The following is a 56,410-nucleotide window of genomic DNA, read 5'->3' as shown; positions in this document are numbered from 1 at the left end:
ACCGATGACGACCTCGCCCGAGCACAACACCTGTTGAACACACGCGCTCGGAAGACCCTCGACTACTGGACCCCGAGTGAGAAGCTACGAGAAGCAATAGGCGTTGCACTCGAAACTTGAACCCGCCCGCCCGCAGAGCACGGATGTTGCGACGGGGGCGGCTGGCGCGGGCTCAGGCCTCGTCGCGGTCGAGGCCCCGGATGATCCGGAGCGCACCGGTGTCGGCGACGAGCTCGCCGGAGCGGGCCGCCTCCTCGACGCGGTGCGCGGCCGCGTGCCGATGGTCGGGCTCAATGCGGCGGGGGCGGTAGACGACGAGCGAGTGGAACACGAAGCGCGCCAGGAACGCGACGGCGAGCGTGATGGCGGTCGCGACAGGGCTCGAGATGCCCCAGGTCTCGACCATGAGCGCCATCACCGGGATGCGGATGGCCGCCTCAACGTTGTTGAAGGCGAACGACGTCGCGAAGCGGCGCCAGAAGCCCGCTGCGGCGGCGCGCATGTCGTGGAAGACGAAGCGCTCCTGCAGCAGGAAGTTGCCGATGATCGTGACCTCGGCGGCGATCACGGCGGCCACGATGTATTCGACGCCGATCGCCGTGAGCGCCCACACGATCGCGACGTTCAGCACGGCGCCGAACGCTCCGACGGCGGCGAACACCGACATCTTGCCGAATCGGAGCCGTGCGAGCTGGCCGAGGAAGTGCAGGCCCTGGCGGGCGTCGGCCTTCGAGGCGCCTGCGCCGCGGGGCGCGAACGCGAGCGGCACCTCCGCGACGCGCAGTTCGGAGCGCACGAGCACTTCGAGCAGGATCTTGAAGCCGTCCGGCCGCAGCGCATCGAGCGCGACCCTGCGGCGGTCGACGAGGAAGAACCCCGTCATGGGGTCGGTGACGTCGCGCATCCGGACGGGGAACATCGCCTTCGTCACGGCGGTCGACGCTCGAGAGACCCACACCCGGGCGCGGGAGGCGAGCCCGGCGCTGTGGCCGCCGCCGGTGTAGCGCGATGCGATGACGGCATCCACGTCGCCGCTGTCATAGCGGTCGAGCAGCACCGGCAGCGTCGACGGCGGGTGCTGCAGGTCGCCATCCATCACGATGCACACGTCGTGCGCCGCGGCGCGGAGGCCTGCGACGACCGCACCGCCGAGCCCGCCCGTGCGCTCGGCGGCCGTGCGATGCAGCACGCGCACCGGAAGCGACGCGTCCGCGGCGATCCGGGCCACCTCATCCGGGGTGCCGTCGTCGCTGTCGTCGACGAAGAGGATCTCGGCCTCTCGACCGGACAGGGCGTCGGCGACCCGCGCCACGAGTTCGGCGACGTTCCCCCGCTCGTTGCGGGTCGGCACGATGACCGTCGCCCCTGTCTGCACCCGCCAATCGTGCCATGCCGGGCCGAGCGGGCGCCTCAGAGAGCCGGATGCGCGGCGCGCACAGCGCTCCCGGGCCAGCGCACGGCGCCCGCCCCTGTTCGCGCGATTACCCTGGAACCATGACCGATTCGCAGATCCGCATGTTCGGCGCCGAGTGGTGCCGCGACTGCCGCCGCACCAAGGCCCAGCTCGACGAGCTCGGCGTCGCCTACGACTACATCGACCTCGAGGCCGAGCCGGCCGCGGCCGACGTCGCCAAGCAGATCTCGGGCCGCACCCAGATCCCCGTCGTCGTCTACCCCGACTCGACGCACCACGTCGAGCCGAGCAACGCCGACGTCGCGACGAAGCTCAAGGAGCTCTCGCTCATCTGATCTGTGAGGGAAGGCCGTCGGCCGGTGGATGCGAGGCATCCACCGGCCGACGGCCTTTCTGCGGGCGGAGCGCATCGTGCGATCGCCTCCCCCGCACCGTTTTTCACGGCACAATGAGTAGCACGAGGAAGGGAGCCACCGTGGCCGACACAGCTGAGACCAGCCCGCTGAACCTGCCGCACGAGGCCGCCGACTGCCCGAAGTGCTTCGAGGAGCTCCAGCGCGACCGCGACTGGTGGCAGGCGAAGCCGGACGGCGCGCGCCTCGTCGGCCTCGTCGTCGCGCGCGCCGACCTGCCGTCCGTCGTCGAACAGCGCTCGCAGCTGACGCGCTTCGGGGTGCCGATCGAGGGCTTCCGCCACCCCGCGCCCGACATCCTGGAGTCGTGGGAGACCCGCCTCGGCCGCCTCTTCGACACGCTCGCCCCTGGCGACGTTCTCGTCGTCGCAGACCTCCGCGCGCTCGGCAGCGACACCGCCGAAGGCGCCCGCACCGTGGCCGCCCTGCGCAAGCACGGCATCATGGTGAAGGTGCTGGGCCACAAGGCCCGCCACCTCGCGACCGCCTGAACCGAAGCGCTCCCGCGTCAGTCCGCGCAGGTCGTCGCGGCGGGCGATGCCACACCGTCAGCGCGCACGAGATACACCTCGATGCACGTCGGATGCCGTGCGTCCACTGTCACGGAGGTCTCGCGGGTGTCCGCGAAGCTGATCTGCCCACCGGGGACGTCGATGCCCCACTGGTAAGTGTCGCCCTCCTGCGGGTCAGGGTTCGACCACGAGAACGTCACCTCGTCGCCGTGCGCGCGCGCCTCGAGGTCGCCGACCGCCGGCGGCGTCTCCGCGATCGGATCCTTCGGCTCGCTCGTGGGGCCGGGGTCATCCGGCTCCTGGTCGCCGAGCAGAGCCGGCAGGCCGAACGCCGCGCCGACGGCGAGCGCGGCGACGACGATGCCGCCGCCGACGAACCACGGCCAGCGGCGCGCCCCCTCCGCCGTGCCGCCGGATGCGGGCGCGGGCAGCGCATCCGGCGGGAGCGTCGCGTCGGAGACGCCGGATGAGCCGGCGGGCGCCGGTGCGAATTCGGGGCGGTACCCGCTCGACGGCGACCACGCGGCGGGGGCCGCGCCGACCATGGGCGCGGGTTCGCGCCGGCCCGGCTGGGGCGCGACGGCGCCGGGCCCGCGCAGCACCGTCGGCGACTCGTCGACGGCGCTCGGCACCGCCTCGGTCGCCGCGGAGGGCCGCGTGCCGTCATCGACGGGGTCGATGCTCGTGATGTTGCGGACCCGCGTGAGGCCGTCCTCGTCGTCGTCGATGCCGTCGGCGGGCGAATCGTCGAGGATGTCGATCGGCGTGACCGAGTGCTCGAGCTCGATCTGCACCTTCTGCAGCGCGCGGGCGAACGCCACGGCCGAGCGGTAGCGGTCCTCCGGTCGCTTCGCCATCGCCTTCGCGAGCGCCGCTTCGAGCGACGCGGGCACGTCGGGCCGGCCGATGCGCGGCAGCGCCATGCGCTCGGCCCTGTCGATCAGTTCGGCGCTCGAGTTGCGCTGCCCGGGGAGCTCGAACGGCGCGCGCCCCGCCAGCAGCGTGTACACGGTCGCGCCCAACTGATAGACGTCGGTCTCGCGGCCGCCGCGCGGCGGGTTCGCGAAGGACTCCGGAGGGGACCACGGGATCGACATTCCGGCCGCGGCCTCCGCCGAGTCGGCGTGCGCCGCGATGCCGAAGTCGGTGAGCGCTGGCCGGTTGTACTCGGTGACCAGGATGTTCGCCGGCTTGATGTCGCGGTGCAGCACGTCCATCCGGTGCGCCGTCTCGACCGCCGCGATCACGGGGATCGCCGTGTGCAGCGTCTCGGCGACCGAGAACGGCGCGCGCCGGTACCGCACCTGCAGATTGGGCCGCGGGCAGTGCTCCATCACGATGTACGGGCGGTGGTCGGCGCTCATGCCCGCCTGCAGGATCGTGACGATCGCCGGATGGGTCGACAGCATCGCCATCGTGTTCGCCTCGCTGGCGAACTGCTGCCCGGCCGACTCGAGCCGGTCGGGCAGCAGCACCTTCACCGCGACGCGGCGCTTGGGCAGCTGCTGTTCGTACAGGAACACGTCGGCGAAGCCGCCGGAACCCAGCAGCTCGAGGTACTCGAAGCCCGGCAGCTCGGGCGGTGGGGCCGGCGGGCGCCGGCTCACGGCAGCCCCTGGAACGAGACCGTGATCCCCTCGCCCAGGTCGAGCGTGTCCCCCTCGATCAACAGGGTGCGCTCGCCGGGGTGCAGGCGGTGCGCCTCGCCGTCGCGGTGCAGCAGCGTGCCGTTGGTGGAGTTCAGGTCGGTCGCGATCGCCGCGTCGTCCTCGATCTTGATCTCGAGGTGGTTGCGCGAGATGTCGTGCATGGGGCTCTCGACCGTGACCAGGTGCGGCACGTCCTCCCCGACCGAGCGGACGGAGCGGGGGCGGCGCCCGATCAGCACGGGCCGGTCGAGCCTCGCCTCGGTCCCATTCGACAGGACGACGCGCGGCACGATCGTGCCAGCGGCAGCCTCCTCGGCGCTGATCGCGGGCGCCATCGGCGCCGAGATCGCCTCCGTGTTCCCGAAGCGGTCGGCGCCGTCCGTCGTGACCGGCAGGTCGCCGGTCTCGCCGAAGAGCTCGGCGATCTCATCGGGCAGCTTCGTCTGCCCGTCGTGGTCGCCGAGGGCCTCGGCCCGGATGTCGTCGACCTCTCCCGGCAGCCGGGTCTCGCCGTCGTGGTCACCGAGGGGCTTGCCGCCCGCGGGCGGCTCCGCGCGCTCGGCCGCCACCTCGCCCGGGAGCATCGTGGCGCCGTCGTGATCGCCCAGCACGGCGGCCGCGATCGGCACGGTGGGCGTCGGCTCCGCCGCGTTCGGCTCCTTCATGAGCGGGTCGGCCTGCCTCTCGGCCGCGGCGCCGTCGTCGTCGGTCGGCGCCGGATGACCGGCCGCCGGCGCACCAGCCGCTGCGAGCCCGGCGCCGGCGGCGACACCCGCCGCACCGATCACGACCGCTCCGGGGAGCCCGGCCGCATGCTCTTCAGCCTCCTCGGTGGGCTCCGCCCCGTCCGGCGCCCCCGCACCGGCGGGCACCGAGGCGCCGCCCGGCTCGGCCACCGCTTCGGCGGCGTCGGCCCTCGCGTCGGCGCCCGTCTCGCTGCTCGCCACCACGGGGACGGCTCCGTCGTCATCCGGCTCGATCACGAGTTCGAAGGCGGCCGCGCGCACGACCCCCGTCTCCAGGGGCAGCCACGGCTTCTTCGCGCCCCACACGAGCTGCGCAGACACGCGCAGTTCGCCGGCGCCGTCGTCCGAGGCCACCGTGTTCAGCGCCAGCGCGCCGTCGGCGACCGAACCGTCGGAGCCGATGACCGCATGCTGATCGAACACGGCGAGCGCCGCGTCGAGATCGCCTTCGCCCGTGAGGGCGGCCCACACGCCGCCGATCCCCGCGGCCCCGGCGGTCGAGGGCAGGACCACGGCGCGACCGCCCGCGACGAGCAGGTGGACGGTGCCTGGTGTGTAGCGTGCGCGCATCATCGCGCCACCGCCTCTCTCGGTTTGGTGTCGGAGTCTTCCTCGTCGCGCGCCCCGCCGCGCACCATCAGCGCATCGACGACGACGGCCGTGATGTTGTCGCGGCCGCCGCGTTCGAGTGCCTCGCCGACGAGCGTGCGCGCCGCCGCCTCGGGGTCCGGCACCGCGCGCAGGATCTCGCCGATGCGCTCCGGCCGCAGCTCGTTCGACAGGCCGTCGGTGCACAGCAGCAGGCGGTCGCCGACCGACGCCGGCAGCATCCAGTAGTCGGCATCGGCGTCGCTGCCGGCGCCCATCGCCCTCGTGATCACGTTGCGCCGGTTGTCACGCCTGGCCTGCTCCGGCGTGATGCGCCCGCTGTCGACGAGCTCCTGCACCACGGAGTGGTCGACGCTGACCTGCTCGAGGCCGGCCGCGGCCATCCGGTACACCCGCGAGTCGCCGAGGTTGATCGCGAGCCAATAGCCCGCGCCGTCGACCTCGGTGATGAGGGCTCCGGCGAACGTCGTGCCCGCCCCGTTCTCGCGGTCGCGCGAGATCTCGTCGACCGTCTCGCGCGCGCGGAGGAACACGTCGCGCGCGTCGTCGACGGTCACGGACGCCCTCCCGACGAGTTCGGAGAAGATGTGCACGGCCGCGGCCGAGGCGATCTCGCCGGCGTCGTGGCCTCCCATGCCGTCGGCCACCATGAAGACGGGCGCGGACGCGAGGAACGCATCCTCGTTCAGCCGGCGCCTCGCGCCGACGTCGGTCGCGGCTCCGGCGACGGTCGTGATGGGGGCCGTCATGCGGTCGCCTCCTGGAAGGTCGCGATCCGGTCACCCATCTCGAGGGCGTCGCCCGCCCGCAGCGGCGTGGGCACGCCCGGCTCGGCGATGATCCGCTCGCCCGCGCGCACGATCGTCACCCCGTTCGTCGAATGACGGTCGATCAGCCGAGCCTCGCCTCCCGCGAGCTCGATCTCGAAGTGCGTCTTCGACAGCGACAGCGTCTCGTCGCGCACCGCGACGACCGTCGCGCCGTCCTCGTCGTTGGGGTTGCGCCCCACCACGACGCGGCCCGCGAGCGCGAGCTCCTCACCGTCGTCCCAGACGAGGCGGGGGTCGGCCGCCTCGCCGTCGACGACCGTGTCGTACGAGGCCGCGGCGGCGCGCTGCTCGCTCGAAGGCTCCGGATGCTCGTCAGCCGCCGCCTGCGCGGGCGCCGGTTCCGAGAGCGCGGCGGGCCCGGCCGGCTCCGCGGGGGCTTCCGCGTCTGCGGGCTCCTCCCGCGCCGGTTCGGCGGTGGCCGCGGCCGGAACCGGCCCCGCGGGAGGCGCGGGTTCCACCGGTGGGACGACGGCCGCCGCGCCCCCTGCGTACGCCGCCGCTCCCGCCGCCGGGCCCGACTGCGCTTCCGGCGCCGCCGCCTCCGGCGGGTCCTGGGTGACGCCCGGTACGAAGCTGATCGGCCCGGCCGACTGCGCGGGCCCGGCGGGGCCGGGCACAGCGCCGAACGGCGTCGGCTCACCCGCCGGAGGGGGGCCGGGCACGGCGGGCTCCGCACCGGCGCTGGCGCGCGGCGGCGCGACCGGGGCCGGCGGTGCGCTCGGGTCGTCGGGGCCGCCGAGGGGCGCGGCCGCGCCGAGCGCATACGGGTCGACGGGGACCTGCGCGTGCGCCGCGAACGGCCGCGGGGCGCCCTGCGGGTCCTGCCCCGGCTGCTGGGGGGTGCTCATCTCACGTCTTCCCTTCGTGATGCGGCGGCCCGCTCGCGCAGCGAACGCGCCCACATCGACAGTTTCGAGCCCTGTGTCAGCGATGCGATGCTGATGCGGGCCTTCATCCGCTTCCAGAATGATGCCTTGCCTGCCATCTCGTCGACCACCTCGTCGACCTGCTTCCAATAATCCGCTATCTCGGCGCGCCCCGGGTCGCCGGGCCCGAAGACGCTGGCGTCAGCGCGCACCGCGAGCTGCCCGACCCGCGGCTCCTCGAGGGCGCCGCCCACGAGGGCGGCCTCCTCCTGCCTGGTGCGGCCGACGGGCGCGCGCACGCCGTAGTCGGTCGCGCGATCCATCAGCTCCTCCCAGCCGCCGGCGATCCTGTCGGCCGGCTGTTCGGCCCTGAGCCGTCTGCGGCGCTTGGCACCCTTCAGCAGCGCGATGAGCGCGAACGGTGCGATCAGGATCAGGAGCGAGCCGAAGCCGATGCCCGCGATCGTCAGGACGAGCCAGAACACGCCCCAACCGGGGTCCGCTTCGTCCTCCTGCTCCTCCTCATCCGGGATCAGCGGGGGCAGGTCGGCCGGCTCCTGCGGCGGGGACGGCGGCTGCACGACCTGGGGCTTCGGGTCGGGCTTGGGCTGGGTCGTCTCCTGCTGCGGCTCCTGGTCCTCCGGCGGCGTCGGGTCGAACGGCAGCCAGCCGTACCCCTCGAAGGCCACTTCCACCCAGGCGTGCAGGTTGTCGCCCGTCGCGACGAAGTCCTCGCCGGCGGCGGGCGGCTCCTCGCCCGGCGCGACGATCTGGTCATGGAAGCCCATCACGACGCGGGCCGGGATGCCGACCTCGCGCGCCATCAGCGCCATCGCGACCGCGTACTGCTCGTCATCGCCGACCATCTGCTCGTTCTCGAACAACGTCTGCATGCGCCGCGCGCCGTGGCCGGGAAGCGAGTACGCCTCGCCCTCGAGGCCGTGGCTGAAGAAGCCGTACTCGCTCAGCTGCGATTCGATCGCGCGCACGCGCTCGATCGGCGTCTCGGCTTCGGCGATCGTGTCCGCGGCGAACGCCGCGACTCCTTCCGGCACGGTGCCGATCTCCGGGAGCGCGACGTCGGCGAACTCCGCATCGGCGAGCGTCGAATCCTTCGGCACGGCGGCGTTGACGGCATGCACCGTGTACGCATCGCCCTCGCGCAGCCCCGCTTGGGCGAGGGCGGCGCCGGTGTCGGAGTTGTAGTACGCCGAGCGCCGCAGCTCCTCCCCGCGCTCGCCGGCGAACTCGATGCGATCGACCGTGCCGGCATCCGGCAGCCACACGTCGGAGTAGGCGTCGATCGTGATGTCGAGCGCGACGTCGTCGCCCGTCGCGTCGGGCGCCATGTCGGTGCGCAGGTGGTCGAAGCTGCTCGAGTCCTCCGCGACGTCGTAGACGATCCCGTTGTATGCGTCCATGACCCCGAGCCGGATGCGCACGTCGCCCGGGAGCCCACCCGCCACCGTGAAGAGGGCCTCGTCCTTGAAATCGCGCACGTAGAGCCGGTACGACTGCAGCGGGCTCGCGTACTCGTGGATGTCGAACGGCGGAGTGATGTACTCCCGGATGACGTCGCGCGTCAGGTTCCCCGGCACCACCGCGTTCGCGGCGACGCCGACGCCCGCAGCGAGGACGAGCACGACGCCTCCCGCCGCGAGCCGGCGCCGGCCCGCTCCGCGCGACGCGTCGGAGCCGCCCGCGACCGAGACGGCGTTGTGCGCGGGGGCCCAGGCCTCGCGCAGCGCCAGCCACGCGATCACGATGACGACGAGCGCGATGCCCTGGAGGAGGGGGAAGGACTCCTCGAACGTGCCCATCGCGATCTCGACGGCGAGCATCGCGCCCAGCGGGATGAGCGCCCACGCGGCGCGGGCCAGCCGCAGAGCGAGGCTCGCGCTGACGACCGTACCGACGAGCGTCACGATGAGCACGACGATCGCATGGCCGTCCGCGAGGGCGACGGGGGTGACCGATGTCAGCAGCGACTTCCAGCCGGTGACGGCGCGGACCGCGAGCAGCCGGAGCGTCTCGAGCGTGGGCACGACCCCCGCGATCGTGGTCGAGGGCAGGGCGAGGGCTCCGCCGACGAGGAAGTAGGCGCCGACGGTGAGGCCGGCCAGGCTCAGGACGCCGAGCCGGAAGCGCGCGCCGAGCGCCGCGATCCCCAGGCCGAGCACGAGCGCGCCGAGCCCCGCCGCCAGGTACGCCGGGCCCGTGAACGTCGGCGCCCAGCCGATGAGCGTGATGCAGGCGACGAGGGCCACTGCGGTGAGATCGAGCGCCCAGCGGCGCGGTGAGATGGTCACGCGAGCACCCGCCTCACGGTCGCGGGGAGGTCATCGAGCGAACCGACCGTGACGACGTCGGCCTCGCCGATGCGCTGCAGCTCCGGCTCGGCCCCGGCGCGCGCGACGACGACGAGGCAGCGCACGCCGTGCGGGACGCGGGCGACGGCCTCGCGCAGTTGGGCCGTCGTGGCGCGCCCGCCGCACACGAGCACGACGACGCTCGCGAGCGGCAGGTCGGCGCTGATGTCGGCGCCGAGCTCGGCGATGCCGCCCTCGCGCGGGCGGGACTGCTCGACGCCCGAGAGAGCGTCGAGCAGGCGCCGGGAGTTCTGGGGCGCCATGTCGTCGCCCGGCGTCCGCAGGTCGACGGCGAAGGAGTCGGACAGCGCGCGCAGGCCGACCGAGCCGACGGACGAGACGGCGAGCTCGAACTCCTCCGGTTCCGAGTACTCCCCCGCCGCGGTCGACAGCCCGAGCACGAAGTGCGAACGCCGGGTCTGCTCGTATGTGCGCACCATGAGCGTGCCCGTGCGCGCGGTCGAGCGCCAGTGCACGTGGCGCAGGTCGTCGCCCGGCCGGTACTCCGTGAGCGCGTGGAACGAGATGTCGTCCGGAGCGATCGCCGTCGACGTGAGGCCCTCGAGGTCTCGGACGAAGCCGAGCGACTGGCCCAGGATCGGGGTCGTCCGCGGGTGCACGTACAGATCGACGGGCTCGTGGTGCGAGTCGGCCCTCTCGAACAGCCCGAACGGATCGCCGCGCACAATCGAGACGGGGCCGACCGTGAGCACCTGGCGGCGGTGCGTCGGGATCGTGAACAGCTCCTCGGTCTCGTCGCCGGGCGCCATCCGGGAGATCCCGAACACGCCGCGCCCGCCGCCGACGGGCAGCACGACGCGCGAGGGCAGGATGGCCCGGTCGCCCGTGTTCCGCAGCACGAGCGCCCCGTGCGCGCGTTCGCCGACGACCACGCGGCTGCGGGTCAGGTCGAGCCGGACCTCGTACGTGCTGCGCCCGATCAGGAAGAGGGCGCTCAGCGCCAGCACGGCCGTGAGCGCAGCGGCGGCGATGAGGATCTCCCGCCACCCGAACCACACGGCGGCGACCCAGCACGCCGCGGTCGCGCCGATGACGACCCAGCCGAGCGGGCGGACGACGGCGGCGACGCGGCGGCCCAGCGCGCCCGCGACCCTCAGCGCGTGCAGCGCGACGCCGCCCCACCCCGCGAGGTCGGGCGCGCTCGAGCGCGCCGCCCTCTCCGGCGGCGCGCTCTGCGCGAACTGGTCCGTCGTCATCCGGCGTCTCGGCGCGTCAGGAGCGGGTCACGGGCGCCGGGACCGCGCCCAGCACGCGGGCGATCACGCTCTCGGCCGTCGTACCGGCGAACTCGGCCTCGGCGTCGATCACGAGGCGGTGAGTCCAGACGTGGGGCGCGAGGTGCTTGACGTCGTCCGGCACCAGGTAGTTCCTGCCGTTCGCCGCGGCCCACACCTTCGCCAGGCGCACCATCGCGATCGCGCCGCGCACCGAGACGCCGACCTGCGTGCCGGCGTCAGTGCGGGTCGCCTCGGCGAGCTCGGCGATGTAGCGCAGCACGGCGGGGTCGGCGTGGCAGGTAGCCGCGAGATCGGCCATGTCGGCGACGGCGGCGGTCGTGATCATGGGGGACAGGGAGGAGGCGCTGTTGCGCACGCCGGATCCGGCGAGGATGCGCTCGGTGACCTCGAGCGAGGGGTATCCGATCGAGGTCTTGATGAGGAAGCGGTCGAGCTGCGCCTCCGGGAGGCGGTAGGTGCCCGCCTGCTCGATCGGGTTCTGCGTCGCGATGACGAGGAAGGGCCGGCCCACCTCGTGGGCGACGCCGTCGATCGTGACTCTCGACTCCTCCATCACCTCGAGCAGCGCCGACTGCGTCTTGGGCGAAGCGCGGTTGATCTCGTCGGCGAGCACGATCGACGCGAACACGGGACCGCGGTGGAACTCGAACGTGTGGCTGTTCTGGTCGTAGATCGTCACGCCCGTGACGTCGCTCGGGAGGAGGTCGGGCGTGAACTGCACGCGGCTCGACGTGCCCTGCACGGTCGCGGCGAGCGCGCGCGCCAGGCTCGTCTTGCCCGTGCCCGGCGCGTCCTCGAGAAGCACGTGGCCCTCGGCGAGCATCGCGGCGACCACGAGCGAGACGACCTCGCGCTTGCCCATCAGCGCGAGGTCGACGTTGTCGACGAGGCGCGCGAAGGTGCCCTGGAACCATCCGGCCTGTTCGGCGGTCATCGTCATGCGCGTGTTGTTCCTTCTGTCGTTGCTGTCGTTGCGTCTGCCGTGATCACCAGCTGAACCTCTCGGAGTCTCCGTAGCCCGAGATGTTCACCCAGACATCGCGGTTGAAGCCGTAGTAGTAGCTCAGCTGCCTCGATCCGTTCGCCGGGAACGACATGGTGTACGTCGAGAGGAGGTGACCGCCGTCGCGGCTGTCGTAGAGCTTCACGGTGCGGTTTCCGCCGTAGTCGCCGAAGTTCTCGACGTTGATCCGCACGTAGCTGCAGTAACCGCCGTCCGCGTCGTTGCACGGATAGGCGTTGCCGCTCCCCGGTGTGCCCGGCGTGCGGTCGCCCTTACTGATCCAGACGCGCGGTTTCGGCTTCTTGCCGCTCGTGGCGCAGTTCAGCCCCGACCAGTCGCTCCACGCGCCCTCCGAGTTCTGCACCCGCGCCTGCACGCATCGCGTCTTCTCGTAGCCGACGTCGACCGTCGTCGACCAACTCGCCTTCGACGTCGTGCCCTGCTCCCCGCCGCCACCGCCTGTCCCGGTGTTCCACTTGATCTGCATCGCGGTGAGGTTGCGGCCGTTGCTGGCACCGGAGCGGTTGGCCTCATACGTGAGTTTGGTCGGGGCCGTCTTGCTCGCTCTCACGGTCGGGGCCGCCGGCTTGCCCCACGGCTTGACCGCGTTCGACGCCGTCGCCGAACCGCTCTCGTAAGTGAAGCCGGTGCCGCTCGTCTGGGTGCGCACGCGGAAGGTGTACGACGTGCCGTTCGACAGTCCACCGATGCTCGTCTGCAGATGACCATCTGCGAGCATATTGCTGTTCGGGACGGTCTTGCTCCCGCCCTGCCATGTCACGAGGTACGACACCTCGTCTTCGCGCGCGCCGTTGAGATCCGTGACCGGCTTCCAGGACACCACGGCGGAGCCGCCACTGGTGTTGGTCTGCGTTTCTGTCGCGCTGACCGATGCCGGCGCGCCAGGCGGCGCCGCGGCGCGCCGGGGATCGGTCCAAGCGCTCCACGCCCCCCAGCCCGCCTTGTTCTCGGCGCGCACCCGGTAGGTGTAGTTCTCCGTCGAGATCGGCACCCGGACGGTCTTCGTCACCGTCGGCGCGCTCACAACGCCGACGTTCGTGTTCCCTGCGCCGCCGCCCGTGCGCTGCACCTGGTACCGCTGAACGGGGTCGCCGTTCGCGGCGCCGCCCGTCACTTGGCCCCACTTCACCGTCATCTGCGACTCGTCGCCGACCGGTTCCGCGCCGGAGATCTGCGGCTTTCCCGGAGCGTTCGGCGGCGCGGCGGGAGAATTCGCCGCCGACTCGCGGCTCGTGTCCGACGGTTCCTTCGCGCCGTTCTTCGCCGCGACGCTGAAGACGTAGCTCTGGCCGTTCTGCAGCCCCGTCCAGGTGTGCGAGAGCGTTCCGGCCGGGAACGTCTTCTGGCTCGTGCCGTCGGGCGCCGCCGGCGAGATCGACAGGGTGTAGCTCTCGATCGGCGTGCCCTCGTTGGCGGGCGCCTGCCACGCCACGTCGAGCGAGCGGTCGTCGAAGTCGGTGATGCGCGGGGCGTTCGGCCGCTCGGGCTTCACATCGGGTGTGACGGGCGGAGAGGGCGGAGACGGCTCCGACTCGCCGACGGCGTTCGTCGCCGTCACGGCGAAGCTGTACTCCTGGCCGTTCGTCAGCCCCGTGATGGTGCAGGTCGTCGCGGGGCATTCCTGCGACACTTCGGGGCCCTGCACGCTCGTCACGGTGTAGCCCGTGATGGGCTCGCCGTTGCTGGGCGGCGGGCGCCAGCTGATGATCGCCGAGCGGTTCATCTCCTCGCTGCCGGTGACCTCGGTCGGCGCGCCCGGCCGGCCCTTCACCGTCAGCTCGACGCGCGCCTGCGCCTCGCGCTCGGGGTCGCCCGTGGCGTCCTGCACCCGGTACATCACCGTCATCGTGCCGTGGAAGTCGGCGCCCGGCGTCACCTCGACGCTCGACGCATCGTACGAGACGGCCCCCGTTCCCGCGTCGATGCGCGCGTCGACGACCGTCAGCTCTTCATCCGGGAACGGGTTGAAGTCGTTGTCGAGCACATCGATCGTGTACGTCTCACCCTGGTGCGCGTCGTCCAGCACGTCGTCGTTCGCGACGGGAACCGCGCGGTTCGTCGCCGTGACCTCGATGCGCACCGTGCCGGTGACGGGTTCGCTCTCGCCGTCGGAGATCTCCAGCTCGATCGCCGCCTGCTCGCCCTGGGCGTCCGGCCCCGCCTCGGCGACGAGCGTCTGACCGTCGACCGATACGTCGATGCGCGCGGCCTGGCCGCCCGTGACGCGGTAGCTCATCCGGTCGAGGTCGCCGTCGTCCGGGTCGTCCGTGAGTGCGGCGAGGTCGACCTCGCCGGGGCCGTCGCCCGCGCCGATCTCGAGCGAACCGTCCGTGAACTCGGGGCTGACGTTCTCGGGCGGCTGCACCGTGACCGGGATGGTCAGCGTCGAGGTGCGGCCGTTCGGGTCGTCGGGGCCCTCGCCGTCCGTCACCTCGAACGTGATGGCGTCCGGCCCGTGGTAGCCCTCCTGCGAGGTGTAGACGAGCGTCGTCGCGTCCCGCACCAGCGGCTCGCCGTTCGCGTGGATCGCCGAGACGCGGTCGGCCTGCGTGATGCGGACGGAGCCGCCGCCCTGCACGGAGACGTACTCGTCCAGCGGCAGCACCGCCGTCTCGCCGCTGGCGACCTCGAGCGGCGACGGCGTGAGCACGCTCGGCGCGAGGTCCTCGACGGCGGGCACCCTGATGAACGCCGACGCCTCCTGGCCGTCCTCGTCCGTCACGGTGTAGGTGAGCACCTGGCGCTCCTCCGTGACGGACACCCGGACGATGCCCTCGCCGACGAGCTCGCCGCCCTGTGCAGCGAGCTCGAGGGCCTCGACCGTGCCGTCCGGGTCCTCGTCGTTCGCGAGCACCTCGACGTCGGCCGTGAGCTCTTCCGTGACGTCTTCGATCAGGACGGTGTCGTCGCGCGCGACGGGCGGCTCGAGCGGCACGTCCTCGTCGACCGTGACCGAGACGAGCCCGGTCGCCCTGGCGCCCTTCTCGTCCGCGATCTCGTACTGCAGCGAGGTCTCCTGCTCCTCCTCCGGAGCCACAACGACCACGCGGTCGCCGAGGACCTCGGCGCTCATGCCGCTGACGTCCTCGGGCAGCACCAGGCCATCCTCGACCAGGCCGACCTGGTCGCCATCCGGGTCGGAGTCGTTCGTCAGCACGGGGACGGCGACCTTGCGGCCGGGCCGCACGAACAGGGCGTCGGTCTCGGCATACGGCGACTGGTTGGCGTCCTGCGCGGGTGCGATGCCGACGCGGATGGTGGCGGTCGACTCGGCGCCCAGACGGTCGCGAACGCGGTAGCTGAAGGCGTCGACGCCCACGGAATCCGGGAACGCCTCGTAGACGAAGTGGTCGCCGGCCGTCTCGACGACCGTGCCCTTCTCCGGCGCCGAGTCGATGCCGATCAGTTCGACGGAGTCGCCGTCGGGGTCGATGCCGTCGAGCGGCACCACGATCTGCGCCTGCGTGCCGGCGAGGGCCCTGGCCTCGATGTCCTCAGCCCGCGGTGCCTGGTTGCGCTCGTCGTCGCGTTCGAGGATGTTCACGGTGATGAAGGCCGAGTCGCGCTGATCGTGCGAGTCGGCGACCTCGTACGTCACGTATGCCGTGCCGGGCTCGTCCGCCGCCTTGAAGCGCACGGTGTCCTGCGAGACGAATGCGGAGCCCTGCTCCGGGTCGGGCGGCTCCACGACCTCGGGCAGCACGTGCATCTCGTCGTCGTTCGGGTGGAAGTCGTTCTCGAGCACATCGACGGTCGCGACGTCGCCGACGCGCACCGTCACCTCGTCGTCGTTCGCGACGGGTGGCTGCAGGGTCGTCGGCGCCGGGATCGGGATGATCACGACCTCGCCCGTGGCCTCGTACGGGCCGTTCGAGACGCTGTACTCGACGGTCACGGGGTCAGCGAGCGTGCCGGTGTCGGTCACGCGCAGCGTCTCGTGGTTCAGAACGGCGACGCTCACGCCCCTCGCGTCATCCGGAACCTGCACCGACTGGAGCACGAGCACGCCACCCGTCGGGTCTTCGTCGTTGCCCAGCACGTTCACGAGGGCCTCGCCGCCGGCCGGCAGGAGCGCCACGTCGCGCACCGCGACGGGCGGCAGGTCGAGGGTTTCGTCCGGAATGACGTCGATGCGCACGTAGCCCGTCGCGGAGTTCGGGCCCGCCGCCGCGAGGTAGTCCACGTATTGGGTGCCGACCTCGTCGCTCGAGAACGTGAACGTCTTGTTCGCGAAGTCGGGCACGATACGCGCGCCGGTGGCATCGCCGACGTCCGTCAGGCGCAGGTTCTCGGTCGTCGGGTTGACGTCGTTCGCGAGCGGTGCGACGGTCGTCGTCTCGCCGGCGCGCACGACGACGTGGTCGTTGTTCGCGATGGGTTCGCTCGACCCCGTGGGCCGGATGTCGAGGCTCAGCACGCCCGCGGCGCTCGCTTCGCCGTCGGACACAGTGATCGGCAGGTCGTGCGGCCCCTGCGTGCCGCTCGTCGCGCGGTAGGTGACCTGGCCGTCCGGGGTGAAGTCGACGCCGTCGCCCGGCAACGGCTCGACCGCCGTGAGGAACACGTCGTCGCCGTCGGGGTCGCGCCAATCCTGCAGCACGTTGTAGGTCACGCTCCCACCGACCTCGATCGGCACGACGGGCTCGCGCTTCGGCTCGGGCGGATCGTTCTCGCTCTCGGGCACGATCTCCACCGTGACCGTGGCCTGATCGGTGCCGCCTCGACCGTCGTCGACCTCATAAGCGAAGGTGCCCGAGCCGGACACCCCCGGCTGGACGTCGATCTGGAACGCCGAGCCGTCTTCTACCGTCGAGACCTCGCCGAGGTCGGGGCCGCCGTCTGGCGCCGTCACGGTCAGGATGTCGCCGTCGGGGTCGGAGTCGTTGTCGAGCACGGGCAGCACCGTCGAGCGACCGGCGCGCACGCCGATCTCGTCATCGGCGGCCGTCGGGTCCTGGTTCTCCTCGCTGCGGTCCGGCGGTTCGACCTCGATCGTCTCGTCGGTGGAGTCGTCCTCCTCCTCGCTCTCCTCGCCCTCCGGCGGGGTGAGGTCGTCCCAGTTGTCGACCTTGCGCAGCGAGTCGACGACCTCCCACGCCCCTCCGTCGGCGACGTCGTTGAGGACGATCACGTCGCGGTTGACGCGGAAGATCAGCTCCTCGGGAGAGTCGGAACCGGGGAGGTCGGCCGCCTCGTCGTGGGCGTCGCCCTGGCAGTCGCGCAGGAAGGCTCCGGATGACGCCCAGGCCGAGTACGCGCACCCGTTCAGCCACACGGGAGCGGCCGGCGCGCCCTCGCCCCCGCCGGACGGCGTCGCTGTCGGCTCGCCGCCCGCGAGCGGGAACTCGTGCAGCTCGGTGCTGGTCGCGAGGAAGACGCTCTCGCCGTCGGAGGACGTCTGCTGCAGCCGGGCATCGGCCGCCTCGGCGGCGGGGACCTCGGCCCGGAAACCGTCGGCGCCGATCAGCGCCCCGGTCGACCGATCGAAGACGACGGCGGTGCGGCCGACGGCGGCGATCTCGAGCGAGGCCTTCTTGCCGAGCCCCTCGACCTCGTGCGCCTGCGGTTCGCCCGCGGCGCCGTTGGCGTCTACAGGGATCTCGTAGATCGCCGACTCCTCGGGAGAGGCGGCGTACACCGTGCCGTCGCGGCCGACCGTCATGGCGGCGCCGCCGCCGAGCTCGGCGACGGGCTCCGCCTTCGACCGGTCGAAGCTGCCGATGCCGTCGGCCGGCATGACGAAGACCTCGCCGCTCTTGGGCGCGAGGACGGAGGCAGTCGAACCGCCGATCTGCACATCGGCGCCCGGTTGGAGGTCGGCGGGCGACGACATCGACATCGTGGCGACGTCGACCGCCGCGACGGTGGAGGTCTGCTCGTCGAGCAGGAGCACGCTGTCGGCCTGCTGACGCACGTCGAACGCGGCGCTCGTGGCCCGCACGGAGCCGTCGAGCTGGCGGGAAGAGTCGTTGAAGTGGCCCGTGGCGAGGAACTGCTCGTTCGTCAGCCAGACGCTGCCGTCGTTCAGGTCGAGCTCGGTCGTGGGCTCGCCCTCGTAGACCACGGCGAGGGTGGCGATCGTGACGGCGGCGACGCCGACGAAGGCGGTGCTCGCCACCACCCTGCGTCGGCCGTGCAGCCACGACGAAATAGCCATACCTCTCCCCAGTGCGCTCGCGAGCCCGTGCCGCGAGCCGCCGGCCGCGCATGGACCGGCCGTGCCAGTTTACGTGGACGGCCTGGCGGATCCCCGGGGCCCGGGGAGTTCTGCCCATACGACGGCCGCTGGGCGCACGGCCGCGGGGCGTCCGGCCCTGCCCCGAACGCAGGAAGATTCCTCGGCTCTAGGCACAACCCGCGCCGTTCGGCCTACACCCGAGGAATCCCCCTACAACCGGCACGCCCCATCCGGCATGCTCCGACGCACTGCAGAATCGCCGAGCCGCGGCAGAATCCGGATGATTCTGCCGCGGCTCGGGGAATATGCCGCGGGTCACGGCCGTCACTTCTTCGGCTTCGGCTCCTTCTTCGGGGCGCGGCCGCTCGCGGCGAGGTCCGCGTAGTGGCGCGCCGCCTCCTCTTGGCGCTCGCGCTCGGCGCCCGAGGCGATCGGCGCCCGCACGTGCTCGGGCTCGTAGGCGAACGCGTCGACGAGGTCCTGCGCGTGGTTGCGCAGGCGTGCGCAGAGCCGATCGATGTAGCTGCTCACGGCGGCCGCGCGCTGCGTCGAGAGGCGGCCGGCGATGAGATGCCACTCGAGGTGCTCCTCGATGAGGCCGAGGCCGAACAGGTCGCGCAGCCAGGTCAGCACCGTGCGGGTGTCGGCGTCGTCGATGCGCTCGATCGCATCGGTGAACGCCTCCCACTGCAGCAGCTCGCCGTGGGCCCGCGCGGCGGCGAGCAGGTCGTTCTGGTGCTGGTTGAACAGCGCGGCGCCCTCCGCCGGCGGCAGCTTGCTCGCCGGGCGCAGCGCCGCGGCGACGTCGGCGATCATCTGCTCGACCCGGCCGGCGAGCAGGTCGTGCTGCTGCTCGGCACGCAGGCCGAGCTCGACGGAGCGCGCGGTCGAGCCGAGGTCGGTGAACGCCTGCCCGAGGCGGCGCAGGCCCGCCGCGTGGTAGATGCGGCCGGCCGTCTGGCCGGCGACGGCCTTCGCGACATCGGCGGGCGGGCCGGAGAACTGCTTCGCGTAGTCGGCGAGCAGCCGCTTGCCGACGAGCTGGAGCAGCACGTTGTTGTCGCCCTCGAACGTGACGTACACGTCGAGATCGCTGCGCAGGCCCGTGAGGCGGTTCTCGGCGAGGAACCCTGCGCCGCCGCAGGCCTCGCGCGCCTCCTGGACGATGTCGAGCGCGTTCCACGTCGACAGCGGCTTCAGCGCGGCGGCCAGCGTCTCGAGGTCCTGACGGTTGTCGTCGGTGTCGGCGGCGCCGCTGAAGACGGCGTCGAACTTCTGCAGCAGCTCGTCGTGCGCGAACGCCTGCGCGTACACCGTCGCGAGCCGGGGCATTAGCCGGCGCTGGTGCCGACCGTAGTCGAGCAGGTACGTCTCGCCGCTGCCATTGTCGAACTGGCGGCGCTGGTTGCCGTAGGTGACGGCGATCGTCATCGCCAGGGCGGAGCCCCAGGTCGCGGCGCCGTCGAGCGAGACGCGGCCCTGCACGAGCGCGCCGAGCATCGTGAAGAAGCGGCGGCCGGGGCTCGCGATCGGGCTCGAGTATGTGCCGTCGGCCGCGACGTCGCCGTAGCGGTTCAGCAGGTTCGCGCGCGGCACGCGCACCCCGTCGAAGTGGAGGCGGCCGTTGTCGACGCCGTTCAGACCGCCCTTGGGGCCGTCGTCCTCGCCGCCCACGCCGGGCAGGAACTCGCCGGACTCATCGCGGATCGGCACGAAGAAGCAGTGCACGCCGTAGTTGACGCCGTTCGTGATGAGCTGCGCGAACACCGTCGCCGCCGTCGCGTGCTGGCCGGCGTTGCCGAGGTAGTCCTTCCACGCCCCGCGGAAGGGAGTATCGATGACGAACTCCTGCGCATCCGGGTCGTACGTCGCCGTCGTCGCGATCGACTGCACGTCGGAGCCGTGCCCCGTCTCGGTCATGGCGAACGCCCCCGGCAGCCGCATCTCGGCGGCGTCGCGCAGCCACTCGTCGTGGTGCGGCTTCGTGCCGAGCTGGAGGATGGCGGAGCCGAAGAGGCCCCACTGCACGCCCGACTTGATCTGCAGGCTCGGGTCGGCGACGACGAGCTCCTCGAAGCCCGCGAGGTTGCCGCCCTGGTTGTCGCCGCCGCCGTACTCGACGGGGTTCGCCCTCGCCGAGGCGCCGTGCTGCACGAGGAGGTGCGTCTGCTCGAGCGCGCGCTGGCGGTGCTCCGCGATCGGCTGCCCCTCGATGCGCCAGAACGCCGGGTCCTTGATCATCTCGCGCGCCTCGCGCCGCACGCCCGCCCACGTGCCGAGCAGGGCGTCGGTGACGGCGGGGATGTCGATACGGGCCTCGAGCGCGTCGATCGCCGTTTCGGTCGCGGTGACGGTCATCGGGGAGCCTCCTCCTGCGCGCATCGATGCGCGCTGCTGGTGCGCGCGGATCGCACGCGAGCGGTGTGGATGCCTTCACGGTATGCCCGCGACAATGCGGGCGACAATGCATTGTGTACTCCCGACACAGGCGGCCGCACACGATGCCGCGCCCGCCTGTGCTCGGGGCACAAGGGCCGCCGGACCCCCGCGCGGCCGGGCCGCAATCGCAACTGTGGCCCTCTCCGGATGCGGCGGAGGGCGACGACTGCGACATCGAACGGGCGCGGGCCACCGCAATCGCAGTTGCCGCCCTTCCTTCGGGCGCCGCCGAGGGCGACGGCTGTGACGTCGAACGGGCGCAGGCCGGTCAGTGGCCGGGCTACGCGTTCGCGGGCGATTGGGAGGCCGGCTCGCTGCCGCTCCCGCGCGTGCCCTGTTCCCCGTCGTCATCCGTAACAGGCACCGGGCGGCGGGTGACCCTGCCCCAGACGCGCTCCGCGCGGGGCCGGATGAGGTCTGCGAGCCAGCGCCAGCTGACGGTGCGGATGAAGATCATGTCGCTGAAGATCATCACGAGCGAGAACCAGGGCAGCGCCAGGAGGATGCCGATCGCGAAGTGCATGCCCGTGACGACGACGAGGCCGACGATGCGAGTCCACCGGTTCAGCAACATCAGCGGGAACAGCAGCTGACCGTACACCGCCGCGTACGTCGCGACGATGACGAGCGGCGTGAGCGGCCAGATCAGGTCGTTCAGCCACGGCAGCAGCGCCAGCTCCTGGAGCCGGAGCGTGTAGTACACCGCCGTGCCGTCGTGCCACATGGGGCCCTGCAGCTTCCACAGGGCGCTCGAGACGTAGATGATGCACAGCTGCGCGCCGACGAGGATCACCGCGACGTTGTTCGCGAGGACCGGCACCCATCGGGGCAGCCGGATGTCGCGGAAGCCGAGCGCGGGCGGCTCCCCCTTGAGGCGCCGACGGCGGGCGTCGAGCGACCACACGCGCGAGGTGTCGGCGAGCAGCAGGAAGATGAGCATGACGCGGAGCGTCTGGTGGTGGCCGGTGGCGAACAGCTGCGGGTTCGTCGATGCGAAGCCGAGCAGCACGACGACGAACAGCGGCGAGATGATGCGCATGCGCCAGCCGACCATGTAGGCGACGGCGACCGCGAGCAGCACGGCAACCTTCACGAGCGTGACGGCATCCGAGTCCTGCCGCGAGAACAGATCGGAGATCGGCCACGCGTAGTCGTCGACGCGCGAGGTGCGGTAGTACACCTCTCCCCAGCGGGAGCCCTCGCCGAACGAGTACGACATGTCGGGAAGGAACATCAGGATGAGCGCGATCGTCATCGCGCCGAAGCCCATGCGCATGACGGCCACGCCGTAGCTCGCACGGTGCTCGTCGAGCAGCCAGTGCATCAGGCGGTCCCACACGCCCGCGATGCGCGCTCTCATTCGTCTCCGCCCGTTCCACCGGTCTCGTCGTCGGCGCCGTCGCCGCTCTGCGCCGTCTCGGCGTCTTCTGCCGCACCGTCATCCGGTTCGCCGTCGGTCAGCTCGCCGTCGACGCCGGCCTTCTCCGCCCACTTCAGGAAGCTCGCGGCGAAGCCCTCGGTGCTCTGCGCCGACCATTCCATCGGGGCGCGCCAGCCGGCCTTCGAGTAGCTCGAGCTCGGCCGCTCTGCGCCGTCGTCGAAGCGGTCGTCCCACCGGATGATCGGCGACGACACGGCGCGCGTCTGCACCGCGAGGATCTCACCGTCGTCGGCCCACAGCGCCTTGGCGGCCTGGGTCGCGTAGGAGGTGGCGAAGTTCGTCGCCCTGATGAACGCCTTGGCCTCGGATGCGCCGCCCTCGTCGGCGGCGAGGAGCGCGTCCTGCAGCGGGCCGAGGTCGTCGTCCTCGTGCGTGTTGCCCTCGACCACCTCGCGCTGTTCTTCGGAGAGGTCGAAGTACGTGCTGTTCAGGCGCAGCGCCGCCTGCACCGTCAGCTGCTTGCGCAGCACCCGGCGGGCGGGCTCGGCGAGCTCGATCGAGGTCGCATCGACCCACTTGGTCGTGACCCTCTCACCGTCCGGCGTCTCGACCCACGCCCGCAGCCACAGATTGCGGTCGGAGTTGGCCGGGTTCGGCGCGAAGATGCGATAGTCCTGCTGCAGGTAGGGGTCGATGTAGTCCTCGGCCGCCTCCGCCGGCAGCGCCTCGTTGCGGAAGTCCTCGTACGGGGTGTCGTACACCGCCGTGAAGAAGATGTGCACCGCGAGGAACACGACGGCAGCGGCCGCCGTGACCCTCGCGGCGCGCGAGAGGCGGGGCGGCCGCGGCTTGTCAGCCGCGACCGCCCCGTCTTCATACGCCGGGGTGGCTTTCGTCACCCGCGCACTGTACTACGACGCGCCGCGATGACGATGCCGACGCCCGCGAGGAGCAGCAGCACCGCGATCGGCGCGATGGCACCGAGCTCGCCACCGGTGACCGCCAGGCTGTCGCCGTCGCCGTCCCCGCTGCCGTCGGTCGCCGCACCCTGCGCGACGACCTCGAACTCGTCGTCGACCGTGCCCGACTCATCACCGGCGAGCTCGACCACGTGGTCGCCGAGCTCGGCACCGGCGTCGACCGTCCAGGTGAAGGTGACCTCACCGTTGGCGTCCGCCTCCTGCGTGCCGAGGTCGTACTCGTCGGAGAACATCGTGCCCGTCACCTGCTCGCCGGCCTGGAAGCCGTAGCCGTAGGCCACCTGCTCCTGACCGCGCTCGCGCTGGTCGTGCTCGAGCTCCATCCGGGGGCCCGAGTCGTCGTCGCCCGGCTCGGTCGAGGAGTCGTCACCGGTGTCCGAACCGGTGTCGTCACCCGGCTCCGTGCCCGTGTCGTCACCCGTGTCCGAATCCGTCGTGTCGGTGTCCGTGTCCGAATCCGTCGTGTCGGTGTCCGTGTCCGAATCCGTCGTGTCGGTGTCCGTTACGGGGTCCGTGGCCGGGTCAGTACCAGGATCCGTACCAGGGTCCGTACCGGGGTCAGTACCGGGATCCGTGGCCGGGTCCGTACCGGGGTCCGTGCCCGGGTCAGTACCGGGATCCGTACCAGGGTCCGTACCCGGGTCAGTACCGGGATCCGTACCAGGGTCCGTACCGGGATCCGTACCGGGGTCCGTGCCCGGGTCAGTACCGGGATCCGTACCAGGGTCCGTGCCCGGGTCAGTACCGGGATCCGTACCAGGGTCCGTACCCGGGTCAGTACCGGGATCCGTACCAGGGTCCGTACCCGGGTCAGTACCGGGGTCCGTGCCCGGGTCAGTACCGGGATCCGTACCAGGGTCCGTGCCCGGGTCAGTACCGGGATCCGTACCAGGGTCCGTACCCGGGTCAGTACCGGGATCCGTACCAGGGTCCGTACCGGGATCCGTACCAGGGTCCGTGCCCGGGTCAGTACCGGGATCCGTACCAGGGTCCGTGCCCGGGTCAGTACCGGGATCCGTACCAGGGTCCGTGCCCGGGTCAGTACCGGGATCCGTACCAGGGTCCGTGCCCGGGTCAGTACCGGGATCCGTACCAGGGTCCGTGCCCGGGTCAGTACCGGGATCCGTACCAGGGTCCGTGCCCGGGTCAGTACCGGGATCCGTACCAGGGTCCGTGCCCGGGTCAGTACCGGGATCCGTACCAGGCTCGGTGCCCGGGTCAGTTGCTGCCTCGGTGACCTCGAACATGTCGTCCGCGGTGTTGCCGTCCGCATCCACGCCCGTGGCGGTGTAGTCAGTACCGGCCGGCGTTCCATCCGGGATCAGGTACGTCGTGTCGGTCGGGAAGTCGCCGTTCTCGTCCGTCATGACCGTGATCGGCGTGCCGACCGTCTCACCCGTGCCGTCCGTGACCGTGACGGTCACCTCGGTGTTCGGCGGCCAACCCGTGCTCGTGATCGGCAGCTCGCTGCCGGCCTCGACCGGGTCCTCCGCGGTCAGCTCGGGGGCGAACTCCGCAACATCCGCAGCGAGAACGGTCGACGACGCGAGCTGCAGTTCGACCGGGTTGGTGAGCAGGCCGGGCAGCACGTCGACCGAGAGCGCCCGCACCGTGTGCGAAGCGTCGCCCAGGTCGCCCGGCTGCGCCGGGTCGAGCGCCTGCGGCTGCTCGTTGATCGTGATCGTCGCAACGCTGTCGAGCAGTGCCTTGACCGCACCGTCGTCGCCGACCAGGCCGCTGACGATCGGGTTCAGCACACCGTTCACCGTCGGCTGGAGCGTGTCGAGCAGACCGTCCTCACCCGCGGCGCCGTTGATCACGTTGCCGAGAGTCCCGAAGATCGCCGACTGCAGGTCATCGAGGATCGGCTGCACCAAGCTGATGACGCCCGAGAGCACGCCCTCGTCCGCGATCGTCAGCGAAGCGGGGGTGTACCCATCGATGCCGAGGATGCCGCCCAGCGTGGCGGGCTCACCGGCCTCGTCGAGCAGGTCGACCGTGGTGTTCGTCACCGCTCCGCCGAGAACCGACACGCCCAGCTGGAGCCCGAAGCCGACCTCGAGGTCGTAGAGGCCGTCAGTGACGACATCGACCACCTTCGACGTGAGTGAATTAGGGCCGGTGCCGGTGAGCGCGCTAAGAACGCCCTCGGTCACCGCGTTGACGACCTCATCCGAGAGCACGTCCGTGTTCGCGGGCAGTTCGTTCAGGTCCGTGTACTCGGGGTTCGACGCCAGCAGCAGGCCAGCCAGGTCGACGTTCACCGATCCGGTGCTCAGGTCGACCGAGACCGTTGCGGCTTCGGTGTCCGTCGAGTTGTCGAGCGGCTCGTTGAGCAGCGTCGTGCTCAGCGTTTCGGTGAGCGAGCTCGTGTCAATGCCGAGCGGCGTGGTGACCGAAGCGCTCACTCCCGTCTCGCCGACAATCGGAATGTCGATCGACAGCGCGTCCAGCGCGTTCACGAGCGACGTGATCGTCCCGCTCAGCGCGCTGTCGGGGCCGATCGCGTCGTTGATCGGGGTGAGCACACCGCCGAGCGTGTCGTCGACGAGGCCTGTCACATCGCCGAGCAGCGGGCTGTGCAAGTCGAGGTTGAGGTCGGCAATCCGGTAGAGCGAGTCGACGGTCGCGCCGTCCTTCTCGATCTGCGAGCCGACAGCACCCAGTTCGATGGACGCCTCGTCGAGAAGGAGGTCCACCGCTTCGTCGCCGAGGATCTGGTCGAGGAGGCTCGTGACATCGATGCTCGCGGGGTCGCCGGAGGTACCGGCGTATGCGTCGAGATTCAGCGCGCCGTCATCGCCCAGCAGACCGGAAGCGGCGAGCGCCGTCGTCTGGGTCGTCGACTCGGCGTGACTGGAGGCCGCACCGAGCGAGCCGAGGGCCAGCAGACCGTTCTGCTGGTCGGCCGTCTTCAACAGGGGGACACTGATGCCGTCGAGCTCGAGCGCGATCAGGTCGCTGAGGACGCTGACGTCGAGATCGTTGCTGTCCGTCTCGGTCCCGCCGAGCTCGCTGAACGCGGTGGCCGCGCCTGCGACGTCGAGTCCGAGGCCCTCTGCGAAGAGCAGGTGGGCGTGCGCGGCAGCATCAGCCTCGGTCGCCTGCTCGTCAGCCGCAGCCGGCGCCGCGACCATCGCCGCTGCGATGGCTGCCACACCGCCTATCGCGACCGCGCTGAGGCCGCGGCCTCTGAAGCGCTGCTTCCCGCGCGAACGCGGCTGTACTCCATGATTCATACGTGCATCTCCCCAAGAATGCCGTAGCGAGTCGGTCGCTCCGCCCGCCTGGTGGCACGGCATTGCACCGTGCTGAGTCTGAAGACTCGGGACCTACACAATCGGTATTCCGGCAACCGCGTCCACCGCCAAGCGGTAACAATCCGATAACGGCGTTCCGGGATACGGGCAACATGCACCGCGATTCTGAACATCGTGCACAGTTCCGCGAGCAAGGACGGTCGTTCCCACTGAGACAGGAAGCCTCAAGGGTGCAGGATGGTCAACTCCCCGGGTAGGTTCGCTCCGCCCATGGGCCGCGTCATGCGGTGACACGATGCGCGCGCACCGCGCGAGCATCCCGTCATGGCGCGAGAACGACCCCGCTCCGGCAGTCAAGTGCGGGCCGGTCAGCGGCCTGAGCTCGATGCAACCGGCCCGCGGTACGGACGACTCCCCGGGCAGGTCGACTCCCCGGGCAGGTCGACTCCGCCGCCGAACGACGCCGCACGGCCGCATGGAGCTCACGCGCCGCGCGGAGGCGCCCGACTCTGCGACCGCTGCACGGAACGCATCGGCGGAAACCCGCCAGGGGCATCCAGAATCTCGCCCCCGACCAGGCCCTCCGGAATTCCGTCAGTATCGAGTTCTCCGAGCGTTCAAGCAGAATCACCGCGGATCGACGCAGAGATGCCTTCCGCTATGCGTCGAGACGCCGTAGACTACGCGCCGGTCGCGATGACCTCGAGCACGGCGCCGCCGTACTGCTCGCGCTTCTTCGCGCCGATTCCGCTGATGCCGTCGAGCTGATCCATCGATGCCGGCCGGTGCTGCGCGAGCGCCCGCAGGGTCGCGTCGGCGAACACGACGTAGGCGGGAACGCCCTGCTCCTTCGCCTGCTCCGTGCGCCAGGCACGCAGCGCCTCGAACAGCGGCTGGTCCTCCGGCGCGACCTGGGCCGCTGCCGACGACTTCTTCGCGCCGCCCCCGCCGCCGCGGGAGACGCGGCCGATCACGTCCTTCCGCAGGGGCACGGGCGTCTCACCGCGCAGCACACCCGACGACGCGTCCGTCACGGCGAGCGTGCCGTACTCCCCCTGCGATGCGAGGAGCCCCTGGGCCAGCAGCTGCCGGATGACGCTGCGCCAGTCCTGCTCCGACAGATCGGCACCGATGCCGTACGTGGCGATCTGATCGTGGCGCATGCGCCGGATGCGCTCGGTCTGCGCGCCGCGGAGGATGTCGATGATCTGGCCCGCGCCGAACGCCTGGTTGCGCTCTCTCTTGAGCCGAACGATCGTCGACATCAGCTTCTGCGATGCGACGAGCCCGTCCCACGTCTCGGGCGGCGTCAGGCAGGTGTCGCAGTTGCCGCACGCCCCCGACTCCTCGCCGAAGTACGCGAGGAGGTTCTGGCGGCGGCACGAGACCGTCTCGCACAGGGCGAGCATCGCGTCGAGGTGCTGGCTCTGCCGCTGCTGGATCGCGCGGTCGCCGTCGCTCTGGTTGATCATCCGGCGCTGCTGCACGACGTCGCCGAGCCCGTACGCCATCCAGGCGATGCTGGGCTCGCCGTCGCGGCCCGCGCGACCGGTCTCCTGGTAGTAGCCCTCGACCGACTTGGGCAGGTCGACGTGCGCGACGAAGCGGACGTCGGGCTTGTCGATCCCCATGCCGAACGCGATCGTCGCGACGACCACGACGCCGTCCTCGCGCAGGAAGCGCGACTGATTGCGGGCGCGCACGCCGGCATCGAGGCCCGCGTGGTACGGAATCGCGTCGACGCCGTTGCCGGCCAGGAACGCCGCCGTTTCTTCGACCGACTTGCGGCTGAGCGCGTAGACGATCCCCGCGGACTGCTCGGGCAGCGACCGGATGAAGCTCAGCAGCTGCTTGCGCGGCTCGCGCTTGGCCTCGATGCGGTACTGGATGTTCGGCCTGTCGAAGCTCGCGACGAAGTGCTTCGCCTGCGGCAGGTCGAGGCGCTCCGTGATCTCCTGGTGGGTCTCGCGCGTGGCCGTCGCCGTGAGGGCGAGGCGCGGGACGCCGGGGAACTTCTCACCGAGCTCGCCCAGCGCGAGGTAGTCGGGCCGGAAGTCATGGCCCCACTGGCTGACGCAGTGCGCCTCGTCGACGGCGATGACGCTGAGCGATCCGCGTTGCAGGAACGAGACCATCTGCGCCATGCCGAGGCGCTCGGGGGCGACGTAGAGGATGTCGAGCTCACCGGCGAGGTACTCGCGCTCGACCTGCTGCCGCTCGTCCGGCGTCTGGGTCGAGTTGAGGTACGCCGCATTGATGCCGTTGTTGCGCAGGGCGTCGACCTGGTCGTGCATGAGCGCGATGAGGGGCGAGACGACGAGCCCCGTGCCCTCGCGGACGAGCGCGGGGATCTGATAGCAGAGACTCTTGCCGCCGCCCGTCGGCATCAGCACGACGGCGTCGCCGCCGGAGATGACCTGGTCGACGACGGCGGCCTGGTCGCCGCGGAAGGAGCCGTAGCCGTAGACGGTCGTGAGTGCTTCGAGCGCGGTCGCATAGCGCGATGGCGCGGCCGTGGACCCGACCCGCCCTCCGGCGGGGGTCGCAGCGCTCTGAGCCGTGCGGTCGATCTGCACACCGGGCCCCGCCCACTCGATAGCACCGCCGGAATACGCCTGCTCGGCGTACGGGTCGCCGGGGTACGGCTCGCCGTAGGCGTCGTCGAGCGGCTCCTCGGGCGGCACCCACTCGTCGTCGGGGTACGGGTAGGGCTCGCTCGTGGTCACCCCTCCAGGGTAGGTGCGACCGGCGACGCTCGGCTGTGCGCCGACGCGCCTGTGGACGGATCGGCAGGGGCGGCCCCATCCGGCGCCCCGGGAGCGTACGGTTGGCGCATGGCGAGCCCACGCGTCGTGCGCAACGACGACCAGAACCGGTACGAGATCTTCACCTTCGACGGATCCGGCCGGGAGACCCTCGCGGGCTTCGCCGAGTTCATGCGGCGCCCCGGCAAGATCCGCTTCGTGCACACCGAGGTCGACCCGGCGTTCAAGGGGCAGGGCCTTGCGAACACCCTCGCCGCGGAGGCCCTCGCCGACGCGGTCGATCGCGGCGAGACGATCGTTCCGCTGTGCCCGTTCATCGCGAAGTACCTCAGCACGCACGACGTCGCCGGCGCCGACATCGACTGGCCCGCCAAGCGCTGAGCCGCACTAAGGCTTGCCTCAGCTGGCCCCGGTAGGATACCGGGGTGAGCAAGCAGGGCATGTCGACGCGCGTCCTCCTCGTGTGCGCCGCGATCGCGGTCGTGACGGGCCTCCTCGGCGGGATCGAGGGCTGGCTGTCGGTTCCGGTGCTCGCGACCGTGCCGTTCCTCTACGGCTTCCTGTTGGGCGTCCACACCCTGCCGGGCATCGTCGCGCAGGAGCTGTTCCGGATGCCGGGCGTCGCGCTGCTGACCCACGTTCTCGCCGGCCTCGTCGGCTCCGCGATCGCCCCCGTCTACATCCCCCAGTTCCTGGGCACGGCGCTGATGTTCGGGCTCGTGCAGGAGGGCGTCGCGGCGATGTTCCGCTACCGGGCCTGGAGCTGGTGGCGATACCTGATCTCGGCCCTGATCATCGGCGCGATCGTCGCCGTCGCCGTGTGGTTCGCGGCCGACCTCGCCGCGCTCCCCGTGTGGGCGCGCATCGCCTACCTCTGCCTGTCGCTGCTCGGCCCGGTCGTCTGGACCTTCGTCGGCATCGGAATCGGCAAGGCCCTCGAGCGCGCGGGGGCCGCCCCGCGCCGCGTCGCGCGCCGCTGATGCCGGGGGCCCGGGCACAGCATGCGTGAGACCGCGCCCCTGCTGTCGCTCGACGACGTCAGCGTGCTGCATCCGGATGCCGATGAGCCGTCGCCGCGGAACGTCGCGCTCGAGGTCTTCCCGGGCGACGTCGTGCTCCTCCTCGGCCCGAGCGGCTGCGGCAAGTCGACGCTCGCGCTCACGATGAACGGCCTGATCCCCCACTCGCACGACGCCGAGCTGACCGGCCGCGTCGCGGTCGCGGGCCGCGGCACGACCGAGGTCGGGCCCGGCGAGCTGAGCCGCCGCGTCGGCATGGTCTTCCAGGACCCCGACGCGCAGATCATCACCGGCAGCGTTCTCGACGAGGTGGCGTTCGCGCTCGAGAACCTGCGGATGCCGGCGGACGAGGTGCTCGCGCGCGCCGAGCGGGCGCTGCGCGCCGTCGGGCTGTGGGAGCGGCGCGGAGACGACCCCGGGCGGCTCTCGGGCGGCGGCCGCCAGCGGTTGGCCTTCGCCTGCGCAATAGCGCCCGAGCCGGATCTGCTGGTGCTCGACGAGCCGACCGCGAACCTCGACCCGGCCGGCCGGGCCGACGTGTACGCGGCGATCGCGGCGCACGTGGAGCGGAGCGTGCGCGAACGCCCGCACGCCGCCGAAGCCGGGAGCGACGCGCATGCCGCCAACCGCATACATCCATCCGCCGGCCGCGCGGTCGTGCTGATCGAGCACGACGTCGCCGCGGTGCGCTCCCTCGTCACGCGCGTGATCGTGCTCGACCACCACGGGGCCGTCGTGCTCGACGGCCCGGCCGACCTGCTCGAGAACAGCGCCGACGTGCTCGGCGAGCTCGGGGTCGGCGCTGCGTCTTCGTCGGTGCCCGGTGGCGCATCCGGCGCCGCCCGCGACCGCGACGGGGCAGACGCTCCCGGAGACGACGCGGCATCCGGAGCGGTCGCCGGCAGTGGCCACGCCCCCCGCACCGGGCCGGACGATGGCGCGGGGACCGCCGCACCGATCGCCCGCTCCTCGGCGACGAGTTCGGCCGACCCGAGCCGCGACGGAACCGCGAACGCCTCGGCTCCCGCGGTGTCGGTGCGCCGCCTGCGCGTCGCGAGGGGCCGCGGGGCGGCGCGCGCGGAGCTGCTCCGCGACGTATCATTCGACCTGCCGCGCGGGGCGTTCCTGGCGATCGTCGGGCCGAACGGCGCTGGCAAGACCACGCTCGCGCAGGCGATCGCGGGGGTCGTTCCCCCACCCGCCGGCGCCGTGTCGATCGCGCGCGACGGGGCCGCTCCGCTCGATGCGGGGCGCGCGGGACCGCGGCAGCTCGCGGCGCAGGTGGGGTTCGTCTTCCAGAACCCCGAGCACCAGTTCGTCGCCCACACCGTGCGCGACGAACTCGCATACGGCCTGCGGCATACAGCCCCGGATGACCGGGACGCCCGCGTCGACGACATGCTCCGGCGCTTCGACCTCACCGAGCACGCCGACCGCCACCCCTTCCGGCTCTCGGGAGGACAGAAGCGGCGACTCTCGGTCGGCACGGCCCTCATCGGCGGTGCCGATCGACCCGGAGGGGTGCTCGTGCTCGACGAGCCGACGTTCGGGCAGGATCGCGCCCGCGCCGACGCCCTCCTCGCGCTGCTCGACGAGCTCCACCGAGGCGGGACGACCGTCATCGTCGTCACGCACGACCCCGAACTCGTCGCGCGCCACGCGACGCACATCGCGGCGGTGCGCGACGGCCGGCTGGCCACCATCGGGCCGGCCCGGGACGTACTGCCGGTCGTGCGCGAGGCGGCGTTCTGGCGCGGGACAGCGGCCGGGGGCGCCGGAGCTCGGGAGGTGCCGGCGCCGGAACGAGCCTCGCGGGCCCCCGGAGCGGAGCGCGGCGCGCACGTCGTCGAGCGCCGTGACCGCGACGGCGGCGCCGGTGATGCCGCTCGCGACCTCGCGGCCCGCGACGCGACAGCACTGGCCGGCGCCCCGCGGGACGGAACGGGGCGGGGCACGCCTGGCACCGCGGGCGGGCCCGCCCCGGACATCGGGGCGGGCCCCCGCGTCGGCGCAGCCGCCGCGAAGCGCTCACCGCTCGAGCGGCTCGACCCGCTCGCCCTGCTGATCGCCGTGCTGCCGGCCATGATCGGGCTGATCTTCACGCGCGACGTCCTGACGCCGGCGCTCGCGCTCGGCGCGGCGTACGCCGTGGTGCTGGCCGGTGCCCCGAAGACCCGGGCGACGGCGGTGTGGCTCTGCGGGGTACTGCCGGTCATGGCCGCCGCGATCGCGGCCGGGTTCACCCTCTGGAGCGACCCGGCGACCGGCCTCGCCACCGGCCTGCGTCTGACGGGCCTGCTCGCCCTCGCGCTCATCCCGGGTCTGAGCATGGAGGGCACCGCGTTCGTGCGCTCCGCCGTCGCGCATCTGCAGGTGCCGTACCGCATCGGGTACGCGGCGCTGGCCGCCTATCGGTTCGTGCCTCGGTTCCGCGGCGAGCTCGACGTGATCCGCGCGGCCCACCGCGTGCGGGGCACGGGGCGCAACCCGATCTCGCGGGCGTTCACGGCAGTCGTACCGCTGATGGCGAGCGCCATCCGGCACGCCGAGCGCGTCGCCCTCGCGATGGACGCCCGTGCTTTCGGCGCCTACCCGACCCGCACCGAGCGCAACCCGCCGCGCTGGCGCCGCCGCGACACGGCCGCGGTCGCGGTCGGCGCGGCCGCCGCCGCGGCGCTGTTCACGGCGGGTGCCCTGCTCTGACGCACGCGCGGCGCTCCCCGCCGTCCCTCCCCTGCGACGCCTCCCGCCCCGGTCGCAGATTCCGCGCCAGAATGTGAGGCCGCAGCGCGTCCGTTGTCACCGCGGCGGCGCTTCTCACCGGTGGGCGCCGCCCCGCGGGAGCAGGGGAGCTCTCGGCGGCGCGCGGTGCCCGGCGTAGCCTGGGGCTCGTGACCGTCGTCTTCGCGTTCCTCGCCAACATCCTCATCGCCGTGGCGAAGACGATCGCCGCCGCGCTGACCTCGTCGGCGTCGCTCGTCGCGGAGGCCGCCCATTCGTGGGCCGACGCCGGCAACGAGGTGTTCCTGCTCATCGCCGACCGAACGGCCGAGCGGAAGAAGGATGCGAACCACCCGCTCGGCTACGGGCGCGGCGCGTACGCCTGGTCGCTGGTCGCCGCGTTCGGCATCTTCACCGTCGGCGCAATCGTGTCGATCATGCACGGCATCCAGCAGCTCGGCGTCGACGAGCCCGTCACGTCGCCCGGCATCGCGTACGGCGTTCTCGCCGTGTCGTTCGTGCTCGAAGCGGCGTCGTTCCTGCAGGCGTTCATCCGGTCGCGCCGGCTCGCACACGACCGCGGCGCATCGACCTGGGACTACGTCGTCGGCACGAGCGACACCACCCTGCGCGCCGTGTTCTTCGAGGACGGCGCGGCCCTCATCGGCCTCGTGATCGCCGCGAGCTCGATCGCGCTGCACCAGATCACGGGCGTCGCCGCCTGGGACGCGATCGGGTCGATCGGCGTCGGGCTCCTGCTCGGCGTCGTCGCCATCGTCCTCATCGGTCGGAACATGGCGTTCCTGATCGGCACGACGGTCTCCCCCGAGATCCGTGCTCGCGCCGGCCGCGCCCTGCTCGAGACCGCGGACATCCGGAGGGTCACGTACCTGCACCTGGAGTACGTCGGGCCGAACCGGCTCTTCGTCGTGGCGGAGATCGACCTCGCGGGCGACGCGCCCGAAGCCGAGGTCGCCCGCCGCCTGCGGGACATCGAGCGCGTGATCGAGTCGCACACGGCGGTCGAATCGGTCGTGCTCTCGCTCTCGGTCGACGACGAGCCGTCGCTGGAGTTCTGAGCGGCACCGGTCGCCCGCGGGGTGCGGCCCGCGGCATCAGGCGCGCCCGCCGGCTGTCAGTCGACGTAGTCGGGCGCCGGATCGAGGCCGAAGAAGTCCTCGAGCGTGTGGTAGCCGCCCTCGTGGTACACCTCGGCGAGCTCGGGGCCGATGTAGCGCAGGTGCCACGGCTCCGGGGAGTAGCCGGACACGTCGGTGCGCCCCTCCTCGTATCGCACGATGAAGCCGTAGCGCCAGCCGTTCTCGATGACCCATTCGCTCTGCGCCGTGCCGCCGAACGCGTCCATGCCGGCGCAGCCGTAGTCGCACGGCACGACGTCGGCGGCGAGGCCCGTCTGGTGCTCGCTGTGGCCCGGCCGCGCGCTCGTGGCCTCGGCCGCCTCCGCGCCGGCGCTGTTGACGTAGCCGGTGAACAGGGATTCCTGCGTGGCGTATGAGCGGTACGCGCTCGTCACAGCGATGCCGCCGGCTCCTGCCTCGGCCGCGGCAGCGATCATCTCGTCCATCGCATCCGTCGCCGCTGCCCGCAGGTAGCCGTACGGGGTGTTGCGCTCCGCGGGCGACGTCAGGTCGGGCGGCTCGTACTCGAGCGGCTCGAGCGCGATGTGCTTGTTGACGACGAGCCACGGCCAGCGCGCGTCGTTCAGCTCGATGCAGGGTGCCGTGCCCGCCGCGACGGCCTCGCGGAAGGCCGCCGCCCCGCCGAACGCCTCGAGCACCGCGCCCGAGTCACCGGAATCTAGCGCGGCCGACACTCCGTCGCGGTCGCATGCCGTCGTGGCCTCGGCCGTGGCGACCTCCGGCGTCGGCAGTTCGGTGGCGACATCCGGCGCGGGGCGCTCATCCCGTGCCTCAGCGGTCGCTTCGACGCCTCCCGCGTCGGTGAGCTCCGCGGCGGCAGTCGGGACGTCGGCGCGTGCGCCCGTCATGTGCCCGAGGGCGGCGCCCGTGGTCCCGCCGATGACGACGACGAACATCATCGCCATGGCGAGGGTGCCCCGACCGCGCGGCGCGGCGCGGTGCTGCGCCAGCGGCGTGTGCGCTGTCACCATCGAAGACCTCATCCGGTCCATTGTCGCGCATCGGGCCGCCGCCGCGCGGAACCGCTCCCAGGCTTCCGATATGCGAGATCCGGATGCCGCTGGCAGCCCGCGGGCGCCGGCGCCTCCCCGACGGAGACCGCCGAGCGCCTCGACCGAACGCAGTCGATTCTCATCTGGTCCGCGTCGGGGCGAGCGGAACCATGCGCCCGTCGGGCCGCTGCCCGGCCCGATCGACTGCGTTGCGCACCGCTGGGCCAGCGCGGCGCCGGGCGCCGGGCGCCTCGGCTCAGCGGGTCGTCAGCTCAGCGACGGTCGGGGCGCCGGCGAGCTCGTCGAGGAGTTCGTCGCCGGGGGCCGCCTCCTCGAACGGCGCGTCGATCTCGGCTCTGTCGAGCAGCTCCTCCATGCGGCGCTTCCGCCCGCGCGGGATCAGCGTGACGACGCGCCCCTCGTTGCCCGCCCGGCCCGTGCGGCCCGAGCGGTGCAGGTACGTCTTGTACTCGTCGGGGGCGTCGGCCTGCACGACCAGGTCGACGTCGTCCACGTGGATGCCGCGCGCCGCGACGTCGGTCGCGACGAGCACGTTCGCCGAGCCCTTCGCGAACTTCTCGATGTTGCGCGAGCGGCGCGCCTGCGTCAGGTCGCCGTGCAGGGCGAGCGCCTTCACGCCCGCTTCGCAGAACCGGTCGGAGAGCTGCTCCGCGAAGGCGCGCGTGCGCGTGAACACGAGCGTCCTGCCGTCTCGCATGACGAGCTGCTCGAGCACCTCCGGCTTGCGACGGTGCTCGACCACGAGCACGCGGTGATCGATCGTGCCCGTCTCCTGCGTCTCGCCCGCGACCTCGTAGACCGCAGGGTCGGTGAGGAACTCGTCGACGAGCGCGGCGACCTCGCGGTCGAGCGTCGCCGAGAACAGCAGCTTCTGGCCGCCGTTGGCCGTCAGGCGCAGGATGCGCTGCACCGGCTCCAGGAAGCCGAGCTCGCACATGTGGTCGGCCTCGTCGAGCACGCTGGCCCGGATGTTCGAGAGATCGAGCTTGCCCTGCTTGTGCAGGTCCTCGATGCGGCCCGGCGTGCCGATCACGATGTCGACGCCGCGCTTGAGGGCGCCGACCTGGCGGTTCTGCGGAACGCCGCCGTAGATCTGGGTCGTGAACAGGCCGACCGAGCGCGCGATGGGCTGCACCGTGCGGTCGATCTGCAGCGCGAGCTCGCGCGTGGGCGCGAGGATCAGCGCGATCGGTGCACGCCCGTACTCGCGCTTCGTGCCCTTCTGCGCCCGCAGCATCCGCTCGACCAGCGGAGCACCGAATGCGATCGTCTTGCCGGAGCCCGTGCGGCCGCGCGCGAGCACGTCGCGACCGCCGAGGATCGCCTCGGCGGTCGAGGCCTGGATCGGGAACGGCGCCGTCGCCCCGAGCTCGGCGAGGGCGCGCACGATGTTGTCGCCGAGGCCGAGGTCCGCGAACGTCATGCCCTCGACGTCGACCGCCTCGACGGCCTGCGCCTCGAGCCGGCCGTGCACGACGTCGATCCGGTCGTCCTGCGCCTTCGACCGCTGAGGCTTCTGGCGGGCGTCGCGGTTCTCGCGCCATGCGCGCTCCCCCGCGCTCTCGCGGCGGCCGCCGAAGCCCGTGCTGCGACCAGCACCGCCGTCGTGGGATCCGGATGCCCGGCGGTCGCCGCGCTCGAAGCCCTCGCCGCGCGAACCAGCCCCGCGGCGGTCGCCGTGCCCGCGTCCGTCCGATGAACCGCGGTCGGAACGCTCGCCCGAGGCGTGGCGCGAGCCGCTCTCACCCCGGAAGTCGTACGAGCCGGAGGTGCGGCGGCCGTCACGCGCGTGCCCGCCGTCGCGCGAACCGGCCGAGCGCCGGTCGTCACGATCATGGCGCTGGTCGTCGCGCCCGCGGCCCCGGTGACCCCCACGGTCGTTGCGGCCGCCAGAAGAGTAGCGCGAGCCCCGCTCCTCGCGAGGCTCATACGATCCGGAACCGCGCTGGTCGTCGCGCCCGCGGCTGCCTTCGCGCGAGCCCGCCGCACGCCGCTCGTCGCGCGCCCGCTGGCCCGCGTAGGTCTCCCGACCACCCGCGCCATGGCGCGTGCCGCGCTCCCCGCGAGGCTCGTACGATCCGGAGGCCCGGCGGTCATTGCGCTCATGGCCCGCGTCACGCGAGCCCGACGAACGGCGGTCGTCCCGCGCATCGGACGCACCGCGGTCGAAGCGGCGGTCGCCGTGCTGCGAGCCCCCGCCGCGCGAACCGGCCGACCTGCGATCATCACGGAACCCGTCGGCGTGGCCGCGGTCGGCACGATCCGCCGCACGGCGACGAGCATCGGCGTCATAGCCGCGACCCCCGCGCGCGCCGCGCGCCTGACTGTCCCGATCGTCGCGGACGCGGCCGCCGTAGCCGCGGTCGGAGCCCTTCGCACCGCCGTTGTCGCGCGAGAACGCGCGGGCGTCGTCGCGCTTGGCGCGATCCTCATCGCTCCAGCGGTTCTTGCCCGCGACTCCGCCCTGGCCGCGATGCGGCTTCTTCTTGGCGTAGCGGGGGTCGAAGTTCTTGGCGGGCCGGCCGCCTGCGGGCTTCTTGTTCTTGGGCATGCTGATCTGCACCTTCCGGGTGTTCGCGCGGCCCACGAGGACCACAACCGCACCCGTGCACCATGCACGGCATCCCAAAGCCGACCTCGCCAGAATACCCGTGCGATCTGGGAATCCACTGCCCACGACGTCCGACGCCGCCTCCCACTGCCGACACAACGCAGTCGATCCGTCGCCCCCAGCCACCGGGGTCTGCAGGGTCCGGCGAGGCCGCACCGCCGCGCCGGCCGGATCTCCTGCGTTGTGCACGGTTGCTCGGTGCGGTGCGCCACACCGCGAGCGCTTGCGCCAGGATGGAGAGATCACGCCCGATCAAGGAGGCTCCATGGCGACGCACACCCCGGTCGACCCCACCGGCGAACAGGTCCTGCTGACGCGAGGCACGGTCACGGCCCGCATCGCCCAGGTCGGCGCCGCCCTGCGCGGGCTGACCGTCGACGGCCTGGACCTGATCGCCGGGTACGCCGACGGCATCAAGGCGCCCGGTGCATCCGGGATCGTGCTCGTGCCATGGCCGAACCGCGTGCGCGACGGCCGCTGGGCCTACGAAGGCGCCGACCAGCAGCTCCCGATCAGCGAACCCAAGTTCCGCAACGCCAGCCACGGCCTGCTGCGCTTCCACGCGTACGACATCGAGCGCCCGGATGACGCCCGCGCGACCCTGCGCGCCCGCATCTACCCGCAGAACGGCTACCCCTTCGCGCTCGACACGGCCGTGACGTACGCGCTCGAGGGCGACGGCATCCGGGTCACGCACACGGTGCGCAACCTCGGCGCCGAGGCGGCGCCCGTCGCGGTCGGCGCACACCCCTACCTGGCCGTCGGCGACGCCGACCCCGCCGAGGTGACGATCACGGCGAGCGGCACGAGTTGGCTCGAGACCGACGAGCGCATGCTGCCGATCGCCGAGCACGCCGTCGGCGAGGCAACCGACCTCAGCGCGGGCCGCGCGCTCGGCGCCGGCTTCATGGATCGCGCGTACACGGGCCTGAGCCGCGGTGCCGACGGCCGCGCACGCACGACGCTGACGGCTCCGGATGGCCGCGCCACGACCCTCTGGCAGGGCGAGGGCCTCGACTTCACCCACATCTTCATCACCGACGGCTACCCCGACCGCAGCCTCGCGGTGGCGGTCGAGCCGATGAGCGCGCCCGCCGACGCGTTCAACTCCGGCCGTGGCCTGCGCACACTCGCCCCTGGCGAGGAGCTGACGTTCGAGTGGGGCGTCGTGCGCTCGGCCTGACGCGCACCCGTTTCCCCGCGGGTTCGAACGCGACGCCGAACCCGACCGCCCGACGGTGCCGGCACACGGCAGAATCCCCCACCCGCGGCACGATCCGGCCGAGAATGCAGCGGTCCGCCGATAGTGCTTCGTCTCGCGACCCGCGGGGCGCCCGGTCTGTGCCGGGGGCCGGCCGGGCGCGGCGGCCCGGGCCGCCGCGCCTACCGCTCGTGGCGGGCGCGGCGCGACTGGACCGGTGATGCCGACGGCAGCTCGTGGGAAGCTCGGTCGTGCGCGGCGTGCCGCGTCACCGGTGTCCGCGCGGGCGACGCCTGCTCGGCCGGGTGCTGCACCGTGACCGTGACGATCGGGGTCTCGCCGGGCGCCGCGCCGGGGCGGTGCACGTCGACGACCGTCTGTCCGCCGGCCTGCTGCTGCGCTGGCATCGGCTCCGACGGCGACAGCATCGCCGCCGAATCAGGCGCGCGCTCCGCGAGCTCCGTGCCCGGCGCCCCGTATTCGCCGCCCGGAGCGGCGACATCAGCCGCCGGCGCCGCGCCATCCGGAACGGCGTCGTCCGCGTGGGCCCCGGCCGCGGCGCCCGCGCCGGCCGCCCCGGCGAGCGCCGGGATCTGGGCGTCGGCCGAGCCCGTCGTCTCCGGCACCGGCTCGTCGCGCTGGCCGATGCCGTGCGTCCCCGGCCCGCCCGGCTGCGGACCGCCCTCGGGCGCCGCGCCGCCATCCGGACCGTCGCCCCTGCGGGCGCGGCGGCGCTCGCGCGCTCCCTCGACCAGGTTGTACAGCGTCGGAAGCACGATGAGGGTGAGGAACGTCGACGACACGAGGCCGCCGATCACGACGATCGCGAGCGGCTGCGAGATGAACCCGCCGTGGCCCGTGATCCCGAGCGCCATCGGCGTGAGCGCGAAGATCGTCGCGAGCGCCGTCATCAGGATGGGGCGGAGACGCATCGACGAGCCGGCCAGCGTGGCGTCGCGCACGCTGAGCCTGTGGTGGTCGCGGTACTGGTTGACGAGGTCGACGAGCACGATCGCGTTCGTGACGACGATGCCGATCAGCATCAGCACGCCGATGAGGCTCGCGACCCCCAGGGGAACGCCCGTGACGACCTGGAGGATGATCGCGCCCGTCGCCGCGAACGGCACCGAGACGAGCAGCAGCAGCGGCTGCCGCAGCGACTTGAAGGTCGCGACCATCACCACGTAGATGATGAGGATCGCCGCGAGCATCGCGAGGCCCAGCTGCGTGAACGCATCCTGCTGGTCGGTCGCGACGCCGCCGAGCGACGCCTCCGCGCCGTCCGGGAGGTCGGCTTCGTCGATCGCGGCCTGGACCGAGGCGGTGGCGACCGTGAGGTCGTCGCTCGCCGGCGGCACCGTGATCGTCGCGGTGAGCCGGCCCTCGACCGTCGTGATCGACGCCGGCGATTCGGCCTCGCTCACGTCGGCGATGTCGTCGAGTTCGATCACGCCGGCCGCCGTCGGGATCTCGAGCGTGCGCAGCTCGGCGGCGGTCTGCGGCGGGTCCTCGCTCGCGACGTAGATCGTCACGGCACGGTCATCGAGCTCGATGTCGCCGGCCTGCTGCGGCTGCATGGCCGAGTTGACCATCTGGCCGACCGCCGCCTCGCTGAGCCCTCGCTCCGCCGCCTGCTCGCGATCGACCTGCACCTGGATGAAGGGCAGCGACGCCTCGATGTCGTCGGTGACCTCGCCGACGCCGTCGCGCCCGTCGATCTCGGCGGTGAGCGCCTCGGTCGCCTCGCGCACGTCGTCGCTCGTCGGTCCCGTGACCTGCACCGTGATGTCGGTCGACCCCATGCCGGCCGCCGCCGACACCGTGAGGTCGCCGGCGCCTTCCAGGCCGTCGAGGTCGTCCTGGATGTCTTCGCGCAACTGCTCCTGGTCGACATCCGGATCGGTCATGACCGAGTAGGTGATGCCTCCGCCGCCGAACATCGCGGTCGGGCCGCTGCCGCCGCCGATCGACACCTGCACATCCGTGACGCCGTCGATGGTCTGCAGCTCGTCTTCGACGAGCTGCGCCGCCCTGTCCTGCTCTTCGAGGCTCGCGGTTTCACCGAGCTCCTGCGAGACCGTGAGCGAGTTCTGGCCCGTGTCGCCGATGAACGAGAACTTCATCAGCGGCGCGAGCGCGACGGTGCCGACCATCACGACGGCGGCGAGGCCGAGCGTGATCCACGAGTGCTTCAGCGTCCACGACAGGATCGGCTGGTAGGCCTTCTGCAGCTTCGACTTGGGGGCATCCGGATGCTCGGGATCGATCGCGCGGCCGCCGTCGTCGAGCAGGGGCTTGCCCGGCTTCATGAACCAGTAGGCGAGCACGGGCACGATCGTGAGGGCCACGAGCAGCGACGCCAGCATCGCGATCGTCACCGTCATGGCGAACGGCCGGAACAGCTCGCCGACCATGTCGCCGACGAAGGCGATCGGGAGGAACACCGCGACGGTCGTGATCGTCGAGGCCGTGATCGCGCCGGCGACCTCCTTGACCGCCAACCGGATGGCGGCGCCCTTGTCGGCTCCGGTGACGTAGTGGCGCTTGATGTTCTCGATGACGACGATCGAGTCGTCGACGACGCGGCCGATCGAGATCGTCAGCGCACCCAGCGTCAGCATGTTCAGCGAATACCCGAACGCCTGCATGCTGGCGAACGAGATCAGCACGCTCGTCGGGATCGAGATCGCCGTGACGAGGGTCGATCGCACCGAGAGCAGGAAGACCAGGATGACGAGCACGGCGAAGACGAGGCCGAGGAGGCCCTCGACCGCGAGGGTCTCGATCGACTGGGTGATGAACGGCGCCTGGTCGAACACGACCGTGTACTCCGCTCCGGGTATCTGCTCGATCACGTCGTCGAGCGCGGCGGTGACGCCGTCGGAGACCTCGACCGTGTTGCCGTCCGGGAGCTTCGTGATGGAGATCGAGATCGCGTCCTCGCCGTTGACGCGAGAGATCGAGGTGACGGGGTCGTCCTCGAGCTGCACGTCGGCGACGTCTCCGATCGTGCGCGCGGGCGGGGACGCCTGGTCGCCCGTCGTCGGATCGGTCTGCGACTGCCCCACGAGCGGGAGGTTCGCGATGGCGTCGACGGAGGTGAGCTGCTCCCCCGTCTGGACCGTGAGCGTCTCGCCGTCCTCCGTGATCTCGCCGCCGGGGAACAGCGAACCGTTCTGCTGCAGTGCGTCGGTGATCGACTGCTGCGTGTACCCGCTCGCCGCGAGCTCGGCCGCGTCGGGCGTGATCGTGACGCGCTCACCCGTCGCGCCCACGAGCGAGGCGGAGGCGACGCCGTCGACGTCCTCGATCTCGGGGATGACGATGCTGTCGAGCCGGTCCTGGATCGTGTCTGCGTCGTCGTAGCCGCTGATCGCGACCTGCACGACCGGCAGGTCGTCGATCGAGATCGCGAGCACCTGCGGGTCGACGTCCTCGGGCAGGTTCGGGATGGCGCTGATCGCGCGCTCGACGTCCTGCTCCGCCGTGGCCATGTTCGTGCCGTAGTCGAACATCGCCTGCACCATCGACGAGTTCGTGGAGCTCGTCGCGCTCGAGGAGTCGAGGCCGTCGACCTGCTGGAGGGCTTCCTCGATGGGGGTCGAGACGTCGTCCTCGACGACGTCCGGAGACGCGCCGGGGTAGCTGGAGACGACCACGAGAGCGGGCAGCTCGATCGACGGGATCAGCTCCTGCTTCAGATTCGTCAGGCTGAGGCCGCCGAAGATCGCGGCGCAGATCGTGATGAGCGCGATGAGGGCGCGGTTCTTCAGGCTGAGAACGGCGAGTTTCTGCACGAATGGACGCTTTCGTTCGGTGCGGGGCCCGCGGGCACGGCTCAATACAGTCGTGTATCCAGCTTCGCCAGTCTCGCACAGGGGCCACTGCCCCGCGCGGGGGATAACCCCAGAATCACAGCGGATTCATACAGCGTTCAGGCGCCGCGGCGACACCCGACCGCCGCGCCGACCCGAGGAGAAAGCGCAACATCGAGGACGAATACGACGAACTGCTCCTCGATACTGCGGAATCTCCTCGCAACCGCGCGCTGAGGTCCGGCGCATCGACCGTCCGGAGCGCGCCGCACCGGCGAGAGGGCCCGGACGTGCGTCAGAGGGCGGCGAGCCCGACCACGGCGAGCCAACCCAGGGCGGACGCGGCGACGCACGCCGCGAGCGTGCCGGCGGCGTTGCCGACGGCACCGAGCCGGCGCCCCTCGCCCCAGAGCACGACGGCGCCGACGTTCACGGTGCTGAACGTCGTGTAGCCGCCGAGGAAGCCGGCGAGCGCCGTCGCGATGTGCGGCGCGACCGGCTCGATCAGGAAGTGCGCGAGCGCCATGGCGAAGCAGCCGGTCACGTTCACGAGCAGGATCGCCCACGGGAACCCGCGGGGCGTGCGCAGCGATTGGTCGATGACCCAGCGCACCCCTGCGCCGAGGCCGCCCCCCAGTGCGATCGACAGCGTCTCCCACATCGTCATCGCGGCCCCCTCCCCCGCGCACGCCGACGGCCGAGCCCGAGCCCGGCGGCCGCGGCGGAGACGGGCACGGCGATCAACACGACGACCGCGGCGAGCGCCTCGACGACGGCCCACCCCGGGGCGACCGGCGCCGTGAGGGGCCAGAGCGCGAGCACCGGAGCCAGGGCGCTGTACGAGGTGAACCCTCCGAGAGCGCCGGCGCCGAGCAGCGCCTGCAGCTCGGCGCGCGCCGCAAAGGCGCCGGTCACGAAGCCGAGGAGCCCGCTGCCGACCGCGTTGACGACGACGAGCGCGACGAGCGCCGCGTCGGATTCGCCCACGACCCCGAAGGGCGCCGTCAGCAGGCCGCGAGCCAGGGCTCCCAGCGCGCCGCCGATCACGACGAGCGGCAGCAGCCGCCACGGGATCGGCGACCTCTCGAACCTCACGCTCACCCGAGAACGCTACCGCGAGCGGAATCCGGGCGCGCGGCCGCACGGGAGCGCGGGCCCATAGGCGGCGCCGCGACCGCGCGGGCGATGCCGCGGGCATTGATGCGGGCGCGCGGACGCGCGCGAGGATGAATGCGCGACTCGCGCGCCGATGAACGCGCTGGGCCGCACGCCGCGGGGTCCGGCGCCGCGGAGCACTCTCACCCCAGCCTCTGCGCCGCGGCGAGCGCCGCCCCCAGCACCGCGGAGAGCACCGGCGTTCAGGGCAGCAGCGAGCGGCGCCCGGACGCACGCGAGGCCTCCGGCGCCAGCACGCCAAGGAGGCGGACGAGGGTCGAGAGCCACAGGAGCACCAGCGCGACGACGACGACCTCGAGCCCCGTGACGGAGAACACTCCTGCGACGAAGGTGAGCACGATCGCGAGCGCCACGAGTGCGACGAGCCCGATCGTGGCGCCGCGCAGCACCGGAAGCCGGCCCGCGGCGGCGGTCGTGACGAGCACCGCGGCGACGAGCAGCGCCAACGCTGCGAACGCAGCGACGATGTGCGCCACGGGAACGGCGTCGAGGGGCAGCAGACCGACCGCGGCGAGCGCAGCCCCCGTCGCCGCCCACGCAACCACGCACGCGGCGATGCGCGGCAGGGCGGCGTCGCCGTGCATCCGGTGCAGGTCTCGGCCGATGTACGCCCCGATCGTCGCGATCAGCAGGCCCGCGACGACGAGCGACCCGTTGAACGCCCACCCGCCGGGGCCCACGCCGAGGCGCGACAGGCTGCGCCCCCACCACTCAGGCGACGCCGCCGTGATCATGGCGAACAGGGCACCGACCACGATGAACACGAACAGCAGCTCGGCGAGGTCGCGGGTGTCGAGCCGGATGCCGATGCGGAATGCCAGGCGGCCGCCGACGGCAGCCGCCGCCCCGGCGAGGAGAGCGGTGCCGAACGCCGAGAGCTCGATTCCATGCAGCCCGGCCGCCAGGACCTCGCCCGCGAGCAGCACGCCGATGCCCGTGACCCCCGCGACCGCGACGGCCACCGCGACCGTGCTGATGTGGGAGACGGCGGTCTGCCAGCCGGGCATCGGCCGCGTCTCGCCCGTGCGGTGAACGCGGGCGCTGACCGCGAACGCGGCCGCGGCGATGACTCCCGCGACGACCGCGACGGGGAGGGTGACCGACCCGTCGCCGGCGATCGGCCGCACCGAGCCGCCCGCCGCGAGAGGGCCGAGCAGGGCTCCGGCGATGAAGCATGCGACCGTCGCCCACAGAGTGCGCACCTGCCCGCGCACCCTGCGCGCGACTTCCGAATCCATGTCTCCATCGAAGCACGGGCCGCCGACACCGGGAGCGCGCGGGACGCACGCCGCACGGGCGCACGTGTGCATCCGGACACGCGGCACCCCGCGCATCATCGAGGAGAAACAGCAACATCGAGGACGAACCCTCGCGAAACCTCCTCAGGTTCGCGCAAACTCCTCGATGCCGCGAACACCGCGCGGCGCGGCCCCGCGCGACACACCGACGTGCGCGCAGCGCACGACGCGGCGGCGCGCGCCCCGGACAGCGCGAGGGGCGCACCGCGTCCATCCGGACCCGGTGCGCCCCTCGGAGAACGCGCGCCTACAGGTGGGCGTCGGCGTACAGCTTCAGCGCGTCGCGCACGAGCGTCGCACCGGCGATGCCGCCGTAGTTGGCGGAGAATCGCTCGTCGGCGACGTACATCTCACCGAGGCCTGTGACGTACCCCTTCACATCGTTCCCCGCGGCGGCCGGCGTGCCGGGGATCGACGTCAGCCACGCGACGTGGCGCTCCGCCAGCACCTGGGCCTCCGGCGCCTCGGGCGCGACGCCCGCCTCGGCCGCGGCCGCCCACGCGCGCCCCAGTTCGGCCGTGCGCTCCTGCCACGCCGCGCGCTCCTCGTCGCTCATGCCCCGCCACCAGCTGTCGCCCGCGGCGTACGCGTCCCTGCCCCAGCGGGCCTCGACCTCCTCGCGGTGCTGCGTGTGGTCGAACCCGTCGAACATCTCCTCTGCCATGATCGGCTCTCCGTTCTCTCTTGCCTTCATCGTCTTCTCGACCGCGGCGATCTGCCGCCCGATCCGGTCGCGCTCCTGCCGCAGCCAGCCGAGGTGCGCTTCGAGCGCAGCCGGTTCATCGGCCGAGCCGTCGAGCACCTCCCGGATGCGCGGGAGGCCGAGCCCGAGCTCGCGCAGCAGCAGGATCCGCTGCAGGCGCACGAGTGCGGCGTCGTCGTAGTACCGATAGCCGTTGCTCGCGACGCGCGTCGCGGGAAGCAGCCCCTCGTCGCCGTAGTGCCGCAGCGTGCGGCTCGTGGTTCCGGCGGCCTTCGCGATCTGCTGTATCGACCATTCCATGAGCAACCTCCTCTCCGTGTCGACGTGATCCACGTTAGATCTTGACGTTGCGTCAAGGTCAAGCGCGAACCGAGCCGATTTCCTGTGCGTTCGCCGAGCGGCGTTGCCTATCGCGCTATATCGTGTTTCACTCAGATCAAGATATATCTCGAATCGCACCGCCCATCCGGCGGCCGCGACCGACACGAGGAGTGAAGATGGCAGTCGAGAAGTGGCTCATCCACCCGGGCGAGAACCGGGTGATCGACGTCGAAGGCGTTCTCGCGCTCAAGGTCGGGCTGGTCGGCGGTCAGGTCGATCTGATCGCGCACGACGAGCCGGAGGTCCGCGTCGAGGTGCGCGGAGTGACTGTGAAGGACCTCAGGGTCGAGTCCGCGGGCGGGCAGCTCGAGATCGACCACCCGCAGCTGGGCTGGGACAACTTCCTCGAGGTGTTCCGCAATTTCGGCTCGGGCGGCCCCCGCGCCGAGGTCAGCATCGCCGCCCCGCGCGACGTGCTCGTGACGCTCGGCGTCGTGAGCGCCGGCGCACTCGTGTCGGGCTTCCACCGCGACGCGACCATCAATACCGTGTCGGGCGATGTGCTCGTCGACGGCCACGTCGGTGACCTGAAGCTGAACGCCGTCTCCGGAGACATCCAGGTGCGCGACCTCACGGGCCGCGCCTCGGCGAACACCGTCTCCGGCGACCTGACGATCGCGGGGGCGCTGGAGCGCGCCGACATCGACACCGTCTCGAGCACGACATTCATCGACGCGCACGGGGCCATCGAGCGGGTTTCGCACAACGGCGTCTCGGGCGGCGTCACCCTGCGCTTCGACGACGACCTCCCGGCGAACTACGCGCTGCGCTCCGTCAGCGGCCGGATGGTCATCGACGGCGTCTCGCGCGGAGGCCCCGGCCCGTCGAGCTACTCCGGTTCGGCCGGCGCCCTCTCCGGGTCGTTCGTCGACGTCAGGGCCCACACGGTCGCCGGCGACATCACGGTCCTGCGCCGCGGCGGCACGGCCCCGCACCCGAACGACGCCGCGGACACCGCGAACGCCAGCCCCGCGGGCGAAGCCGGCGGGGCGATCGCGCTGGGCCCCGCCGGCGCGGACGACGCTGCCGCGGCATCCGGTACCGACGAGAGCGAGGCCCGCTGATGCCCCCCGTCTTCTCGCACGGCGACCTGCGCCTGTACCTGCTGCACCTGCTCGACGAGTCGCCCCGCCACGGCTACGACATCATGCAGGCCCTCTCCGAGCGCACCGGCGGCACCTACACGCCGAGCGCCGGCACGATCTACCCCCGGCTCGCCAAGCTCGAGGCCGACGGGCTCGTGACCAAGCGCTCGGAGGGGCGCAAGAGCGTGTACGAGATCACGGACGCGGGGCGCGGCGAGGTGCGGGCGCGTGCCGACGACGTCACGGCGATCGAGAACGGCCTCGCCGATTCGGTGCGACTGATCGCCGACGAGGTGCGCACAAGCGTGCAGGCCGCCATGAAAAGCCTGCGCGCCGACCTCGCGGCCGCTGCGAAGGCCGAACGGAAGGCGCCGCGGGCGCAGCCGCAGCCCGACCCGCGCGTCGCCGCCCGCGAGCAGCTCCAGCGCGCCGAGGCGACCATCGCCGAGTTCCGCGGCCGCATGAAGGCGGAGCTGCGCTCGCACGTCGCCCGCGGCGGCGAGCTGCCTTCGACCGTGGTCGACGAGCTCGACGCGACGCTGGCGGCGGCCGCGGCGTCGGTCACCGCTCGGCTCGGGGTTCCTCGCCCCTGACCGGCGCGCGGGGCTCCGGATGCCGCTGGTGCGTCATCCGGAGCCCCGCGGCCGTCGCACCGAAGCGTACGGCGGCCCCCGATACACCGCGGGGCCCGTCCCGACGACGCGTCGCGCATCGTCGGGACAGGCCCCGTCGCGGTGTACCGCGCCTCAGGCGTCGGCTTCGACCTCGGGGAAGTCCTCGTCGTCCGCCATCGGCTCGCTCTGCGGCACCACCAGGATCGGCAGGCTGTGTCGATGCGAGAGGCGCGCGGCGACGGAGCCGGTGAAGAACTCGCGGAGCGAGTCGCCGAATCCGCGCCTCCTGGTGCCGACGACGATGAGCTGCGCGTCGATCTTCTTCGTGAAGTGCTTCAGGGCGAGGGCCGGATCGCCGACGAGCTGACGCGCCTCCCACGTCACGCCGGAGCCGACCAGCTGGGCGCCCACCTCCTGCTTGACGAGCTCGAACTCCTCGACGCCCGCGTCGACGTTGATGTCGATGGGCGCGGAGTGCACATAGCCGTCCGGGTCCTCGTAGGTCACGAAGCGCGTCACGTCGACGTGGACGACGACCAGCGTCGCGCCCAGGAGCTTCGCATAGCGCCCGGCTTCCTTGACGACACGGGGGTTCTGACCGGGCGTCGCCCCCACGACGACCGCGCCGGTGAGCGCCGAGTCGTCCGCCGATTCCCGTGCCCTGCCACCCTCGGGTTCGAGGTTCTCCGACATCTTCATCGCCTCCTTCAGGCTGTCCGCCAGGCCGGTGCTTCCCGCCCTCGTGGTATCCTGAAGCCTACTCTTTCCGGCGGTGTCCGCTGGGTAACGTGAACGTATCGGGACAGCAGCCCGACAGCTTGGTAAAGGGGGTCTCGCGCATGGGACGTGGCCGTCAGAAGGCGAAGCACACGAAGCTCGCTCGCGAACTCAAGTCCTTCAGCCCGGATGTGGACCTCGACGGGCTCCAGCGAGAGCTGGCAACCGACAACAACGACGACCTCTACGTCGACCGCTGGGCGGACCAGTACTCCGACGAGGACGAGGACTCGCAGGCGAAGCACGCCTGACGCTTCGACGCGCAGCCGCGGGGGTTCACCCCGCGGCTCTTCGCGTTTCTGCGGTCGGTGATCCGGATGCGAGGGGCGCGCGACGCGAGCCGCCGTGCGCACCGCGGGATGCGGCTTACGCTGGTGGGATGAGCATCCTCAGAACCCCGGGCGGCAAGCGGGGCCGCGGGCGACCGCGAGCCGGCGAGGACTCGGCGCGCGACGCGATCGTCTCGGCTGCCGAAGCGGAGTTCGCGGAGCACGGCTACGACGGCGCCACGATGCGCGGCATCGCGGCGCGCGCCGGTGTCGACGCCGCGGCGATCCACCACCACTTCGGCACGAAGGCCGACCTGTTCACGACGGTCGTCGACTTCCCCGTGCGGCCCGACAAGGCCCTCGAGGAGATCCTCGCCGGGCCCGTCGACGAGATCGGCGTGCGGCTCGTGACCTATCTGCTCGTCGCGTTGGAGGACAAGCCGACCCGACGGAAGGCCGTGTCGATGGTGCGCACGAGCCTCGGCAATCGCGCCGCCACCCCCCTCCTGGCGGGCTTCCTCGAGCGCGAGGTGATCCGCAAGGTCGCCGCACGCATCGACGGCGAGGACGTCGACCTGCGCGCGTCCCTCGTCGGCAGCCAGATCGGCGGCCTCCTGATCGCCCGCTACGTGCTGAAGCTCCCCGCCCTCGCGAAGGCACCGGTCGACGAGGTCGCCGCCCGCGTCGGCGCGGCGGTGCAGACGTACCTCGCCGGCTGACCCGGCGCCCGCTCCCGCCTCGAGCGTGCTCGCCCCGCGCCCGACTGCCCGCCGCGCGGCCGCCCCGGCGCCCCGCCGCCGTGACAATCGACGCGCTAAGGCATCGACTTTCAGCGCGTCATCTGCGACTTCGACGGATGTGGGCATCGATCTGACGGGGTTCGGGGGCTCGCGCGGGCACTTGACAGGAGCGCCCCACCGCGAGATATTCATCACATGATGAATAAACCGGATGCCGCGGTCGCCGTGCGCGGGCTGACCGTGCGGCGCGGGAGCCGGACGGTGTTCGACGGGCTCGATGTCGACATCATCCGGGGCAGCGTGACGGGGCTGCTCGGGCCATCCGGATGCGGCAAATCGACGCTGATGCGCTCGATCGTCGGCGTGCAGAAGACCCGCGGCGGCACTGTCACCGTCCTGGGCGACCGCGCCGGGTCGCGAGGCCTGCGCCGACGCGTCTCGTATGCGACGCAGTCGGCCGCCGTCTATGACGACCTCAGCGTGCGCGACAACCTGCGCTATTTCGCCCGCGCCGCGGGCCTGGGCCGGCGCGATGCCGACCGGGCGATCGACACCGTCGGCCTCACGGAGCACGCCCGCGGCCTCGCCGGCGACCTCTCGGGCGGTCAGCGCAGCCGCGTCTCGCTCGCCGTCGCGCTGCTGGGAGACCCCGAACTGATCGTGCTCGACGAACCGACCGTCGGGCTCGACCCGGTGCTGCGGGACGAGCTCTGGTCGACGTTCCGGGGCATCGCCGACACCGGCGCCACCCTGCTCGTCTCGAGCCACGTCATGGACGAGGCGACGCGCTGCGACCGGCTCCTGCTGATGCGCGAGGGCCGCGTCATCGCCGACACCACGCCGGCCGGCCTCCTCGCCGCTACCGGGGCAGCCGACGCCGACGCGGCGTTCCTCGAGCTCATCCGCTCGGGCGCGCATCCGGATGCCGCCGACCACCCGCTCACCCGCCGCGAGAGGCGGGCCGAGCGATGACCCCCGCGCGCACCTTCGCGACGGCCGGCCGCGTCCTCCTGCAGTTGCGCGCCGACCCGCGTTCGATCGTCCTCATGCTGGTCGCACCGAGCATGCTCGTCGGCCTCTTCGCCTGGATCTTCGTCGACGCCGACGGCGTCTTCGACCAGGTCGGGCCCGCGATCCTGGCGCTGTTCCCCTTCGTCGTGATGTTCCTGATCACGTCGATCACGACCCTGCGGGAGCGCCGATCGGGCACCCTGGAGCGGCTCATGACGACGCCGCTCGGCAAGGCCGACTTCGTCGCGGGCTACGCCCTCGCCTTCGGCCTCGCCGCCGCGGCGCAGGCGGTCGTGACGGTGTCGTTCGCGGTGTGGGTCTGCGGCCTCGATTCGGACGGCCCCGTCTGGGAGCTCGGCCTCGTCGCCGTGCTGAACGCGCTGCTCGGCACAGCTCTCGGCCTGCTCGCGAGCGCCTTCGCCCGAACCGAGTTCCAGGCGGTGCAGTTCATGCCCCTGCTGGTGTTCCCGCAGATCCTGCTGGGCGGCGTCATCGTGCCCCGCGACACGATGCCCGACGTGCTGCAGGCGGTCTCAGACTGGCTCCCGCTCAGCTACGCGATCGATGCGATGGACGCCGTCACGATCGGCGAGACCGGATGGGACGTGTACGGCCCGCTGACGGTGATCGTCGGCTGCACCATCGGCTTCATCCTGCTCGCCGCACTGACGCTGCACCGCCGCACGCCGTAGCTTCGACCGAATCGCTATCTCATCTATTGCGGTGAATCCGCCGGATGAGGCGCAACGACTGAGATAGCGATGGTGCGGTCAGGCGAGCCCAGCCGCGCGGCGGGCGGCCTTCTCGGCGCGCTTGCGCGCGCGCCGGGCCTTCCACCAGGCCCAGAAGCGGTCCAGCTGGCGCTTGAGCCAGTGCGCGAGCCGGCGCGCCCACGCGAACTCGGTCGCGAGGATCGCGAGGCCGCCGAACACGATGAGCCAGCCGGGCCCCGGCAGCGGCACGATGATCAGGCCGATCGCGATCACGAGCGCACCCAGCACCGCGATCAGCACGCGGTACGTGATCCGAACGGCGGGATGCCGCCGGTGCAGCCAGGCGCGGAACCGGTGCGAGCGCTGGTGAGCGGTGTGCTCCATCCGGGCGAGCTCAGCGCCGGAGGGAACACCCGAGTCACCGTCGCCGTGCGGTGCGTTCCGGTCGTCGTTCCCCATCGGTCCATCACAGCACGCTCGCGCGATGAGCGCGCTGGGGAAAGCCCGAGCGTTCGATCAGCATCCAACCACGACCCCAGGCCAGCGACGAGGACAACGCCGCAGACGACGCCACCACCGCAGGCGCTCAGGCGCGCCAGCTGCAAGGCGGACGAGGAGCGGGCCCCCAGGCCAGCGACGAGGACAACGCCGCAGACGACGCCACCACCGCAGGCGCTCAGGCGCGCCAGCTGCAAGGCGGACGAGGAGCGGGCCCCCAGGCCAGCGACGAGGACAACGCCGCAGATGGCGTGCCTGAGCGTCTGCGGTCAGGACTCCTGGTTCGACTCGACCCAGGCGAGGTACTCGTCCGACACGGTACCGGTGACGTAGCGGCCGTCGAAGGGGCTGAGGTCCATGTCGTCGAAGCGGGCGCGCTCCTCGTCGGACTCGCAGCCCTCGAGGATCGCGTCGCGGAGGTCCTCGACCTCCTGGTAGACGAGGTGGTCGCAGCCGAGCTCCTCGGCGATCTCGGGGATCGTGCGGCCGTGGGCGATCAGTTCGTGGCGCGACGGCATATTGATGCCGTACACGTGCGGGTAGCGCACGGGCGGCGCGGCCGAGGCGAACGTCACGCTCTTCGCGCCGGCGGCGCGTGCCATCTCGATGATCTGGCGGCTCGTCGTGCCTCGCACGATCGAGTCGTCGATCAGCAGCACGTTCTTGCCGCGGAACTCCGTCGACATCGCGTTGAGCTTCTGGCGCACGCTCTTCTTGCGCACGGCCTGTCCGGGCATGATGAAGGTGCGGCCGACGTAGCGGTTCTTGTAGAAGCCCTCGCGGTACTCGATGCCGAGGACGCGGGCGACCTCCATCGCGGCGGGTCGGGCCGAATCCGGGATGGGCATGACCACGTCGATCGCGCCCTCCGGCGTGTGCTTCGCGATGGTCTTCGCGAGCTTCTCGCCCATCCGGAGCCGCGACTCATACACGGAGATCCCGTTCATCACGGAGTCGGGCCGCGCGAGGTAGACGTACTCGAACGAGCACGGCCGCAGCCTCGGGTCGGCGGCGCACTGGCGGATGTGCAGCTCGCCCTCGGTCGTGATGTACACGGCCTCGCCGGGCGCGACGTCCCGCACGACCTCGTAATCGGCGTTCTCGAGCACGAGCGACTCGCTCGCGACGACCCAGTCGTCGCGGCCGTCTTCGCGCGTGCGACGGCCGAGGATGAGGGGCCGGATGCCGAAGGGGTCGCGGAACGCGAGCAGGCCGTAGCCGGCGATCAGCGCGATGGCGGCGTACGCGCCCTCGACCCGCTCGTGCACGCGGGTGACGGCGCTGAAGATGCGGTCGGGCTCGAGGTCGACGCTCGAGCGGGTCGACTGCAGCTCGTTCGCGAGCACGTTCACGAGCAGCTCGGTGTCGCTCGACGAGTTCAGGTGGCGGCGGTCGCGCTGGGCCATGTCTACGGTGAGCTCGCGCGTGTTGGTGAGGTTGCCGTTGTGGATCAGCGTGATGCCGTACGGGGCGTTGACGTAGAACGGCTGCGCCTCCTCCTCGCTCGACGCCGTGCCCTTCGTCGCGTAGCGCACGTGGCCGAGCCCCACGTTGCCGAGCAGAGACCGCATGTCGCGGGTGCGGAACGCCTCGCGCACCATGCCGCCCGCCTTGTGCGAGTGCATCACGCCGCTGGGCTCGGCCGTGGCGATGCCGGTGGCATCCTGCCCACGGTGCTGCAGAAGGAGGAGGGAGTCGTAGATCTCCTGGTTGACCGGACCGCTGCCGACCATTCCGACGATGCCGCACATGTGAGGGTTACTTCGCTCCGTCTCGGTATGAACCAACCAGGCGGACAGCGCCGCCGTCGACGCCCTTGGCGCCCTGCTCGAAATCGTCGCTCGGGGCGGCGCCGGACTGCACGGCGCCGACCTGCCAGGCCGCGATGCCGTCGCCCGCGAGGGACGCGACGGCCGCGTCGACGCTTCCCGCGTCGACGACGGCGAAGAAGCCCACGCCGAGGTTCCACGTGCCCTCGCTCGATTCGAGCGTGGTGCCCGCGACGTCGCTGAGCGCGCGGAAGACGGGGAGCGGGCTCCACGTCGACCGGTCGACCTCGGCCCACGTGCCCTGCGGCAGCACGCGCGCGAGGTTGGCGGCGATGCCGCCGCCCGTCACGTGACTGAGGGCATGCACGGAGCCGGGCACGTTCCGGATGAGGCTGAGCAGCTCGCGCGTGTACAGGCGCGTGGGCGTGAGGAGGGCCTCGCCCCAGGTCGCGCCCAGGTCGTCGGAGCGGTCGCCGTAGCCGAGCGAGGCGTTCTTCAGGATGTGGCGCACGAGCGAGTACCCGTTGGAGTGCACGCCGCTCGACTCGAGCGCGAGGATCGCATCGCCGGGCCGCACGAGGTGCGCGCCGAGCATGTCGTCGGCCTCGACGACGCCCGTCGCGGCGCCCGCGACGTCGTAGTCATCCGGACCGAGGAGGCCGGGGTGCTCAGCGGTCTCGCCGCCGACGAGGGCCGTTCCCGTTGCGCTGCAGGCCTCGGCGATGCCGCGCACGATGTCGGCGATGCGCTCGGGGTAGACCTTGCCCGTGGCGATGTAGTCGGTCATGAACAGCGGCTTCGCGCCGGTCACGACGATGTCGTCGACGACCATGCCGACGAGGTCCTGGCCGATCGTGTCGTGCTTGTCGATCGCCTGAGCGATCGCAACCTTGGTACCGACGCCGTCGGTGCTGCTGGCCAGCAGCGGGCGCTTGTAGCCGAGGAGGAAGCTGGCGTCGTACAGGCCGGCGAAGCCGCCGACGCCGCCGAGGACCTCGGGGCCCTGCGTCGCCTTCACGGAGGACTTCATGAGCTCGACGGCGAGGTCGCCCGCTGCCGTGTCGACCCCTGCCTGTGCGTACGTCGAACTGCTGGCGCCGGGGCGCTCGTTGGCGGACTGCGATTCCACCCGGACAGCTTAGCGGCACGCGCCGGGTGTTCACCTGGGCGCCGGGGGCAGGGCGCATCCCCGTGAGCCCTACGCCATCCCGCACCGGTCGACGAGTCCGCTCAAGACCCGACCCCGTCTCGCCCAATTGCGGCTTCTCGTGGGTCCGCCGGTCGCACACCCGCGAGAAGCCGCACCGGAGCGGGCTGTTTCGCGTGCGCGTCACCGCCGGGTACGCACACCACCCGCACCCGAATAGGCTGGCTCTATGGACACCGAGCCCGCGCAGTGGGAAGTCCGCGAGGACGCGAGCCGGGCCGTGCTCGCCGCGCTCTACCTGCGCACGGCCCTGGGCATCCGGGAGCCGGCAGCGCTGCCGCCGCTGCGCGGCGTTCCGGCCGCCGCGGCGCCTGCCGACGAGGAGCTCGAGGCGCAGTGGCAGCAGTTCTGGCAGATGACGGTCGAGCCCGAGGCGCACCCCGCCGACGTACCGCTCGACCTCGTCGACGGTTTCGGGACCCTCGTCGCGCTTCCCCGCACCGCCGAGGTGCTGCGGCGAGCGGCCGCACCGCTCGCGGTGGACGCCGTCGCATACGCGGAGGAGGCGCACCGCCGCGCTCAGCTGCCGGAGGGCGACGCCGCCGCCTGGCGGAACGCGGTGCGCGACGAGGAGCGCACGAGAGGCCGCGATTCGAGCGCGTTCCTGCTGAAGGTCGAGATCCTGCCCCTCGAACAACGAGGCGCGTGGTGGATCGGCGGCCTCACGATCGCCGTCACCGACGGCCTGCGCAGCGACGTCGCGGCGTTCGGCAGGACCATCCGGCCGTTCGTGGCCGACGTGTTCTGACGGCGCCGGACGACGACGCCGAACGCACCGAGGCGTCCGGCCGTTCGTGGTCGACGCACCGGATGGCGACGATCGTGCCCGCGCGGCGCGACCGGCGAATGCCGGATGCGCGGCGCGGAACGGGGCCGCTGCGGCCGGGTGCTGGTGCGCCGGCGCGGAGCCGTTGCTCCGTGCGGCTCAGGCCTCGTCCGGCTCTTCCGTGACCTCGCGGACGGCGCGGTGCTCGTGCACTTTGCGGCCGACGGTGCGGTCGAGGATGAGCGCGACGACCATCGCGACGGCGATGCCGGCGGGGACGCACCAGAGCACGATGAAGCCGAAGACCTGGCTCGTCGAGTACTCGATCTCGGTGTACTGGCTCGCCTCGGCCGTGCCGTCGAACACCGTCGACAGGATGACCGCGGCGAGCAGCCCCGCGGCCGCCCCGAGTGCGACGAAGACGCCGTACTTGGGCGCCCGCCGCGTGCGGACGACGGATTCGTCGTGCCGCTCGTCGGGGGTGGAGGAAGTCATGGCCTCCATTGAAACACCGCCACCCTGGGAGATGGTGGGACAGCGGCTGTCCGCCGGGTGTGCGCCCCTACGGGCGCAGCGGCAGCAGCGCGGCGATGTCGGCGCGGGTCCCGGATGCCCGGATCGCGCCGGATGCGACCGCCTCGCCCCAGTCGAGCTCACCGAGCGCGAGCGGGACCCAGGTGGTGGCGTCGGTCTCGATGACGTTGGGCGGGGTGCCGCGGGTGTGCTGCGGCCCCTGGATGACCTGCACGGCGCCGAACGGCGGAACGCGCACCTCGACGCTCTTGCCGGGCGCGCGCTCCTCGAGCAGCTGCAGCAGGTAGCGCACGGCCGTCGCCGTGTCGCTGCGACCGGCTCCCCCGGCCCGCACGGCGGCGAGCGCCGCGCGCCCGTCACCCATCAGGATCTTCCGCGCCATGCCCTCATTCTCGCGCACCGCCATCCGGCCGATGCCCCTGGCACGCTCCCACCCGTGGCGCCCCGGACACAGTGCAGTCAATCCGGCCCCATCCCGGGGCCACACCCTCGGGTTTCCGCACCGCGACCCGGCAGGCTGAGAGACCTGACTGCGTTGTGCACGCCGGGCAGCGCGCGGCGAACGATCGACGGCCGCCGATCGGCACCGTGACGGGGCGGCCGGATGCAGCCAGCACGACGCCCGCAGCCCACAG

General features: G+C 72.0%; 41 protein-coding genes. 14 read left to right on the top strand and 27 right to left on the bottom strand.

The annotated features are described in order from the left end of the window. Positions 1 to 172: 172 nt before the first annotated feature. Positions 173 to 1,375 (bottom strand): glycosyltransferase, encoded by a 1,203-nt coding sequence (locus C0010_RS13160; protein WP_174150378.1) that lies wholly within the window; start codon positions 1,373 to 1,375, stop codon positions 173 to 175. Positions 1,376 to 1,494: 119 nt separating this feature from the next. On the opposite strand from C0010_RS13160, the gene C0010_RS13155 reads away from it, so the two are divergent. Then, entirely contained in the window at positions 1,495 to 1,749 is a 255-nt protein-coding gene (locus C0010_RS13155) for a glutaredoxin family protein (RefSeq protein WP_105567542.1), read from the top strand. Between the two features lie 113 nt (positions 1,750 to 1,862). Then, positions 1,863 to 2,318: a recombinase family protein gene (locus C0010_RS13150; protein ID WP_105567541.1), complete on the top strand. Its 456-nt coding sequence runs from the start codon at positions 1,863 to 1,865 to the stop codon at positions 2,316 to 2,318. Positions 2,319 to 2,335: 17 nt separating this feature from the next. Here C0010_RS13150 and C0010_RS13145 read toward each other — a convergent pair whose 3' ends face one another. From C0010_RS13145 to recQ, 13 genes are all read right to left on the bottom strand, one after another. Continuing rightward, positions 2,336 to 3,946 (bottom strand): serine/threonine-protein kinase, encoded by a 1,611-nt coding sequence (locus C0010_RS13145; protein ID WP_105567540.1) that lies wholly within the window; start codon positions 3,944 to 3,946, stop codon positions 2,336 to 2,338. Continuing rightward, positions 3,943 to 5,307, bottom strand: coding sequence for an FHA domain-containing protein (locus C0010_RS15335; RefSeq protein ID WP_232531959.1), 1,365 nt, complete (start codon positions 5,305 to 5,307; stop codon positions 3,943 to 3,945). Before C0010_RS15335 ends, C0010_RS13145 begins: the two co-directional genes overlap by 4 nt. Continuing rightward, positions 5,304 to 6,092, bottom strand: a complete 789-nt coding sequence (locus C0010_RS13135; RefSeq protein ID WP_105567539.1) for a PP2C family protein-serine/threonine phosphatase — start codon at positions 6,090 to 6,092, stop codon at positions 5,304 to 5,306. Before C0010_RS13135 ends, C0010_RS15335 begins: the two co-directional genes overlap by 4 nt. Next, positions 6,089 to 7,021 carry an FHA domain-containing protein gene (locus C0010_RS15380; RefSeq protein ID WP_105567538.1) on the bottom strand — a complete coding sequence of 311 codons (933 nt, stop codon included), beginning with the start codon at positions 7,019 to 7,021 and terminating at the stop codon, positions 6,089 to 6,091. Before C0010_RS15380 ends, C0010_RS13135 begins: the two co-directional genes overlap by 4 nt. Then, positions 7,018 to 9,348 (bottom strand): transglutaminase-like domain-containing protein, encoded by a 2,331-nt coding sequence (locus C0010_RS13125; RefSeq protein ID WP_105567537.1) that lies wholly within the window; start codon positions 9,346 to 9,348, stop codon positions 7,018 to 7,020. The genes C0010_RS15380 and C0010_RS13125 overlap by 4 nt, the downstream gene beginning before the upstream one ends. Beyond that, on the bottom strand, positions 9,345 to 10,625 hold the full coding sequence (locus tag C0010_RS13120; RefSeq protein ID WP_105567536.1) for a DUF58 domain-containing protein: 1,281 nt from the start codon (positions 10,623 to 10,625) through the stop codon (positions 9,345 to 9,347). Before C0010_RS13120 ends, C0010_RS13125 begins: the two co-directional genes overlap by 4 nt. A gap of 16 nt (positions 10,626 to 10,641) precedes the next feature. Further along, entirely contained in the window at positions 10,642 to 11,607 is a 966-nt protein-coding gene (locus tag C0010_RS13115) for an AAA family ATPase (RefSeq protein WP_105567535.1), read from the bottom strand. Positions 11,608 to 11,653: 46 nt separating this feature from the next. Next, on the bottom strand, positions 11,654 to 17,848 hold the full coding sequence (locus C0010_RS13110) for an Ig-like domain-containing protein (RefSeq protein WP_105567534.1): 6,195 nt from the start codon (positions 17,846 to 17,848) through the stop codon (positions 11,654 to 11,656). Positions 17,849 to 18,193: 345 nt separating this feature from the next. After that, complete coding sequence (locus tag C0010_RS13105; protein WP_232531958.1) at positions 18,194 to 20,227, bottom strand: acyl-CoA dehydrogenase family protein; 2,034 nt, start codon at positions 20,225 to 20,227, stop codon at positions 18,194 to 18,196. A 361-nt stretch (positions 20,228 to 20,588) separates the two neighbouring features. Beyond that, positions 20,589 to 21,668, bottom strand: a complete 1,080-nt coding sequence (locus tag C0010_RS13100) for an HTTM domain-containing protein (protein WP_105567532.1) — start codon at positions 21,666 to 21,668, stop codon at positions 20,589 to 20,591. Then, entirely contained in the window at positions 21,665 to 22,588 is a 924-nt protein-coding gene (locus C0010_RS13095) for a DUF5819 family protein (protein ID WP_105567531.1), read from the bottom strand. The genes C0010_RS13100 and C0010_RS13095 overlap by 4 nt, the downstream gene beginning before the upstream one ends. Beyond that, the gene (locus C0010_RS15375; RefSeq protein ID WP_158685515.1) at positions 22,585 to 25,827 is read right to left on the bottom strand and encodes a choice-of-anchor G family protein; all 3,243 of its coding nucleotides are present in this window, start codon (positions 25,825 to 25,827) and stop codon (positions 22,585 to 22,587) included. Before C0010_RS15375 ends, C0010_RS13095 begins: the two co-directional genes overlap by 4 nt. Positions 25,828 to 26,609: 782 nt before the next feature. Continuing rightward, positions 26,610 to 28,655 carry a DNA helicase RecQ gene (gene recQ, locus C0010_RS13085; RefSeq protein WP_105567530.1) on the bottom strand — a complete coding sequence of 682 codons (2,046 nt, stop codon included), beginning with the start codon at positions 28,653 to 28,655 and terminating at the stop codon, positions 26,610 to 26,612. Between the two features lie 108 nt (positions 28,656 to 28,763). On the opposite strand from recQ, the gene C0010_RS13080 reads away from it, so the two are divergent. The 4 genes from C0010_RS13080 (at position 28,764) to C0010_RS13065 (ending at position 33,513) form a co-directional block, all read left to right on the top strand. Further along, complete coding sequence (locus C0010_RS13080) at positions 28,764 to 29,075, top strand: GNAT family N-acetyltransferase (RefSeq protein WP_105567529.1); 312 nt, start codon at positions 28,764 to 28,766, stop codon at positions 29,073 to 29,075. A 44-nt stretch (positions 29,076 to 29,119) separates the two neighbouring features. Further along, positions 29,120 to 29,674, top strand: a complete 555-nt coding sequence (locus tag C0010_RS13075) for an ECF transporter S component (protein ID WP_324999044.1) — start codon at positions 29,120 to 29,122, stop codon at positions 29,672 to 29,674. Between the two features lie 21 nt (positions 29,675 to 29,695). Further along, a complete protein-coding gene (locus C0010_RS13070; protein WP_105567528.1) occupies positions 29,696 to 32,416 on the top strand; it encodes an ATP-binding cassette domain-containing protein in 2,721 nt (906 codons plus the stop codon). A gap of 188 nt (positions 32,417 to 32,604) precedes the next feature. Next, positions 32,605 to 33,513 (top strand): cation diffusion facilitator family transporter, encoded by a 909-nt coding sequence (locus tag C0010_RS13065; RefSeq protein WP_105567527.1) that lies wholly within the window; start codon positions 32,605 to 32,607, stop codon positions 33,511 to 33,513. A 56-nt stretch (positions 33,514 to 33,569) separates the two neighbouring features. Here C0010_RS13065 and C0010_RS13060 read toward each other — a convergent pair whose 3' ends face one another. Both C0010_RS13060 and C0010_RS13055 read right to left on the bottom strand, forming a co-directional pair. Then, positions 33,570 to 34,565, bottom strand: coding sequence for a M15 family metallopeptidase (locus C0010_RS13060; RefSeq protein WP_232531957.1), 996 nt, complete (start codon positions 34,563 to 34,565; stop codon positions 33,570 to 33,572). A 277-nt stretch (positions 34,566 to 34,842) separates the two neighbouring features. Then, the gene (locus tag C0010_RS13055; RefSeq protein WP_105567552.1) at positions 34,843 to 37,158 is read right to left on the bottom strand and encodes a DEAD/DEAH box helicase; all 2,316 of its coding nucleotides are present in this window, start codon (positions 37,156 to 37,158) and stop codon (positions 34,843 to 34,845) included. Positions 37,159 to 37,483: 325 nt separating this feature from the next. Here C0010_RS13055 and C0010_RS13050 point away from each other — a divergent pair, with 325 nt between their 5' ends. Beyond that, the gene (locus C0010_RS13050) at positions 37,484 to 38,401 is read left to right on the top strand and encodes an aldose 1-epimerase family protein (RefSeq protein ID WP_105567526.1); all 918 of its coding nucleotides are present in this window, start codon (positions 37,484 to 37,486) and stop codon (positions 38,399 to 38,401) included. A 200-nt stretch (positions 38,402 to 38,601) separates the two neighbouring features. On the opposite strand, the gene C0010_RS13045 is transcribed toward C0010_RS13050, so the two are convergent. From C0010_RS13045 to C0010_RS13025, 5 genes are all read right to left on the bottom strand, one after another. Further along, on the bottom strand, positions 38,602 to 42,216 hold the full coding sequence (locus C0010_RS13045; protein WP_198410844.1) for an efflux RND transporter permease subunit: 3,615 nt from the start codon (positions 42,214 to 42,216) through the stop codon (positions 38,602 to 38,604). Between the two features lie 313 nt (positions 42,217 to 42,529). Further along, positions 42,530 to 42,901, bottom strand: a complete 372-nt coding sequence (locus C0010_RS13040; protein ID WP_105567525.1) for a fluoride efflux transporter FluC — start codon at positions 42,899 to 42,901, stop codon at positions 42,530 to 42,532. After that, entirely contained in the window at positions 42,898 to 43,335 is a 438-nt protein-coding gene (locus C0010_RS13035; RefSeq protein ID WP_232531956.1) for a CrcB family protein, read from the bottom strand. The genes C0010_RS13040 and C0010_RS13035 overlap by 4 nt, the downstream gene beginning before the upstream one ends. A gap of 257 nt (positions 43,336 to 43,592) precedes the next feature. Then, entirely contained in the window at positions 43,593 to 44,648 is a 1,056-nt protein-coding gene (locus C0010_RS13030) for a DUF998 domain-containing protein (RefSeq protein ID WP_105567524.1), read from the bottom strand. Positions 44,649 to 44,955: 307 nt separating this feature from the next. Further along, a complete protein-coding gene (locus tag C0010_RS13025) occupies positions 44,956 to 45,711 on the bottom strand; it encodes a MerR family transcriptional regulator (RefSeq protein WP_105567523.1) in 756 nt (251 codons plus the stop codon). A 197-nt stretch (positions 45,712 to 45,908) separates the two neighbouring features. Between C0010_RS13025 and C0010_RS13020 the strand changes: the two genes are divergently transcribed. Beyond that, the gene (locus C0010_RS13020; protein WP_105567522.1) at positions 45,909 to 46,856 is read left to right on the top strand and encodes a DUF4097 family beta strand repeat-containing protein; all 948 of its coding nucleotides are present in this window, start codon (positions 45,909 to 45,911) and stop codon (positions 46,854 to 46,856) included. Further along, the gene (locus tag C0010_RS13015; protein WP_105567521.1) at positions 46,856 to 47,470 is read left to right on the top strand and encodes a PadR family transcriptional regulator; all 615 of its coding nucleotides are present in this window, start codon (positions 46,856 to 46,858) and stop codon (positions 47,468 to 47,470) included. Before C0010_RS13020 ends, C0010_RS13015 begins: the two co-directional genes overlap by 1 nt. A gap of 153 nt (positions 47,471 to 47,623) precedes the next feature. Here C0010_RS13015 and C0010_RS13010 read toward each other — a convergent pair whose 3' ends face one another. Beyond that, the gene (locus tag C0010_RS13010) at positions 47,624 to 48,184 is read right to left on the bottom strand and encodes a universal stress protein (RefSeq protein ID WP_105567550.1); all 561 of its coding nucleotides are present in this window, start codon (positions 48,182 to 48,184) and stop codon (positions 47,624 to 47,626) included. A 146-nt stretch (positions 48,185 to 48,330) separates the two neighbouring features. Between C0010_RS13010 and C0010_RS13005 the strand changes: the two genes are divergently transcribed. From C0010_RS13005 to C0010_RS12990, 4 genes are all read left to right on the top strand, one after another. Then, on the top strand, positions 48,331 to 48,519 hold the full coding sequence (locus tag C0010_RS13005) for a DUF3073 family protein (RefSeq protein ID WP_105567520.1): 189 nt from the start codon (positions 48,331 to 48,333) through the stop codon (positions 48,517 to 48,519). A 128-nt stretch (positions 48,520 to 48,647) separates the two neighbouring features. Beyond that, a complete protein-coding gene (locus C0010_RS13000; RefSeq protein ID WP_105567519.1) occupies positions 48,648 to 49,256 on the top strand; it encodes a TetR/AcrR family transcriptional regulator in 609 nt (202 codons plus the stop codon). A gap of 216 nt (positions 49,257 to 49,472) precedes the next feature. Then, positions 49,473 to 50,249 (top strand): ABC transporter ATP-binding protein, encoded by a 777-nt coding sequence (locus C0010_RS12995; protein ID WP_105567518.1) that lies wholly within the window; start codon positions 49,473 to 49,475, stop codon positions 50,247 to 50,249. Next, a complete protein-coding gene (locus C0010_RS12990) occupies positions 50,246 to 50,980 on the top strand; it encodes an ABC transporter permease (RefSeq protein ID WP_105567517.1) in 735 nt (244 codons plus the stop codon). The genes C0010_RS12995 and C0010_RS12990 overlap by 4 nt, the downstream gene beginning before the upstream one ends. A 78-nt stretch (positions 50,981 to 51,058) precedes the next feature. On the opposite strand, the gene C0010_RS12985 is transcribed toward C0010_RS12990, so the two are convergent. The 3 genes from C0010_RS12985 to purM form a co-directional block, all read right to left on the bottom strand. After that, positions 51,059 to 51,460: a TIGR02611 family protein gene (locus C0010_RS12985; protein WP_232531955.1), complete on the bottom strand. Its 402-nt coding sequence runs from the start codon at positions 51,458 to 51,460 to the stop codon at positions 51,059 to 51,061. A 308-nt stretch (positions 51,461 to 51,768) separates the two neighbouring features. After that, positions 51,769 to 53,250, bottom strand: a complete 1,482-nt coding sequence (gene purF / locus C0010_RS12980; RefSeq protein ID WP_105567516.1) for an amidophosphoribosyltransferase — start codon at positions 53,248 to 53,250, stop codon at positions 51,769 to 51,771. 7 nt (positions 53,251 to 53,257) lie between these two features. Further along, positions 53,258 to 54,397, bottom strand: a complete 1,140-nt coding sequence (gene purM / locus C0010_RS12975) for a phosphoribosylformylglycinamidine cyclo-ligase (RefSeq protein ID WP_105567515.1) — start codon at positions 54,395 to 54,397, stop codon at positions 53,258 to 53,260. 247 nt (positions 54,398 to 54,644) lie between these two features. On the opposite strand from purM, the gene C0010_RS12970 reads away from it, so the two are divergent. Next, entirely contained in the window at positions 54,645 to 55,223 is a 579-nt protein-coding gene (locus tag C0010_RS12970; RefSeq protein WP_105567514.1) for a zinc-binding alcohol dehydrogenase, read from the top strand. 177 nt (positions 55,224 to 55,400) lie between these two features. On the opposite strand, the gene C0010_RS12965 is transcribed toward C0010_RS12970, so the two are convergent. Further along, positions 55,401 to 55,736, bottom strand: a complete 336-nt coding sequence (locus C0010_RS12965; protein WP_232531954.1) for a potassium transporter Trk — start codon at positions 55,734 to 55,736, stop codon at positions 55,401 to 55,403. Positions 55,737 to 55,803: 67 nt separating this feature from the next. Continuing rightward, the gene (locus tag C0010_RS12960) at positions 55,804 to 56,157 is read right to left on the bottom strand and encodes a sterol carrier family protein (protein WP_105567548.1); all 354 of its coding nucleotides are present in this window, start codon (positions 56,155 to 56,157) and stop codon (positions 55,804 to 55,806) included. Between the last annotated feature and the right edge of the window lie 253 nt (positions 56,158 to 56,410).

The organism is Microbacterium halophytorum (genome assembly GCF_002970975.1).
In the GTDB taxonomy this organism is placed as follows: domain Bacteria; phylum Actinomycetota; class Actinomycetes; order Actinomycetales; family Microbacteriaceae; genus Microbacterium; species Microbacterium halophytorum.
This window is presented reverse-complemented; position numbering and strand designations above follow the sequence as displayed.

Coding starts and splice junctions, on each gene's coding strand:
- C0010_RS13070 (WP_105567528.1), top strand. CDS start 29,696: ATGCGTGAGACCGCGCCCCTGCTGTCGCTCGACGACGTCAGCGTGCTG.
- C0010_RS13020 (WP_105567522.1), top strand. CDS start 45,909: ATGGCAGTCGAGAAGTGGCTCATCCACCCGGGCGAGAACCGGGTGATC.
- C0010_RS12960 (WP_105567548.1), bottom strand. CDS start 56,157: ATGGCGCGGAAGATCCTGATGGGTGACGGGCGCGCGGCGCTCGCCGCC.
- C0010_RS15380 (WP_105567538.1), bottom strand. CDS start 7,021: ATGAGCACCCCCCAGCAGCCGGGGCAGGACCCGCAGGGCGCCCCGCGG.
- C0010_RS13060 (WP_232531957.1), bottom strand. CDS start 34,565: ATGGTGACAGCGCACACGCCGCTGGCGCAGCACCGCGCCGCGCCGCGC.
- C0010_RS13150 (WP_105567541.1), top strand. CDS start 1,863: ATGAGTAGCACGAGGAAGGGAGCCACCGTGGCCGACACAGCTGAGACC.
- C0010_RS12965 (WP_232531954.1), bottom strand. CDS start 55,736: ATGACTTCCTCCACCCCCGACGAGCGGCACGACGAATCCGTCGTCCGC.
- C0010_RS13010 (WP_105567550.1), bottom strand. CDS start 48,184: ATGTCGGAGAACCTCGAACCCGAGGGTGGCAGGGCACGGGAATCGGCG.
- C0010_RS13025 (WP_105567523.1), bottom strand. CDS start 45,711: ATGGAATGGTCGATACAGCAGATCGCGAAGGCCGCCGGAACCACGAGC.
- C0010_RS13105 (WP_232531958.1), bottom strand. CDS start 20,227: ATGACCGTCACCGCGACCGAAACGGCGATCGACGCGCTCGAGGCCCGT.
- C0010_RS13030 (WP_105567524.1), bottom strand. CDS start 44,648: ATGGATTCGGAAGTCGCGCGCAGGGTGCGCGGGCAGGTGCGCACTCTG.
- C0010_RS13050 (WP_105567526.1), top strand. CDS start 37,484: ATGGCGACGCACACCCCGGTCGACCCCACCGGCGAACAGGTCCTGCTG.
- C0010_RS12995 (WP_105567518.1), top strand. CDS start 49,473: ATGATGAATAAACCGGATGCCGCGGTCGCCGTGCGCGGGCTGACCGTG.
- C0010_RS12970 (WP_105567514.1), top strand. CDS start 54,645: ATGGACACCGAGCCCGCGCAGTGGGAAGTCCGCGAGGACGCGAGCCGG.
- C0010_RS13120 (WP_105567536.1), bottom strand. CDS start 10,625: ATGACGACGGACCAGTTCGCGCAGAGCGCGCCGCCGGAGAGGGCGGCG.
- C0010_RS13055 (WP_105567552.1), bottom strand. CDS start 37,158: ATGCCCAAGAACAAGAAGCCCGCAGGCGGCCGGCCCGCCAAGAACTTC.
- C0010_RS12990 (WP_105567517.1), top strand. CDS start 50,246: ATGACCCCCGCGCGCACCTTCGCGACGGCCGGCCGCGTCCTCCTGCAG.
- C0010_RS15335 (WP_232531959.1), bottom strand. CDS start 5,307: ATGATGCGCGCACGCTACACACCAGGCACCGTCCACCTGCTCGTCGCG.
- C0010_RS13110 (WP_105567534.1), bottom strand. CDS start 17,848: ATGGCTATTTCGTCGTGGCTGCACGGCCGACGCAGGGTGGTGGCGAGC.
- C0010_RS13100 (WP_105567532.1), bottom strand. CDS start 21,668: ATGAGAGCGCGCATCGCGGGCGTGTGGGACCGCCTGATGCACTGGCTG.
- C0010_RS13135 (WP_105567539.1), bottom strand. CDS start 6,092: ATGACGGCCCCCATCACGACCGTCGCCGGAGCCGCGACCGACGTCGGC.
- C0010_RS13040 (WP_105567525.1), bottom strand. CDS start 42,901: ATGACGATGTGGGAGACGCTGTCGATCGCACTGGGGGGCGGCCTCGGC.
- C0010_RS13155 (WP_105567542.1), top strand. CDS start 1,495: ATGACCGATTCGCAGATCCGCATGTTCGGCGCCGAGTGGTGCCGCGAC.
- C0010_RS12985 (WP_232531955.1), bottom strand. CDS start 51,460: ATGGGGAACGACGACCGGAACGCACCGCACGGCGACGGTGACTCGGGT.
- purF (WP_105567516.1), bottom strand. CDS start 53,250: ATGTGCGGCATCGTCGGAATGGTCGGCAGCGGTCCGGTCAACCAGGAG.
- C0010_RS13115 (WP_105567535.1), bottom strand. CDS start 11,607: ATGACGATGACCGCCGAACAGGCCGGATGGTTCCAGGGCACCTTCGCG.
- C0010_RS13000 (WP_105567519.1), top strand. CDS start 48,648: ATGAGCATCCTCAGAACCCCGGGCGGCAAGCGGGGCCGCGGGCGACCG.
- C0010_RS13015 (WP_105567521.1), top strand. CDS start 46,856: ATGCCCCCCGTCTTCTCGCACGGCGACCTGCGCCTGTACCTGCTGCAC.
- C0010_RS13005 (WP_105567520.1), top strand. CDS start 48,331: ATGGGACGTGGCCGTCAGAAGGCGAAGCACACGAAGCTCGCTCGCGAA.
- C0010_RS13080 (WP_105567529.1), top strand. CDS start 28,764: ATGGCGAGCCCACGCGTCGTGCGCAACGACGACCAGAACCGGTACGAG.